Source organism: Bacteroides sp. HMSC067B03, from assembly GCF_001811315.1.
GTDB classification, from domain to species: Bacteria; Bacteroidota; Bacteroidia; order Bacteroidales; family Bacteroidaceae; genus Bacteroides; species Bacteroides faecis.
In genome coordinates this window covers 1-57,671 of the sequence record NZ_KV804391.1, presented here as the reverse complement: position 1 = coordinate 57,671, position 57,671 = coordinate 1, and the positions used below count along the sequence as shown (strand labels likewise).

Annotated in this window: 41 protein-coding genes (1 of these 41 running past the window's edge); 22 read left to right on the top strand and 19 right to left on the bottom strand. The window is 43.3% G+C overall.

What is annotated here, in order from left to right:
• Window positions 1-164, top strand: partial view of a GH92 family glycosyl hydrolase gene (locus tag HMPREF2794_RS16900; protein ID WP_010536033.1) — the end only. 2,080 nt of this gene lie to the left of the window's left edge; the window shows 164 of its 2,244 coding nt (coding positions 2,081-2,244); the start codon falls outside the window, past its left edge; its stop codon occupies window positions 162-164.
• Window positions 165-363: 199 nt separating this feature from the next.
• Here the strand turns inward: HMPREF2794_RS16900 and HMPREF2794_RS16895 are convergent, their stop codons facing one another.
• On the bottom strand, window positions 364-4,629 hold the full coding sequence (locus tag HMPREF2794_RS16895) for a glycoside hydrolase family 2 TIM barrel-domain containing protein (protein ID WP_029425179.1): 4,266 nt from the start codon (window positions 4,627-4,629) through the stop codon (window positions 364-366).
• 203 nt (window positions 4,630-4,832) lie between these two features.
• Here HMPREF2794_RS16895 and HMPREF2794_RS16890 point away from each other — a divergent pair, with 203 nt between their 5' ends.
• Window positions 4,833-5,699 carry a DMT family transporter gene (locus HMPREF2794_RS16890; protein ID WP_010536031.1) on the top strand — a complete coding sequence of 289 codons (867 nt, stop codon included), beginning with the start codon at window positions 4,833-4,835 and terminating at the stop codon, window positions 5,697-5,699.
• 11 nt (window positions 5,700-5,710) lie between these two features.
• Here the strand turns inward: HMPREF2794_RS16890 and HMPREF2794_RS16885 are convergent, their stop codons facing one another.
• The 5 genes from HMPREF2794_RS16885 to ruvB form a co-directional block, all read right to left on the bottom strand.
• Window positions 5,711-7,852 (bottom strand): S46 family peptidase, encoded by a 2,142-nt coding sequence (locus tag HMPREF2794_RS16885; protein WP_022301802.1) that lies wholly within the window; start codon window positions 7,850-7,852, stop codon window positions 5,711-5,713.
• A 38-nt stretch (window positions 7,853-7,890) separates the two neighbouring features.
• The gene (locus HMPREF2794_RS16880) at window positions 7,891-9,246 is read right to left on the bottom strand and encodes a TIGR00341 family protein (RefSeq protein WP_029425178.1); all 1,356 of its coding nucleotides are present in this window, start codon (window positions 9,244-9,246) and stop codon (window positions 7,891-7,893) included.
• A gap of 2 nt (window positions 9,247-9,248) precedes the next feature.
• Window positions 9,249-10,700 carry a lipopolysaccharide biosynthesis protein gene (locus HMPREF2794_RS16875; RefSeq protein WP_070751982.1) on the bottom strand — a complete coding sequence of 484 codons (1,452 nt, stop codon included), beginning with the start codon at window positions 10,698-10,700 and terminating at the stop codon, window positions 9,249-9,251.
• A 35-nt stretch (window positions 10,701-10,735) separates the two neighbouring features.
• The gene (locus HMPREF2794_RS16870) at window positions 10,736-11,503 is read right to left on the bottom strand and encodes a carboxylesterase family protein (protein ID WP_070751980.1); all 768 of its coding nucleotides are present in this window, start codon (window positions 11,501-11,503) and stop codon (window positions 10,736-10,738) included.
• Window positions 11,504-11,609: 106 nt separating this feature from the next.
• On the bottom strand, window positions 11,610-12,641 hold the full coding sequence (ruvB, locus tag HMPREF2794_RS16865) for a Holliday junction branch migration DNA helicase RuvB (RefSeq protein ID WP_055269530.1): 1,032 nt from the start codon (window positions 12,639-12,641) through the stop codon (window positions 11,610-11,612).
• Between the two features lie 119 nt (window positions 12,642-12,760).
• Between ruvB and HMPREF2794_RS16860 the strand changes: the two genes are divergently transcribed.
• Together HMPREF2794_RS16860 and ybeY are read left to right on the top strand one after the other, a co-directional pair.
• The gene (locus HMPREF2794_RS16860) at window positions 12,761-13,993 is read left to right on the top strand and encodes a nucleoside recognition domain-containing protein (RefSeq protein ID WP_010536025.1); all 1,233 of its coding nucleotides are present in this window, start codon (window positions 12,761-12,763) and stop codon (window positions 13,991-13,993) included.
• A 15-nt stretch (window positions 13,994-14,008) separates the two neighbouring features.
• Entirely contained in the window at window positions 14,009-14,422 is a 414-nt protein-coding gene (gene ybeY, locus HMPREF2794_RS16855) for an rRNA maturation RNase YbeY (protein ID WP_008767506.1), read from the top strand.
• Between the two features lie 80 nt (window positions 14,423-14,502).
• Here ybeY and HMPREF2794_RS16850 read toward each other — a convergent pair whose 3' ends face one another.
• The 10 genes from HMPREF2794_RS16850 to HMPREF2794_RS16805 all read right to left on the bottom strand — a co-directional run bounded on the left by HMPREF2794_RS16850 (window position 14,503) and on the right by HMPREF2794_RS16805 (window position 31,127).
• Window positions 14,503-14,910, bottom strand: a complete 408-nt coding sequence (locus tag HMPREF2794_RS16850; protein ID WP_070751978.1) for a hypothetical protein — start codon at window positions 14,908-14,910, stop codon at window positions 14,503-14,505.
• 308 nt (window positions 14,911-15,218) lie between these two features.
• Complete coding sequence (locus HMPREF2794_RS16845) at window positions 15,219-15,770, bottom strand: RNA polymerase sigma-70 factor (RefSeq protein WP_070751976.1); 552 nt, start codon at window positions 15,768-15,770, stop codon at window positions 15,219-15,221.
• A gap of 262 nt (window positions 15,771-16,032) precedes the next feature.
• Complete coding sequence (locus HMPREF2794_RS16840; RefSeq protein ID WP_022301794.1) at window positions 16,033-18,639, bottom strand: zinc-dependent metalloprotease; 2,607 nt, start codon at window positions 18,637-18,639, stop codon at window positions 16,033-16,035.
• Window positions 18,640-18,647: 8 nt separating this feature from the next.
• Complete coding sequence (locus tag HMPREF2794_RS16835) at window positions 18,648-21,230, bottom strand: zinc-dependent metalloprotease (protein ID WP_010536017.1); 2,583 nt, start codon at window positions 21,228-21,230, stop codon at window positions 18,648-18,650.
• Window positions 21,231-21,295: 65 nt separating this feature from the next.
• The gene (locus HMPREF2794_RS16830; protein WP_010536016.1) at window positions 21,296-22,927 is read right to left on the bottom strand and encodes a PKD-like family lipoprotein; all 1,632 of its coding nucleotides are present in this window, start codon (window positions 22,925-22,927) and stop codon (window positions 21,296-21,298) included.
• A 19-nt stretch (window positions 22,928-22,946) separates the two neighbouring features.
• Window positions 22,947-23,657 carry a DUF4843 domain-containing protein gene (locus HMPREF2794_RS16825; RefSeq protein WP_010536015.1) on the bottom strand — a complete coding sequence of 237 codons (711 nt, stop codon included), beginning with the start codon at window positions 23,655-23,657 and terminating at the stop codon, window positions 22,947-22,949.
• Between the two features lie 26 nt (window positions 23,658-23,683).
• Complete coding sequence (locus HMPREF2794_RS16820) at window positions 23,684-25,150, bottom strand: RagB/SusD family nutrient uptake outer membrane protein (RefSeq protein WP_010536014.1); 1,467 nt, start codon at window positions 25,148-25,150, stop codon at window positions 23,684-23,686.
• A 13-nt stretch (window positions 25,151-25,163) separates the two neighbouring features.
• Complete coding sequence (locus tag HMPREF2794_RS16815) at window positions 25,164-28,493, bottom strand: TonB-dependent receptor (RefSeq protein WP_010536013.1); 3,330 nt, start codon at window positions 28,491-28,493, stop codon at window positions 25,164-25,166.
• Window positions 28,494-28,536: 43 nt separating this feature from the next.
• Window positions 28,537-29,745, bottom strand: a complete 1,209-nt coding sequence (locus HMPREF2794_RS16810) for a FecR family protein (protein ID WP_010536012.1) — start codon at window positions 29,743-29,745, stop codon at window positions 28,537-28,539.
• Between the two features lie 812 nt (window positions 29,746-30,557).
• Window positions 30,558-31,127, bottom strand: coding sequence for an RNA polymerase sigma-70 factor (locus tag HMPREF2794_RS16805; RefSeq protein ID WP_070751973.1), 570 nt, complete (start codon window positions 31,125-31,127; stop codon window positions 30,558-30,560).
• Window positions 31,128-31,994: 867 nt separating this feature from the next.
• Here HMPREF2794_RS16805 and mnmG point away from each other — a divergent pair.
• The 7 genes from mnmG (at window position 31,995) to HMPREF2794_RS16765 (ending at window position 39,572) form a co-directional block, all read left to right on the top strand.
• Window positions 31,995-33,881, top strand: a complete 1,887-nt coding sequence (mnmG, locus tag HMPREF2794_RS16795; protein ID WP_070751970.1) for a tRNA uridine-5-carboxymethylaminomethyl(34) synthesis enzyme MnmG — start codon at window positions 31,995-31,997, stop codon at window positions 33,879-33,881.
• A 50-nt stretch (window positions 33,882-33,931) separates the two neighbouring features.
• Window positions 33,932-34,462: an adenine phosphoribosyltransferase gene (locus HMPREF2794_RS16790; RefSeq protein WP_010536008.1), complete on the top strand. Its 531-nt coding sequence runs from the start codon at window positions 33,932-33,934 to the stop codon at window positions 34,460-34,462.
• Window positions 34,463-34,536: 74 nt separating this feature from the next.
• Window positions 34,537-36,357 (top strand): excinuclease ABC subunit UvrC, encoded by a 1,821-nt coding sequence (uvrC, locus tag HMPREF2794_RS16785; protein ID WP_070751967.1) that lies wholly within the window; start codon window positions 34,537-34,539, stop codon window positions 36,355-36,357.
• 398 nt (window positions 36,358-36,755) lie between these two features.
• Window positions 36,756-37,208 carry a D-aminoacyl-tRNA deacylase gene (gene dtd / locus HMPREF2794_RS16780; RefSeq protein WP_070751965.1) on the top strand — a complete coding sequence of 151 codons (453 nt, stop codon included), beginning with the start codon at window positions 36,756-36,758 and terminating at the stop codon, window positions 37,206-37,208.
• Window positions 37,209-37,254: 46 nt separating this feature from the next.
• Window positions 37,255-37,593 carry a nucleotide pyrophosphohydrolase gene (locus HMPREF2794_RS16775; protein ID WP_070751963.1) on the top strand — a complete coding sequence of 113 codons (339 nt, stop codon included), beginning with the start codon at window positions 37,255-37,257 and terminating at the stop codon, window positions 37,591-37,593.
• Complete coding sequence (gene deoC / locus HMPREF2794_RS16770) at window positions 37,580-38,482, top strand: deoxyribose-phosphate aldolase (protein ID WP_022301783.1); 903 nt, start codon at window positions 37,580-37,582, stop codon at window positions 38,480-38,482. Before HMPREF2794_RS16775 ends, deoC begins: the two co-directional genes overlap by 14 nt.
• 409 nt (window positions 38,483-38,891) lie before the next feature.
• On the top strand, window positions 38,892-39,572 hold the full coding sequence (locus HMPREF2794_RS16765) for a DUF1266 domain-containing protein (RefSeq protein ID WP_010536003.1): 681 nt from the start codon (window positions 38,892-38,894) through the stop codon (window positions 39,570-39,572).
• On the opposite strand, the gene HMPREF2794_RS16760 is transcribed toward HMPREF2794_RS16765, so the two are convergent.
• Window positions 39,573-40,547 carry a polyprenyl synthetase family protein gene (locus HMPREF2794_RS16760; protein WP_010536002.1) on the bottom strand — a complete coding sequence of 325 codons (975 nt, stop codon included), beginning with the start codon at window positions 40,545-40,547 and terminating at the stop codon, window positions 39,573-39,575.
• Between the two features lie 88 nt (window positions 40,548-40,635).
• On the opposite strand from HMPREF2794_RS16760, the gene polA reads away from it, so the two are divergent.
• The gene (gene polA / locus HMPREF2794_RS16755; protein ID WP_070751961.1) at window positions 40,636-43,485 is read left to right on the top strand and encodes a DNA polymerase I; all 2,850 of its coding nucleotides are present in this window, start codon (window positions 40,636-40,638) and stop codon (window positions 43,483-43,485) included.
• Between the two features lie 332 nt (window positions 43,486-43,817).
• Entirely contained in the window at window positions 43,818-44,213 is a 396-nt protein-coding gene (locus tag HMPREF2794_RS16750) for a DUF3836 domain-containing protein (RefSeq protein WP_055269497.1), read from the top strand.
• A 108-nt stretch (window positions 44,214-44,321) separates the two neighbouring features.
• Here the strand turns inward: HMPREF2794_RS16750 and HMPREF2794_RS16745 are convergent, their stop codons facing one another.
• Window positions 44,322-45,101 carry a LytR/AlgR family response regulator transcription factor gene (locus HMPREF2794_RS16745; RefSeq protein ID WP_055269496.1) on the bottom strand — a complete coding sequence of 260 codons (780 nt, stop codon included), beginning with the start codon at window positions 45,099-45,101 and terminating at the stop codon, window positions 44,322-44,324.
• Window positions 45,098-47,113, bottom strand: coding sequence for a tetratricopeptide repeat-containing sensor histidine kinase (locus HMPREF2794_RS16740; protein ID WP_022301778.1), 2,016 nt, complete (start codon window positions 47,111-47,113; stop codon window positions 45,098-45,100). Before HMPREF2794_RS16740 ends, HMPREF2794_RS16745 begins: the two co-directional genes overlap by 4 nt.
• Before the next feature lie 140 nt (window positions 47,114-47,253).
• Between HMPREF2794_RS16740 and epsC the strand changes: the two genes are divergently transcribed.
• The 9 genes from epsC to HMPREF2794_RS16695 all read left to right on the top strand — a co-directional run bounded on the left by epsC (window position 47,254) and on the right by HMPREF2794_RS16695 (window position 57,485).
• The gene (gene epsC / locus HMPREF2794_RS16735; RefSeq protein WP_010535997.1) at window positions 47,254-48,156 is read left to right on the top strand and encodes a serine O-acetyltransferase EpsC; all 903 of its coding nucleotides are present in this window, start codon (window positions 47,254-47,256) and stop codon (window positions 48,154-48,156) included.
• Between the two features lie 16 nt (window positions 48,157-48,172).
• Window positions 48,173-49,690: a THUMP domain-containing class I SAM-dependent RNA methyltransferase gene (locus HMPREF2794_RS16730; protein WP_022301777.1), complete on the top strand. Its 1,518-nt coding sequence runs from the start codon at window positions 48,173-48,175 to the stop codon at window positions 49,688-49,690.
• Window positions 49,691-49,855: 165 nt separating this feature from the next.
• Entirely contained in the window at window positions 49,856-52,054 is a 2,199-nt protein-coding gene (locus HMPREF2794_RS16725) for a S9 family peptidase (protein ID WP_070751959.1), read from the top strand.
• Between the two features lie 66 nt (window positions 52,055-52,120).
• Window positions 52,121-53,395 carry a phosphoribosylamine--glycine ligase gene (gene purD / locus HMPREF2794_RS16720; RefSeq protein ID WP_055269492.1) on the top strand — a complete coding sequence of 425 codons (1,275 nt, stop codon included), beginning with the start codon at window positions 52,121-52,123 and terminating at the stop codon, window positions 53,393-53,395.
• Window positions 53,395-54,405, top strand: coding sequence for a hypothetical protein (locus tag HMPREF2794_RS16715; RefSeq protein WP_055269491.1), 1,011 nt, complete (start codon window positions 53,395-53,397; stop codon window positions 54,403-54,405). Before purD ends, HMPREF2794_RS16715 begins: the two co-directional genes overlap by 1 nt.
• On the top strand, window positions 54,390-54,869 hold the full coding sequence (locus HMPREF2794_RS16710; protein WP_010535992.1) for a YqaA family protein: 480 nt from the start codon (window positions 54,390-54,392) through the stop codon (window positions 54,867-54,869). Before HMPREF2794_RS16715 ends, HMPREF2794_RS16710 begins: the two co-directional genes overlap by 16 nt.
• Window positions 54,866-55,654 (top strand): tRNA (5-methylaminomethyl-2-thiouridine)(34)-methyltransferase MnmC2, encoded by a 789-nt coding sequence (mnmD, locus tag HMPREF2794_RS16705; RefSeq protein ID WP_010535991.1) that lies wholly within the window; start codon window positions 54,866-54,868, stop codon window positions 55,652-55,654. Before HMPREF2794_RS16710 ends, mnmD begins: the two co-directional genes overlap by 4 nt.
• A gap of 53 nt (window positions 55,655-55,707) precedes the next feature.
• Entirely contained in the window at window positions 55,708-56,634 is a 927-nt protein-coding gene (locus tag HMPREF2794_RS16700; protein WP_010535990.1) for a metal ABC transporter solute-binding protein, Zn/Mn family, read from the top strand.
• A gap of 59 nt (window positions 56,635-56,693) precedes the next feature.
• Window positions 56,694-57,485 carry a metal ABC transporter ATP-binding protein gene (locus tag HMPREF2794_RS16695; protein ID WP_055269490.1) on the top strand — a complete coding sequence of 264 codons (792 nt, stop codon included), beginning with the start codon at window positions 56,694-56,696 and terminating at the stop codon, window positions 57,483-57,485.
• The last annotated feature ends 186 nt before the right edge of the window (window positions 57,486-57,671 follow it).

Genomic DNA, 57,671 nt, shown 5'->3' with positions numbered 1-57,671 from the left:
TCTACATTCAATCAGCTACCTTAAATGGCAAACCACTTAACAAAAACTGGTTCCGTCATAAAGACATATGTGAAGGAGGTATATTAGAATTTGTAATGGGACCTAAACCTTCAAAATGGTCAAAAGAAGGAGAACTCCCTCCATCTATGTCCGAAAAACGATAATTCAACTAATTCGTTTAAAATAAATAATCTACTCATCAACTTTAAAAAGAATGTTGATGAGTAGATTATTTATTTTCACAACCATCAAAAAAGCACCTCCTATATTTACTCTTTTATAGGATCAATGCTTATTTTCAAAGAGAAACTGCCCCACTCTTGTAGTTGGGACAGTCCTTTTTATTGAAAACCTTACAAGCTCCTATTCATCTAAAAGTACCTCCAACTCTGCTACAGCAGCCATTTTACCATCCTTCACGACGGAAGACAAAGCCTGAAGTTTCACATAGCGTGCCTTGCACGGAGTAAATTCAATCGTCTGCACTTCTTTGGAATCAGCGAACGTACCGGAGGTTACTGCCTTTCCCCACTCTTTTCCATCACGACTGACATACACTTCATATTTAGCTATCCGACCTTCGGCAGCATCCTGTCGGGGAGTATATTTGATTCCCTTTACTACCGTTTCTTTGGTTAAGCCTATTTGTATTTCATGAGGATAAGGTGCCAGATAGAACTGATTATGTACCGTATGCCAATATGTATTCATATCACCATCAGCAGCCAATTTCATACTTCCGTCTGCATCACTGTCTACATACACCACTTTTTGTCTGCCTCCGGACACACCTGACAAATTCCGTATGGCGTTTACATTAAGTTCAGCAGCCGAAGCCCAATCTCTGCCATAAATCTCAGACAAAGCTATCAGTTTGAAATAGCGGGTTACAATAGGCTTTTCCAATGTAACGAACTGTGCAGAAGCCGAATTTTCAAAGCTACCTTTCATCTTATTCCCCCAGTTCTTTCCATCCTGGCTAAAATAAAGTTCATAATCCTTGATGCGTCCATTTTCAGAATTACGCGGCTGATAGATAAACTTATCTATTTCAAGCAAAGAAGACATATCCACTACTATCTCATGCGGATGTTTTGCCACCGGATCGTTCCAACGGCTGTGCCAGATCGTATTCAAGTCTCCGTCGATTGCATTCCGGGCTTCTTCACCTCCATTCTCACTACTAACTGAAACAATCTTCCAGGTAGAACGATCTACATAGATCGGTAACTTAGCAGAAGACTTTACGCTTTTCGCCAATTGTTCTGAAATAGCATATGCTTCTACGTTACCACCAGAAATTAATTCAAATGGCCCGTCATATATTTTATCTTCTCCGCCATTCAAGCTATAATGAATAGTCGCTCCCGGGGTACTAGTCTGCAAATTCAGGTAGCCGTTGTTATCTCTTTCTATCAGTACAGGCATACATACAGGCATCTGTACCCGTGCTTTCTTTACAAGTTCCTCTTTTGAATAACTTCTCTCCAAAGGCAGCATGATAAAGCTGAAAACAGTAGGCTGTGAACGAAGTTCATACTTTTGCATCGGACCAGGTCCACAGCTTGCATTACCAAGTGGGCGCACCTGTGCATCCAAACAAAGAACAGTTTCTTTTCGCATCGGCACTTCATATTTATGAAGCAATCTACGACGATTAGCAGGATCAACCATATCCTGTGCCCTAGCATGCAATGCTGAGGCAGACATCTTATCTCCTGCAACAAAAACAAAGCCTATACCATCGGGGTTGGTTATTGAAATCCAACGTACATCTTCATGATTGCCCATCTCCTGAGCTCTCACATAATTCACCCACTGATTAGACACCAAATCATCATAGACGCCTACATACGTAGCATCTTTACGATCTACATAATTCTCCCATGGACCACGTCCATACCAGCGCATCCGTTCAAATCCTTCCGGCATTTCCATGCGATACCCCACACGAGGGATAACCGCTCCCTTTGTTCCGGGAATTATGGTACTATTCACCATGATAGAGCCATCTGCACCAACTGTATATTCTATATTCGTCCGATAATCGAAACCTGATTGTCCCCGATACAGATTTTCTATCTGCAATCTCACTTTACCGTCTTCTTTATGCACCTCCCAGTGTCCGGCTTCAAGAAGCATACGATTCAGTCCATTTTGGAACCAGTCTCCGTCCACTTGTTTGTCATTGTCGGTAGGAGCACGGAAAACGTTCAATTCCAGTCCCTTGCTTATCATCGGCACTTCGTTCAATGTATAAGCAGAAATAGTACCTTCCTGCTTTGAGAAGGTTGCTTCAAACTGTAATCCTTTTACCAGATATGCGTCACTGGTTTCCACCAGTTCAATACTGCCTTTTTCTGATTTAAAAATTGGCTTCGCACTATCAGAGAGCTTAAATTGTTCCGATGCTACTTCATACCCTGCCTCTGCCCATTCAGTATCTTGCTTCTGGCAGAAGCTGAACTTAATGAAGTATTCGGCTCCGGGAAGTCTCTTTATCCGGCTATCATCTATAGTAATAACCTTACTGCTTTGCGCATCCAGTGACAATTCTTCCAAATTGCCCGAGAACACGACTCTTCCGTCCTCTTCAATCTCATATCTTCCATAGAGGTCATCCAGCCCTGCATGGAATCTTTTATTAGTCAGCTTATATTTTCCACTTCCCATAGCCTCAACCCATACAGGCTGATGCATTTTCTTTACTTCATAAGCCTTGGCAGAATACGTACGGTCGGAGAATATAACACCATTCGTGCAGAAGTTGCCGTCATTCGGAGTATCGCCGAAATCTCCTCCGAAGGCCATATAATAATCGGAACCGTCCGGAGTAGGCATCTTAATACTTTGATCTACCCAATCCCAGATAAAACCGCCGACAAGTGCCGGATAACGTTCATAAGTCTCCCAATATTCCTTAAAGTTTCCAATTGCATTTCCCATTGCATGGGCATACTCACAGACTACATGAGGTTTCACAGTTTCTCCATTCTGCGATTTCTGCAACCGTTCCTTACCTACACTCTCCAACCACTGCACATCGGGATACATAGAGCTGGTTACATCACAATAAGAGCTATTTCCTTCATAATGAGTAGGACGGGTATTGTCGAGTTTCTTAACAGCCTCTGCTGCTGACTTAAAGTTAATGCCATTACCAGACTCATTTCCCAATGACCACATTACAATAGAAGGATGATTTTTATAACGTCTTACCATATTCTCGCTACGTTCCGTAAATGCTTTCACCCACGAAGGCTCGTTGGATAACGCCATCAGTCCGTGACATTCCACGTTGGCCTCAGAAAGCACATAGATACCGTATCTATCACATAAATCATAGAAATAAGGATTATTAGGATAGTGAGAAGTACGTACAGCATTTATGTTCAGCAACTTCATCAGTTGCACATCTTTTTCCATTTCTTCCTTGGATACCGTACGTCCATTCAGCGAGCTGTGATCGTGTCTGTCTACCCCTTTAAATAAAGTAGATTTTCCGTTAACCAGCATTCTGCCATCTTTGGCAAGCTCAATCTTACGAAAACCAACCTTTACGCTACGAATATCTACAGTTTTCCCTTTCTGTTTCAATACAACAGTCAGATTATAAAGATCAGGAGTCTCTGCTGTCCATTTCAAAGGATTCATCACTTCAAACTGGAGATTATTCGCACCCATCTGGGCACGCATGCTTTGTGTACCGACTTCATTACCTTCCAGGTCTGTCAACCTTGCCTGTATCTCACAGTTACTCTTCTTTCCCGTAACTTCTACGTCCAAAGAAACAGATGCATTTTTATACTCTCCATCCAAGTCCGTACGAAAGAAGAAATCTCTGATCTGCGTTTTGGGAGCCGACCACAGAAAAACATCCCTGAATATACCACTGAACCGCCAGAAGTCCTGACACTCCAGGAAACTGCCGTCCGTGAAACGATAGACCTCAACTGCAAGTACGTTCTTCCCCGCTTGCAAATAGGGAGTCAGGTTGAACTCAGCAGGCAGGTAACTATCTTCCGAGTAACCTACCTTCTTGCCGTTTAGCCAGATATAGAATCCAGCCTCCACTCCGTTGAAACGAATAAAGACGTCGCGCCCCTTCCACGATTCGGGGATGGTAAACTCCCGGCGATAACTTCCTACAGGATTAGGCATTGTTGCAAAGGTATAATTGGAGGGACGTGGCTGAATCACATTCGGCCACTGTATCTTTTTCCAATCCCATTCGCAGAAAGGATAAATAACATTGCAATACAATGGTTTGTCCCAGTTCTTGTGGTGACGTACCGCCTCAATCTGCCACGTGGCAGGAACCTTGATATCATCCCACTGGCTTACATCATATTCGGGTTTGCAGAAATCCTGGGGCCGGTCTTTCGGATCGGGTACCCAATGGAACTTCCATGTACCGTTCAACGTTTTGTAATAAGTGGATTCTTCAATCGCCAAATTCATTGCCTGCTGTTCATCAGCAAAAGGAATAGCTATCTGGCAGGCTTGTTCCTTGTTTACTCCCGATACATACTCATTGCACCATTCGGGTTGTTCTGTCGTTTGAGTAAAAGCGGATAATGGCACAAACAGAAATGCCGCCATTACACCGGGCATGATTTTTCTTCTCATAAATAGGATTAGTTAGTTATTAGGTAATTCCATGTTTTCTCGTAATAATAGTTCTGTCAACTTTCGCTTACAAAAATAGTGCGTTTCAATGATTATTCCTCATTTATTCGTGACATTATTATACCCATATACGACGTTAACCGACATTCTTCGGTAAATAGCTCAAAAAACTGTATCTTTGCACTCCGAATATATACTTGACTATGAATAAAGTTAATGGTTTCCTGTATGGGCTGCTTTCATCAGCCTCTTTTGGGCTTATTCCCCTTTTTACCATCCCTGCCATGCAGGCGGGTATGCATTTCGAATCGATACTTTTCTATCGTTTCATGTTTGCATGTATGGCATTGGGTGGAATTCTGCTGATTGACGGTCAATCTTTCCGGATCAGCCGACGGGATATACCTTCACTGCTCCTTCTCGCTCTCCTTTATCTGATGTCTGCCGTCTTTTTATTCTGGGGATATAAGTTCATGGCAAGCGGAGTTGCTACTACGATTCATTTTATGTATCCGGTGCTCACTACTTTAATCATGATGCTTTTCTTTAAAGAAAAAAAGTCCGGTTGGAGAATGGCTGCCATCGTATCTGCCATAACCGGCGTCTACTTCTTGTCCGGCGGAAATACGGAAACTGGAAGTATCTCGTTTTCCGGTCTTTTCATTGTCCTGCTGTCAGCACTTGGTTATGCACTCTATCTTGTCACAATGAGTCAGCTAAAGATAGGACGAATGAAGGGATTACTGCTTACTTTCTATGTATTCCTCTTCGGGGGTATCCTCCTTTTCATCGGAATAGGAACAGTCAGCCAACTGCAACCTATCAGCGAATGGCATACTGCCGGCAACCTGATATTACTGGCACTTATCCCTACGGTTGTCTCCAACCTTGCACTGGTGAGAGCCGTAAAAAGCATCGGCTCCACACTCGCCTCTGTGCTGGGAGCTATGGAGCCGGTAACTGCCGTATGTGTAGGTATCTTCCTTTTCGGAGAAGCTTTTACCACCAGTATCGGTGTAGGTATCGCACTGATTATTGCTGCGGTAATGGTTATTATATTAAAACGATAAAATCAGCCTTTTCATCGGTTTATCTTCAGTTCTTCAATCAGGTTAGCAGCCTTTCCGTACTTTTCCATGATAAAAAGTACGTAGCGGATATCCACCCCGATACAACGTTGTAATTCGGGTTCAAAGACAATATCGCTGCTCATTGCTTCCCAATTGCCGTCGAAAGCCAATCCAAGAAGTTCTCCCTTTGCATTGAACATGGCACTCCCGGAGTTTCCTCCCGTAATGTCATTGTTCGAGATAAAACAAACACTCATATCTCCTTCTTCATTGGCATATCTGCCGAAGTCACCGGAGGAAAGTATATTTAAAAGCTCCGGCTGAACAGCAAAATCAATATCCCCGTCATGTTCTTTCACCTTCTCAAAAATTCCTTTTGCAGTCGTAAAATAGTCATAAACAGCTCCATCGAAAGGAGAATAACCACAAATAGTTCCGAAGCTAAGACGCATCGTAGAGTTAGCATCGGGATAGAAATTACGATCTGCATACATGCGACGCATAGCTGCATTGAACAAGCGCTCATCCTGCTCTATTTGTTCGGAAGCCTCTGAAATGCTCTGATTCATTTCATAATATTTCACTATCAGATCAAGGCTGAGAGAAATAGCAGGATCTTCAATCAGATTATAAGTCGTATCCCGTTCCAGGAAACGTTTAAGCCCCCTTGGAGAAGTAATATGAGACGTTGCATACAAAGAATCCACATAAGCTTGAATATTACCATTATACAAGGTGTCTATCTGGGCATACATCGCCGGAAGATATTTCTTGTCGACTTTCGTCTGATATTCCTTCAACATAGCGGCAAATACTTCCTTATCAATATTTAAATCAAGATTATCGTATTTCTCCAATAACTTTTTCATTCGGGTAACCACCTGCTTCTCTTCGGCTTCAAAATCAAAGTTCAGAATTTCCAGTGCAAGCTGTACAAGCTCGGGACCGTTGATAAACGACTCACCGAAGTAAGCCAATGCATGGTTAGTTTCACTGCGATTATTATAATTCAGCTCCAGAGACGAAAACAAGCGAATCAGTTTCTCTCTTTCCTCCGGATTAGCCTGAATCCATTCACGAAGTGCAGCTTCCGCGGCACGCTTCTTTTCCAAGACTTTCAAATGCTGGATAGCTTTATTAGTTCCGATACTGTTCTTCCAGTAATTGGAGCTTTCATCGTACTTAGAAGCGTATTTAATACGAATATCGGGACGACGGTCCATCTCCCGTTTCCAGATAGCCTGCTTTACCCCACGTACATCAATCATTGCCCGGTTAATTCCGTTCATCATTTCTTCGATACCATAAGAAGAGAGATAACGCTCCGTACTGCCCGGATAACCCAAAGTCATACAAAAAGAGCCTTCCTTGTATCCGTCCAGCGAAATAGGAGCCACGTATTCAGGGCGATAAGGGACATTTTCAGGTGAATAATCCGCCGGGCCATTCTGTTTGTTGGCATAAATACGAAAAACACTGAAATCACCTGTATGGCGAGGCCACATCCAGTTATCCGTATCCCATCCGAACTTACCGACAGAAGAAGGAGGAGCAAAAACCAGCCGGACATCGTTATAATCACGATAGACAGAAAGCCAGAACTCATTTCCGGCATAATAAGCATCGACAATTCCCGTCAACGTAGAATCCTTTTCCGATACCTCCATGCCAATTACATTCATGATAGAGTCAACAACTACCCGACGCTCACTTTCTGTGCGAACATGCTTGGCAGCCGAAAGTACGCGCTTGGTCACATCCTCCGTACGAAGGAGGAAGCGGACATATAATTCGGGATTCGGCAGTTCTTCACCCAGGTTACGGGCAACAAAACCATCTTTCAGATAATCATGTTCTACGGAAGAATGCTGCTGGATACTGCTGAAACCACAGTGATGATTGGTAAATACCAGACCATCTTCGGAAACCACCACTCCCGAACAGAATCCTCCGAAGCTGACAACAGCATTTGCCAAAGCCGGTTTCTTCGGATTATATAATTTGCTTACAGGCATCTGCAAACCGAGTTCCTTCATCACCCGTTCTGCCTGTTTGTTCTTGCGAAGGTTCCCCAATAGCCACATTCCCTCGTCAGCAAATGCCTGCGACAGACAAAAAGAGAGGAGAATCATTGCGGTTAGTCTGAGTTTCATGCTATTATTTTTAGATTTATATGTTCAATCCGGACTCATTATTCGGTAATGAGCCTCAACTTCTTCGCTCCCACCCGTGCTTTCAGCCATGCACTGATTTTCTCCTTCTCGGCAACTGACGGGTGTTTGCCAAATTTCAAAACAGCCAGCGTCACTGTATCCGTCTTCATCGAGTCTACCCGTGTTTCCAGCGAGTGAGCAATTGAAAGCGAAGTGATAGAAGGATAAAGTACCTTCAACTCAGGCACTAATGTACGTCCCATCGTATCGTACTCTTTATATTGAGCAAGATTTTCTTCCAGTCGGGTGATCTTTTTCTGCTGTTCCTGCAAGCGTTGTTCACTGTTTTTATAAAAGTCTTCCATCACCATAGCACGAATGGAGGAAACGTCCACCGCCTCATTATTCATTCCTTGCAGCACTGTCAGCTTTGTTTCTTCCAACTTATATTCTTTCAGTTTGCTACGAGCAATGGAGATAGAAGCATCCGGCACTTCAGGACCAATCAGAACCACACGGATATCTTTATGTTCATAGCTGATCTTCTTATCAAGTACCTGCGTATTTTCAAAGTTCAGCTGCTCGTTGATAAACCGGTTGGCTGCTGTCTCGTAAAAAGTACTTTTAATAATACCAAATGTCAGATAAACAGCCGGACACATCGTTAGTACAACAATCAGAATGATATATTTACGCACCATCTTCTCACGTGCCTTATCAACAAATTCCTTACGTTGAAAATGCATCACCCGCACACCGATAAAAGTAGCCAGACTGATAAATACGGAGTTGATGAAATAGAGATAGAAAGCACCCAAAAAGTAAACCAGATTGCCCGAAGCCAATCCATAGCCTGCCGTACAAAGCGGAGGCATCAACGCCGTAGCAATGGCAACTCCCGGAATCACATTTCCTTTCTCCTTGGTAGAAAGAGCGACAACGCCTGCCAAACCACCGAAGAGTGCGATGAATACGTCATAAATCGTTGGTGAAGTTCGTGCCAGCAATTCTGATTGCGCTTCTGCAATAGGAGTAAAAAGAAAAAATATAGTGGCCGTTGTCACACTGAAAGCAGTCGTTATCAGAAAGCTCTTCAACGAACGTTTCATCAGTTCAAAGTCATTCAGACCGACAGATAAACCGACGCCCATGATAGGTCCCATTAATGGAGAAATCAACATGGCACCGATAATAACCGCTGTAGAGTTGACATTCAATCCAAGTGACGCCATGAAGATGGCAAAAATAAGAATCCACAAATTGGCTCCTTTGAATTCCACTCCTTTACGGATAGAATCTACTGTTTCCAGTTCGTTGTCTTTATCCTTTTTCAAGTCCAGGTATTCACCTAAGAACGACTTGATAGCAAACTTATTACGTTCATCTGTCTTCATAGTCATTTCTTCTTTTTTATAATTCGGTTAATAACAGGAATCTGCTGCAATGGCAAATCCCGTTTGATAATATAGGCAACAAACAGCAACAGAAGCACTGTACGTAAGGCCAGAAGCAAAACTGTGTTATGAATCGGCATCCATTCACCAATCAGATACAGAATAATGGCTAATCCTACATAACAACCTATTCCACGCAAATCATAAGCAATAGGATACTTCTTCTGACCTACCAAATAAGATAGTAACATAGCGATGGCATAGCCGGTAAAACCTGCCCATGCGCAAGCTACATACCCATATACAGGAATCAGGAAGATATTCATCAGAACAACAATCAGACAGGCTATTATCGAAAAATAAGCTCCCCATTTCGTGTCATCCGTCAGTTTATACCAAAAAGAAAGATTAAAATAGATTCCCATAAACATCTCTGCAATCATCACGATGGGGACTACCCTAAGTCCTTCCCAATAATCCTTGGCAATGATATAACGCAGAATATCCAGATAAAACATTACTGCCAGAAAAGCCAGCAGCGTAAAGATAATGAAAAACTTCATTGCCTGCGCATAGATTTGCTTGTTATCCTTATCCTTACTTTTACCAAAGACAAAAGGTTCATAAGCAAAACGGAAAGCCTGCGTGATCATTGCCATAATCATCGCTATCTTAGTAGCCGCACTGTAAATACCTAACTGTACATCCGCTTCCACCTTATCAGGGTATACAAAAGGGAAAATAATCTTATCCCCGACCTGATTCACAATGCCTGCCACCCCCAATATCAGAATAGGAAATGAATAATATAACATCCGCTTCATCAATAAACGGTCAGGACAATAGCGGAATTCACGGAACTCAGGTATCAGTCCGAGCATTACAACAAAAGAACAGATCAGATTAATAAGAAAAGCCACTCCCACATCATCACCTTTCATGACCACAAAATAGAGGATATTCAGCAGGATACTGACAAATATGAATAAGAGTTTCAGTCCGGCAAACTTGATAGGGCGTTTCTTATAACGAAGATAAGCAAACGGAATAGCCTGAATGGCATCCATAGCCAATACAATCAGCATCATACCCAAATACCATGGATGTTCACCATAACCCATTAATCCCGCAATAGGATTGAGGAAGACCAGACACAACAGCAAGAATATGAGCGATACGCCCCCGACCATCAATAACGAAACAGAATATACTTTCTTCGGATCGTCATCTCCTTTATTGGCAAAACGGAAAAAGCCGGTTTCCATTCCGAAGGTAAGCACCACAAGCAATAACGCCACAATAGCATACATCTTGGTGATCACTCCGTATCCTCCGGAAGCAGCAGGAAGCGAAAAAGTATAAATCGGTACCAGAAAATAATTCAGAAACTTACCAATAATACTGCTGGCACCATAAATCGCAGTGTCCTTTGCCAATGACTTTAATTCTGCCATGTTTATTTAGATCTCTTTATTATCAATGAATAATATTATTTCTTTTGTTTGAACAGCCACTCCATGAAGCCCGGATAATTGAATGCAGGATTCCAGCTGCCATGATTGCAACCGGGGAATTCGATATATTCCACCTTTGCTCCGGCAGCTTTCAGTGCTTTGTACGCTTCACGCGACCCTTCAACTGTTACCACATCATCGGCATCCCCATGAAATATACGGAACTTCACTTCTTTGGCAGCCGGCAAACGGTCCGGATTCACCGATCCGCAAATGGGAACGGCAGCCGCAAAAATCTCCGGATAACGGACCACCAAATCATACGTCCCCATCGCTCCCATTGACAATCCGACAATATATATCCGTTTTTTATCGACTTCGGGCATGACCAGATAAGTGTCCAACAATTGTTTGAGAGTCCGGGTAAGAGAACTCATCTCCTGTCCTGCAGGCATATCTGCCGGAAACAGTGATTTCGGACGTTCCGTATAAGCCCAGTAGCTACCTGCCGGACATTGAGGAACAAGTACGAAAGCCGGATACTTCTCTCTGTTGACAGGATTCAGAAACATCTGTCCGCCATGCGTCAGTTGTCTTTCATTGTCATTTCCACGCTCACCGGCTCCATGCAGGAACAGGACCAGCGGATATTTCTTCCCCGCCTTCATTGGCTCGGGACGAATCATCCGATAAGGCAAAGAATCTCCTGTGGAAGAGACAAATACGTCCTTCTCATAACCTTGTTGAGCTGATAATGACAGACTCAAAGAGAGAAATACAAGTAAGATACTCCACTGCTTCATACTCCAATCATTCAATAAAATCAGTTATCTGTTTAAACGTTCCTCAAAAAGCCTGCTTTTAATTGTCGCCAACACTCTCCATACCGACAGCCGCCAGATCAAACTATCAGTCATTAAACAAGGTTTTCTGACTGCTATAGAGGCTCCTTCCCAAATGCTTATAGGCAAGCTCCGTCACTTCACGTCCACGAGGAGTCCGTTTCATAAAACCTTCTTTGATCAGGAAAGGTTCATACACTTCCTCAATAGTGCCCGCATCTTCGCCCAAAGCGGTAGCAATGGTTGTCAAACCGACAGGACCGCCTTTAAACTTGTCTATGATGGTGCAAAGTATCTTGTTGTCTATCTCATCCAAACCATACCTGTCGATATTCAACGCTTCCAGTGCAAACTGAGCTATTTCCGTATCGATAGAGCCGGAACCTTTCACCTGCGCAAAATCGCGTACGCGACGAAGCAAAGCATTGGCAATACGGGGCGTACCACGACTTCGGGATGCAATCTCCGATGCCGCCCGCACCGAACAAGGCACGTCCAGTATGGATGCTGAACGTCGGATGATATTACTCAGAATATCATCGTCATAGTACTCTAAATGCAGATTAATACCAAAACGGGCACGAAGTGGAGCCGTCAGCAATCCGCTACGGGTAGTTGCACCGACCAGCGTAAACGGATTCAGGTCAATCTGAATGCTACGTGCCGAAGGTCCCTTATCAATCATGATATCTATCCGGTAATCTTCCATGGCCGAATAGAGATATTCTTCTACCACCGGCGATAAACGGTGAATTTCATCGATAAAGAGCACATCGTTCGGTTCGAGGCTGGTCAAAACTCCTGCCAGATCGCCCGGTTTGTCGAGCACCGGACCGGAGGTTACTTTAAAGCCTACTCCCAATTCGTTAGCTATAATATTTGAAAGCGTTGTTTTACCCAATCCGGGAGGTCCGTGCAGCAGAACGTGGTCGAGCGCTTCGCCACGTAACCGTGCCGCCTTCACAAAGATGCGAAGGTTTTCCACCACCTTATCCTGCCCGCTAAAGTCTTCAAAGCTTAACGGACGGAGCGCATTTTCGAAATCCCGCTCCCTTGAAGTCAGCTGATGTTCGCGTATGTTAAAATCTTCTTGTTCCATTTTCTTCTTGAAAAGTAGGAGACAAAGATAGAGAATTACCTTTATTTTCAGCATAAGAAAGGAGGTTTATTTAAAACGTAATAACTACTTTTGCATCATCTATATACACATCATCGACTATGGTTCTAAATTACATCTGGATAGCATTCTTCATCATCGCCTTCGTTATCGCCCTGATAAAAGTAATTTTTCTGGGAGACACGGAGATATTTACAGCTATCATGAACTCAACTTTCGACTCTTCGAAAACCGCTTTCGAGATATCTCTGGGACTGACCGGAGTATTAGCTCTTTGGCTGGGTATCATGAAAATCGGCGAGAATAGCGGACTGATTAATGCACTCGCCCGCTTTCTGAGTCCGGTACTCTGCCGCCTGTTTCCGGACATTCCCAAAGGGCATCCGGTATTGGGTTCCATCTTTATGAATATGTCCGCCAACATGCTCGGACTCGACAATGCTGCCACCCCATTGGGGCTCAAAGCAATGAAAGAACTGCAGGAACTGAACCCGAAGAAAGATACGGCTTCCAATCCGATGATCATGTTTCTAGTAATCAACACCTCCGGGCTCATCATTATCCCGATCAGTATCATGGTATACCGTGCGCAGATGGGGGCTGCCCAACCTACGGATGTGTTTATCCCTATCCTGCTGAGTACTTTTATCTCGACTCTGGTCGGCGTCATAGCTGTCAGTATCGCCCAGAAGATCAATCTGATCAACAAGCCTATCCTGATATTGATGGGCGTTATCTGCCTTTTCTTCTCCGGATTGATTTATCTGTTTCTGAATATTTCGCGTGAGGAAATGGGTACTTACTCTACGCTGATAGCAAATATTCTTCTGTTCGGGGTGATCATCCTGTTTATTCTGACAGGAGTCCGGAAGAAGATTAACGTATATGATTCTTTTGTAGAAGGTGCCAAAGAAGGCTTCACGACAGCCGTACGAATCATTCCGTACTTGGTTGCCTTCCTTGTAGGCATTGCCGTATTCCGTACTTCGGGAGCGATGGATTTCCTTGTGGGGGGCATTGGTTATGTAGTCGGTCTGTGCGGAGTGGATACCAGTTTTGTGGGAGCATTGCCGACAGCGCTGATGAAGTCTCTCAGCGGCAGCGGTGCCAATGGGCTGATGATTGACACGATGAAAGAGATGGGACCGGATTCGTTTGTAGGCCGAATGAGTTGCGTAGTACGCGGAGCTTCGGACACCACTTTCTATATCCTTGCCGTTTACTTCGGCAGCGTCGGAATCAGTAAAACTCGGAATGCAGTCACCTGCGGCTTGATTGCAGACTTCTCCGGTATTATAGCCGCCATCTTAATCAGTTATTTATTTTTCTTTTAAATCATAGACTCAATTATGGCTGTAACTTATCAAACCGAAGGCGTCAAGATGCCTGATATCAAAAAACGGGAAACTACAGAATGGATAAAGAATGTAGCTGCCTCTTATGGAAAAAGACTCGGTGAAATCGCTTATATCTTCTGCTCCGATGAAAAGATTCTGGAGGTAAACCGACAATATCTGCAACACGATTATTACACGGATATCATTACTTTCGATTATTGCGAAGGTGATCGTCTGTCGGGCGACCTGTTTATCAGCCTGGATACGATACGCACCAATGCCGAGCAATTCGGGGCAGCTTATGATGATGAACTACACCGGGTTATTATTCATGGTATTCTTCATCTCTGCGGTATCAATGACAAAGGTCCCGGGGAAAGGGAAATCATGGAAGAGGCGGAGAATAAGGCGTTAGCAATGCGATAAAGAATTTATTTGATAATAAAGCCATATATTAAAAGTTTATAATGCTTTTAATATATGGCTTTATTATACTTACAACGCACTTATTTGTAAGCTATTTTTTCAAAGCCAGAAATAGAATTTGCTAATACAACAAACCAAAAACTTAGAGATCCACGATCCATACTTGCATCTATAATTGCATACATATACCTTCTCGAAATCAATCCATCATATCCATAATTATCATATGTAGCATTTGGTTTTCCTGTATACATATATAGTCTATATTCTCCACTAGGATTGATGTTCCCAATATCAATTGCACTGCACATGACATCTGTCCCTTTTAAGTTTATAGAAAAATTAGAAGCATAATAACCCGATGCATCAATTGGCAAAATAGAGTGTATCTTTATCAATACTGGTTCCCCTCCTCTTGTTACTACATTCATCAACTCTTCCACCGCTTTATTAACTGGATAACCATTAGCATTCTTTACATCTTCCATAATAGTTTATTTTATAATTAATAATACAATCAAAAATATATGCCTTTTTCATTCCTTTCCAACTAATATATATGAAAACCCTTCATTTACCAGTAGCTCTCCATAAAGTATAACAATAACTTCGTTAATATTCTAAGTTAAACTGCCATTATCACCCTTTAAATAAGGGGTATAGATAAGACGACTAGGAAAGAAAATTGAGGGACATTTATTACTACTTTCTTTATTATTTTTTCAAAAAAAGCATTCTAGAAAAATAGCAAGTAATAAACATAATCATTATCTATTAAAAGGAAAGAAATTTTTTATTAATTGAGAAAGAACAATGCTTTCAACCTTATTCTAAGGAAGGACATTGCTCTCTTCTTTTGAGTCTTCACAGTTTCAAGAGAAACATGGAGTGCAGTAGCAATCTCCTCGTTCTTCTTGCCTTCCATATACATCAAAAAAACTTCCCGGCATCGATCTGGCAAAGCATCAATTGTCTGAAGTAACTGGCGATAGACTTCTTCACTAAAGAACCCTTCTTCCTCTTCTTCCATCCTAAATGTAGTGGAGTGGCTATCAAGCATCTTCTGAAGATAGCTACCTTCCACATCCTTATGTTTCAAATAATCCAGGGAAGCATTTCTGACAGAATTATACAGATAAGCCCTAAATGAAGCCAGAGACCGGAAAAGCATCTTCTTCTCCCAAATAGTGGAGAATAACTCCTGGACAATATCTTCTGCAGATTCTGAATCTCCGACAATTGTTATTGCATAGCAAACCAATGCTTTATAATAATTCTTATAAAGCAGTCGGAAAGCAGCCGCATCCAACTTATTAATTTGTTCTATGGAAATCTCATTGTTAGTCATTTCGGGAGTTTTGCGCCAAAAATACAAATTAAATAATAATGTTCTATACAGAAAGACTGATATTTTTCTCTCGGACAATCTAGTTGTATGGTACTTTCCAAAAGATATCCGCCTATAAAAGATTCACCCGGATTTACATTCGACAATGTAAACCCAGGTGAAAAATGCTCAATATTGCATAGAAGAAATCCTTAAAAATACCTCTTACAATATTGTTTTCATAGAGACAAATTAATTAAGAGAGAGTTTATGTAATAGAGATTTATTCAATTTCTATTGCCTTCTTGATGCGGTAGATCAACAAGTCGTAATGAGAACGATCTGCTTCGGGAGCTGCTGATACAGCTTTTTCGAGCATATCTTTCGTCTTCATCAACAAGTCGAAATAATACGCAGCAATTTTCGTCTGATTAGTGTAGATCGGCGGTACTGAAGAAAAACCTGCTATCTCTTCCGGATTCTGCAGGAGTTGCATCTTCATATCCACTCTTTCTCCGTTTCTCAGAGCAGCCAGATTAATCTCCGGCTTGCCGGAAGCTGCAAATGCAGTTTTAGAAGCTTTGAAACTACCGACAGGCGAAGTGGCTGTCGATGTCGAAATGATACTTTCCAGGAATGCAGTCTGCAAAGCTCTTTCAAAGTCTTTCAACGGACGGTGTTTCAATACGCCTTCCCAGACAACCCCGTAAATGTCATCCAGATATTCCGAAGCCGTGTAAGCCGCATCGGGGAAACGTTCCGTACAAACTTCGACATAAGGCAGACGTCCGAAAATTCCATTGAAGATATCCAGACGAAGACGATCTGCCTTCTCATCTGCAATCTCGAATTCCTTGGCATGAGCATCATCATCCACCCACTCCAAATTCTTCGCCAGTTCCAGTGCCTTATCCAATGCTGCTTTCTGCTTCTCCCGATCTACCATTGAGTAGCTCGGTATCGCATCCTTCTCACGAATATCATTCAGGTAAATACCCCCAATATAACTCAGAACAGCGTAAATACGTCCGCTCAGCCTTTCACTTAGGGCAGAGTGTACACGTCTGCGCATTAAGAAATCACGGTCATCCTTGGCAAACCAGTTATAATAGTTCTCAAATCCTTTGCGGACATTGGGAAGCATATAGTCGAATGATTTCAAATGATCATCTCCCAAACTTCCACGGCTGTTACGGGGATCGGAATCGAAACGGGACTGATTGCGGATATAGGCATAATGCGGATCTCCTGTATGTTCACGAATCCAGCTGTCCAGCGTATCTTTCTCTTCCTGCAATGAAGAAGCATAAATAGGCTGATATAAATATTTAATCACCAGTTCGTCGTAAGGACCGGGCTTGGTATTAACCAGGCATACTCCTTTGCGTACATCGTCTTCCGTAGCCACATCATTGATCACTACTCCTCCCATAACGGAAGAAGCCAGTCCGTACTTCTGTGTAAAGCCTACCGAACGCAACGAATCTACCGGATAAGCACAGGAAGCCCCCCAGTTCATAGTCAATCCCAGACCGGTACCTACCGCCTGAGCGATAGCAGCCTCGATCAACTCACCTTGTATATCTTCCGGGAAAACAGTAGTACGTACACGAGGGTCGATAGCTACAGTTGCTCCGACACGGTCAGCATACTGCACACTGATCATGTTTGCATTGATCAGGATAGAAGCATTCAGAATCTCACCTGTACGTGAATCAGAGTGTATCGTAGTCTGCGCGGAATTCATCCAGGAAGCAGAATAACGTACGGTCATGCAATCAAGACTGTTTGCATTGAACAATGTATCATTCTTCGGAAACTCCTTCACACAGATAACATCTTTAAATCCTATCTTCTCAAACGCCTTATTCCATGATTCTGCACCGGCTTTGATATATGGATTCCATTTTGCAGGCATCAGGCTGTCGATATAAAAGACCAGCTGCTTTTTAGGTTGAACCAATTCTCCACGACGATGAGCAGCAGAGTCAGACGGTTCGATACGCCAGCGCTTTGCATAACGTATGCTTTTCACTTCCTGAGTAGCTCCCGCAAAGTCACTTTTCAGCTGCGTTGTCATTCCCAAGCGCGAATCAGCCAGACGGGGAGCCATCGGTTCCTCCGGCAAGATGCACAACATTTTATTGACCACAGCTGTCAGAGGCACATCCTTATACATGCTGTAAGCGCCCATCAGTGTGTGGTCAACCTTGTAAGACAGTTCTTCACGTACAGCTATATTATTCTCTGTAGCCGACACTCCAAGGATGGCCGACTTATCAGACTGCAGGGAGTGATCACGTGAAACGAATCCGTAATAACCGTTGGCAGAAGTAGAAGGGAAAGGCTTGGTAAATGCAGATCCTTCCATAAACAGTCCCTTCATATCCACTACAAGCGCAGAACTGTCCGGTGTACAAGCCAGTACTTTAAAGCTTTTGAAAATACCCGGATTGTGCGAATTGTCCAGTGCACGGGCGATATAACTGTCACCGCTCGTATTCACCGGTTTGCTCAGCAAGGGCATACGTGCCACCAGTGTAGAGTCGATCATCTCAAAGCGGAAACGTACATCCGTACCGCCCAGCTGTCCCGGAGCACCCTCACCGCCGTCGCTTGTATTCTCGATAGAAGAAGTAAACAGCATTTCGCGTCCTAACATATCGATCGGAAATTCCACATATATCTTTCCTTCCACTTTGTGAATGGTCATCAGGCCATGTGCTGTCTGCACCTTTTTGTTCTTGAACAACTTCTGGTAAGGTGTCAGGTTTTCCTTCTTATCTTCTTTTTTCTTCTTTTTAAAAGGCCAGAAAGCATTTCCTTCCTGTGGCAGGCAACAGGCAAAAAGAAGTAATAAACAAAGTATCTTACTATATCTATTTCTCATACTTCCTATCATTTTAATGCCTGATCAATCTTGTACAACAATAAGCGGTAGTGGCGCTGGGTATCAGCAGAGCCAGTAGAAGCATTGGCCGCAACCAGGCTACGAACTTTCTTCAACTCACCGTAGTAAACGTGTTCCATCGGTTCAATCGGTGCTTTCAAATCCACATCATCATCAAAACCGCTGATCTCTTCGAGACGGGCAGCCTGCATTTCACGAGGTTTGTTATTGAAACATCCCATAAACTCTTCCGAAATAATACCGAAACGTTCGCGGGAAGCCGATTTCAACCATTCGGGAACTTCAATGTAAGCATACATATCTGCAATTCCTCTGCGGCTGGCATTCTTGGTAACTCCGGCTACCGAACCTTCAATCAATTTAGTCAGGTAATTCATCTGCAAGCGCATTTCCGTTTCAGTCAGATTTCTGCCGGCACGTGTAGGAGCCCATACGAAACGTTCGATATCAGCCAGATATTCTTTCTGAGTGTAAGGAGACGATGTAGCTTTGTCCGAACAAATAGCTACTGCACCACAACGGGACAGAATACCATCTATAATAGCATCTTCCATCTGCATAGCAACAGAAGTACGAATCGGGAACTCTTTCAATGTCTCGCGGGCATCCAGCCAGGAAAGGTCTTTCAACTCGTTCAACAGGAAGTTCAGTGCCTTCTTCTGCTGTTGCTTAGATACCGTTTTATAGCTCGGACGCTGGTCACCGTCATAGCGTTCATTCAAATAGATACCACCGATATCTCCCAATACGAAACTCAGATAACGTACATAAGCATACACCACTTCGTCATAAACCGCACTACGGAACTCAAAATCCTTATCCTTATCTGCTACCCAGTCGTTGATATGTTTCAGCAGATATTGCAGGTTACGGCGTCCGTATTCAGAAGCTTTCACCGGATCGTCTCCCAAATCCTCTTCTACAGAACTCGGGTCAAAGCGGCGTTTGAATTGTTGTTTACCATAACGATATTTATCATCTCCTGACTTTTCGCTGATCCATTTGTCCAGTATAGGAATTTCTTCTTCAGCTGTTTTAGCCTCAAATATCGGGGTGTACAGCCAGGCAATAGCATAGTAATCATAAGCTCCCAATTCCGGCGGAGTCAGACGTACGCCTTTCTCTTTATCACCCGGTTGCGCTACATAGTTATTACGTGCATAGTCCATGATAGAATAAGTAGTTCCGAACTCCTGAGTAAACTTCGGATCACGCAATGACTCTACAGGAATAGAGGAAGAACCGGCCATATTGTGCATCAATGACAATGTATGACCTACTTCATGAGAAAGTACGTAAGCGATGCAATCGCCCAACAAGTCCTCACGCAATACGATATCGCGAACATCTTTATCAGCAGGGGCAGTCTGCAAGAAGCGCCAGTACTGAACGAGTTGCACGATGTTGTGGAATACAGTCACAGATGCATTGATAATCTCTCCGGAACGCGGATCAATCCAGGATGGTCCCATCGCATTGGCTACCGTAGACGGTGCGTAACGGATACAAGAATACTTAATATTCTCGGGATCAAAATTCGGGTCGTCTTTCGGGAAGTCTTTAGCTACAATAGCATTCTTGAAACCAATCTTTTCGAATGCTTTCTGCCATACTTCAACTCCTTTGTGGATATATTTGTTCCAGTTCAAAGGGAACGCATCATCAATATAGAAAACGATGGGCTTCTTGGGCTCCACCAGTTCACCACGAAGATAAGCAGCAGAGTCAGATGGCTCCAGATTCCATCTGTGAGCAATGTGACGAGTGCGTAATCCACGTCCTTCGGAAGCAAATTCCACTACCGAATGCTCGAAAATACCGATACGTGGATCAGCATAGCGAGGACGCATCGGCTGCTCGGGCAACAGAATGAAACTACGGTTCATGACTGCTGTAAACGGCATTTTCTTCACGGCGTAGTTTCCTTTCACCCCTACACTGATTTTATAGGTCAGCAAAGAACGTACGCTGATATTATCTTCAAATCCTTTGATTCCTTGGATAAAGGAACTTTCTTTCTCGAAATCTTTATCGATATCCGCTCCCATCATCTCCATCATTGAATAAGGAGAGAAAGGAGAAAGAAGTTTCTGATCGCTCAACAAGTAGTCTGTCATATCGAATACGACTGCTGTGCTATCATTGTTATAAGCCTTAATTTCGAATGTTTCGGCGATAGCCGGCATTGTACTGCTCGTCAACCGTTTCTTGATCTCACGGTCCTCAGAAAACTGCCCTGCCTGCACGCGACGCAACGTAATAGTAGAATCACGCTGTACGAAACGGATCAGGAACGGATCACCGGACTTCTCTCCTACACAACCGAATTGGTTATCGGTAGTTTCAGCAATAGTAGAACCGAGCAGGATATCCCGATTCATCACCTTAATCGGTAACTCAAAATAGATCTTATTGTCCAACTTATGAAGAGTGATGAAACCTTTAGCTGTGGTGACCTTCTTGTCTTTAAACAGTTTGTCATACTTGGTTTCCTTCTTCTCTTTCTTCGTAGTCGCTTCGGTAGAAGCTTTCTTCTTGTTTTTCTTCTTAGCCACAGCGGGGTTAGTCATAGCCCCGCATAGTACGACTAGAAGAAGTAAATACAGTTTTTTCAAAGTTTTATCGTTTTTAAGTTTTAACTAAATGATTCATTCCAAGATTCTTTCCATTTATAACGAACCTGAATAATCCGCCCAAAATCTTTTTCATGGAACAATACAAATTTATTTTCAGCATCATTCACCTGAATTACCTTATTCTGTTGGATTACATATTTCTTAAGAGTATAATCCGAATTATCATCATCCCCTTTCAGAATATAGACATCTCCATTTTCCAAACCTACTATAATATATTTATTATTAAAGCATTCGGCATCAATAGAAGCAATAGGAGAATCAAATTGAGCACATGTGTATAACTTATTCCCATCTGTATAATAAAAATAGAGAGTCTCCCCTTTACTTATAAACAGATAAGGAGCTTTATCCTGATTCCGACAAAGATAAAAACAGTTTTTGGACGTTCCGTCAATTACTGAACTTAGCCCCTCAATCTCACTTTGAGATGTAAAACTAGCGCCAACTTTGGTGACAGAACTACCCCCTCCATAAGCTTCTACCGTAAATTTCTGTATATAGAACTTGCCAGCCTTATCTTTAATAATAGACATATAAGAGACATCTCCCCAGTCAACCAAACTAGCACCTACAAAGTATACAGAATAATCCTTCATGTTATCTAGCCTAGCATCAGAAGGACCATACTCATACTCCTCCACCTTCAAAGGTAGCACCTTGCCAGAATAGTTATAACCTTGCCAACTCTTATAATCAGCAATATGCAAATATTGCGAAGAATTTTTATCATAAAGAACCATACCTCCATGTTCATCAAAAGGAGCATAAGCAATCATGCTACCATCCACCTTTATTTTACCTTCTTCATCTGATGTTAATGGTCGGTCAAGGAAATTACTAGAGTTAAACAATAAATTGCTATCTTTAACGCGGGTATAAATAATTCCATCTTCACCAATTGCCATTGTAAGAAACTGCATATCAATAACACCTACCGGAACAAATCCTTCTGGATATGATTTACTAAGGAACATTTGAGACAATATCCCTTCCTGCTTATAACTGCTACCTGATATATCAATAGCTCCTTGGCCACCCTTCTGTGCTACCCATAGCCAACTGGTTTTATCTTCTCCATCCCAGCGTTCTGTCCAGTGAGGATACATAGAAACAGGCTGTGTTCCCATCGGTACACCATTAATCATTTGATAAATATCACGTGTAACAACAGGTTTTAATATTCCCTCTTCAGTCTGTTCTCTCAAAAAAGCTAAAGTACTGATACCTTCTTTCTCGGAGAGTACTACCCAGCCGTTAGAGGCATAAGCAGAAGAAACAGAAATGTACGTAGAACCAAAATAGGTAACTCCTGTGTTATTATCCATCACAGCCAACCGAAGTTCTTTAGTACTAGCAATTGTATCCGCTATCCACTCCAGGTCTCTAGTATCAGCTATGACATGTCCATCAAACGTCCATTCATATGATAAATCAGAAGGTTCTTTTCCTAAAGTGAAAACTAATTTTGGTTTTGATATCACTTTATCTCCTAACGCATACGAAGAACTTTCAGTCTCTACAGAAATCTCGATATCGTTCATTTCTCTATAATCATAATTTCCCTTATCCTCATAACAAGACGTGATGATCAAAAGGAACATTACAACAAATAATATCTTCATTTTCATATTTCAATTTCTATTCTAATTAGTTAATAGGTACAGTCATCGGAAACTCCTCACCAGTTGTATCATTTTTATCCATTACATTGTTTACTGCAATGTAATACTTGAATGTCAATGCATATTGCCGTTTTTCGGCAGTACTTAGTTTTCCAAAATCTGAGATATTAGTGCATTTTACAAACTCTTCATATTTCTTTCTAGAATATGTACCTAAATACAACTTCGTGACATCATTGGTCCACCATAAAGGTTTACTAATAATATTATTAAATACAATTTTAATTTGTTCGTATTCCGGTATTGATCCTTCGAAATACTCATTTGGAAGAATTTTCAAACACAACTTCACATTCTCTTTCAAATCTTCCGTTTTTAACAACACAACCTCCAATGTATCATTAGATAATCCAGCTTTAAACATTGGATTATCAGGCAAATGATAATTTTTCTGATCAGCATTCTTTATCTTATCTTCACTCTCATCTTCCGCAACCACACTTACTTCGTAAGGTGTATCTGTTGAAAACGGTTTTCCGACTAGCCCCAGACCAATCTTCACAATAATAGCATCACTAGTAGGATAGTTATTGAAAGATACTTCGAAATCCTCATCACCAAATTCCTTCAATTGGCTAAAATAAAGATATTGTCCACCATGATAGGGTTTTATCTCATCTTCCGAACATCCCCAAAAACAAAGAGATATTAAAGCAAATAGAATATTTTTTTTCATCTTTCTTTTTCGTTGATTATCACACATTAAATATCCTCATTATCCGGTTTATCAAATACAAAAATTGCATTATCTACCGGTTTCTTATCCATACGTTTGTATTGAAAAAACATTTGTCCTTCTCCTACAAATTCCTTACGCATATCCTTCAATAACTCTGTATGAAATCCTTCCAATGACCCAATACTGTTCTCCATATTAGTAGTCAGAATTCCTCTCGCATAACGTACTTCATCCAGCATTTTGCCAGCTTGAGAATATTCACCTTTACGAGCAAAGTACTCACCCATGATATAATACATCTCACTCAAGCGTATACCTGGAACCATATCTGAACCATCCTGTCCCAACTTAATATCATATTTTAAGGAATATGCATTAGAATTATAAGAACCTGTCTGTAGAAGGAAACGACGATCCTGTTCTTTATTATCAGCAAAGATATTATCACTGTCAAGGATAAACAGTGTTTGATTTCCTCTTGTTATATAAGGTATATAATCTTCTTGTAATGTTTTATTAAAAAAACACATAATAATGCTATTATAGTCTTTGAGATTCGTACCTAAACTTGAATATTCCACAAAATTAAAACAGGATTCAGGCTTGCTTCCATATGGATAAGTCGCTTCTACAACCTCTTTTGCTTCTTTATAAGCCTGTTCATATTCTCCTTCCCAATAATATACACGTGCTAATGTCGCTACTATAGCATAATAATTCATACGATATCCTCTATAAGCGAAGAATACATCACTAGAAGCTATATCGTTAGAAAGCATGCTTGATGCCAACATACGATAACTTGTGCTCATCCAAATTTTATGTTCATCAGTTATATCACATTTAGCTAACATCTCTTTCGCAGCTTTTAAATCTCTAATTATTTTAGAAAGAATCTCTCTACTACTCTCATATGGAGGAATAATGGTAGGATATACCTCTACATAGGGAATATAAGACTTTCCATCATCTTTCGATATGGCGGGAGCAAATAAACGAAGTAAATCAAAATGTATAAAAGCTCGTAGTGCCAATGCTTCTCCCCAAATCATATTTTTCTCAAATTCTCCCTCTTTGAAAACAGAAGGACTAGCTTTGCTAACATTGAGAATCAAATTATTACAATTAGCTATATTATTATAACCAATAGACCATATATTGGAAATAAAAGTTTTCACATCCGAATCATCAAATTGAAACTTAGCCGATTTATAATAAGCTGAATTTTTAGGTATAAAATTATTATCTGTTTGATAATATTGAGCAATAGCATCCATAAATCCCCATGACATTGCTCGTCCATACATGGAAGAAGTCCCCAAATTCAAATATATTCCATTCAAAGCATTTCGATATCCATCTCCTACTTCAAAAAGCTTATCCCCATTCACCTGATTACTCGGTGCTACATCCAGCCAATCACTACAACTTGTAGTAAACAGGCTTGTAGCCAACAGTAATATCGTATATAATTTCTTCATATTATTCATCTACTTTAAACTGTTAAAAACTCATTTTCACCGAAGCTGCAAAAGACCGTGAATACGGATAGTCCAATCCACGTTCAGCACGTACAGTAGCAACACGGAATAAATCATTTCCTGAAAGTTCTACACGTAACAGACCGATATGTGCTTTCTTCAACCATTCAGCATTAAAATCATATCCTAAAGTAAGAGAGTTAAATGTCAATACATTATAATCCTGAATAAAACGACTAGTAGGACGAGTTACTGCAACTACCCCATCAGTCTGCAAACGTCCATAAGGAGTACAATCTCCAGGCTTTTGCCAGCGCCCTGTTAATACACGACGGTCTACATTACTACTTTGAATATGTGCATTCTCAACTTTACTTACCAATGTAGAATTATAACGTTGTCCACCAAATTCATACATAAAGGTAGAATAAAGAGAAAATTGCTTCCAACGAAGGTTAAATCCAAAAGTACCCTGGAGTTTTGGCTCTTCGTTTCCAACTACAACTTGGTCAGCCGCATTCCAATCATATGTTATTGTACCGTCAGGACGAAGATAAATTTCCTTACCATCTGCAGGATTGATGCCTAATGATCTAACACCAAAAATAGATGTCAGCGAACCACCTTCTACATACTGCAAGTAAGTCTCACTATATTTTGAATCTCCTTTTCCTGAATCATATTTCGCATACTTTTCTTGTACGCGCTTATTGTATTCTTTCAGACTATCTGAGATCTTAGTTATTTTATTCTCATTATGAGCCATATTCGCAAAAACTGCAACAAACCAATCCTTAGTATTCAATATATTACTTCTCAATTGAATCTCAACACCCTTATTCATCACCTCACCGATATTATCTTTATAAGAAGTAAAACCTGTAGAACTAGGTAATGTAACACTATTAACCAAGTCCACCGTTTTCTTACGATAATATGAAAAATTCATCTGGAGTAGTCCTTTAAACATATCAACATCTAGACCTAAATCCATGTTATGAGTCTTTTCCCAACCCAATCCATTATTTCCCAATGCCATCAATGAAGCTCCTAGACCTGTTTTAAACCAGTTATCTGTTACCACTTTATAAATAGTCTGCGCTTCATAGGGAGAGAAGTCAACCTTACCAGTAATACCGTAAGTTCCACGAATCTTTAGACGGTCCATCCAATCAAACTGTTTCATGAACTTATAATTATGCAAGTTCAAACCAAGACCACCAGAAAAGAAAGGTGCAAAACGTTGATCAGCACCAAACTCTGAGTTTCCGTCGAAGCGTACAGAAACGTCCGCCAAATAAATATTATCAAATGAATAATTGAATGTCCCTAATGCACCAAAAAGACGACTTTTACTATCCGAATTTGAAGGCAATCCAGAGACTTTATTACCATAGCCTGGAGAAGACAATTCGCCAGAAGGAAATCCTTTGTAAGTAATACCAAAGCTATCACCAGTACTTGAAGTAGCATTAATACCTACCAAAAAATTCAGATTGTGCTTCTTTATATTTCTATTATAAGATAAAGTAGCAGTAGCATCCCAACTTAGACTATTGGAAGTAACAATATCCAATTGTCCTGAAACCACATTATTTAAACCTAACAAATCATCATTCTTCTTTGAACGCGGATCAAGAAAAGTACGTGCATCCGAATTTGACTTCGTAACACTAAATTGTCCTTTTAATAACCAGTAACTGTCGATATTCCACAACAATTCTGTATTATTAATCAATTCCCAAGACTTACTACGATCATAATTCTTCAATGTAGCTTCATACAAAGGATTTACTTCTCCTGAACCTCCAGTCCAAGGATAAGTTGTCTCCAAATATCTTCCATTCTCATCCATATATTCATCATATGGCAATTTTGAAGTATAGTCGGAAAAGCTTCCATAAGGAGACTCCTGAGATTTAGTATAAGTATATGAGAAATAGTTTCTTACCTGAAAAGCTCCAAGCCGATAAGATAAAGACAGCCCACCAGCCATACGATCGCGATAAGAACCTTTCATAACGCCTTCTCCACTATTATAAGAAAAGTCTGCTCCCCAGCGCAAATCCTCCGTACCGCCATCTAGATACAAACTATGTTTGTGATTGAATACTGTACGAAGGGGTTTGGATAACCAATAAGTATCAACACCACGAACTACATTGTTCAGTTTTTGGTTATAAAGTGCATCCAAACGACTTTGTTCATTAAAATCCTGTTCTGAATCCGCCTTAAATAAACCAGCTGCAACCTCCGTTTCAAGCTTTTCCCGCGCATTCATCATATTATAATCAGTCAAATCAGGATATTCCAACGTTCCAGTAAAATTATAATCAATATTAACCTTACCAGCTTTCGGAGTAACTGTTGTAATAATAACTACACCATTTGCAGCACGAGAACCATACATAGCAGTAGCGGCAGCATCTTTCAAAATTGTAATACTTGCAATACGGCTAGGGTCCATATCATACAATTTCTGCACACTGATCTCAAAACCATCCATTATAAAAGTCGGAAGGTTAGGATTATTCTTCAATGATGTTTTAGAAAGACTTTGAGCATCCAACTGAGTGGTTCCGATGCCTGAACGTCCACGAATATATAACTCTGGAACATTATTCGGATTCGACCCGGCTAAATTATTCTCTGCAATACGAAAAGAGGGGTCGAACGTTTGCAAAGCTCCCAATACATTCGTTTTGGAAACCGACATCAGCTGATCTGCCGTAACCGTCACTGAAGTACCCGTAAAGCTATTCTTGCTAATTTTCGCATATCCGGTTACCACCACCTCTTCCAGCTGCTTGGAATCCGGTTTCAACTTAAAGGTATGAACTTTATCGAGATTCAACTTACCTGTATGTATTTCCAAAGATTGCATACCCACAAAAGAAAGACGAATCGTAGCGTCTCCGTCAGGGAGTCCCAATGAAAAGGCACCGTCTGCATCTGTCATGGTTCCGATGTTTCTCTCTTTTCCGAGTATCAAAACTGTAACTCCCGGCAGTTCACCACCCATATCATCAACCACTCTACCTTCCAAAACACGTGTTTTCTGATCTTTCTTCTTGATGACTACAATACCATCTTTGGTGGCATAAGTGAAACCTTTAGGTGAAAGAACGCGGTCCAGCAATTCTCTCCAAGGCTCGTTAGTAGCTTTTACAGTCACCGGTTCAACTCCTTTAAACATCTTCGAGTTATAAAGCATGTTGATTCCAGCTTTCTGTTTTACCGTGTTTAAAAATGTCTCCATCGGCACATCCTTCAAATCAAGTGTCACTTTCTTCTCATCAGGTGGAAGTGCCCATGCACTGAGAATCATGCTCAATGCAAACAGACATAACATAAAGACTCTTCTTTTCTCCATAATTTTTAATCAAAACTCAATATTACTCATTCTTATATATCAATATATTTCTGCCGTTTATTCTATAGTAGATATCGCCGGTTAGTTCTAAAGCATCCAGGAAAGTGTTGATCGTGCCATATCGCTGTAAGTCGCCACTATATGTCAAGTCGCATAAAGATGCATCCTCATAATAGACATGGACATCATACCAGCGCTCAAAGGTTTTCATGATATCTCCCAGTCGCTTGTTATTGAAAACATACACACCTCTTGCCCAACCGATATATTCATCTACATCGACTGCCCGCTTTTCAATTCCACGGGAAGAAGCAACAGCCTGTTCACCCGGTGCCAACGTAATGATTTTCTGATCAGGTGTGGAGAAGTTTACTTTTCCATATACAAGAGTGGTATAACATGCGTCCGCATCATTGTATGCATTGACATTAAATGCAGTACCGAGCACCGTTACTTCTCCAAAGCGCGTCCGGACAACGAACGGATGTTCCTCGTCTTTCCTCACATCAAAATAAGCCTCTCCTTCCAACGTTACAATTCTGCGTTTTCCGACAAAACGGGCCGGGTAGATCAATTTAGAACCGGCATTCAAATGAACGGTGGTTCCATCAGCAAGAAGGACAGTATTCTCTCCTCCCCGCGGTATAACCAGTTCATTTGACTTGGCCGGACTTTCATCGACGTTTTTTTCTGCGTGTTGTTGTGTTGTGACGGTCGGTCGATACGATAGCACCCCTTTATTATATTTTACTTGGACGCCATCTACTATTACATTTATATCTTTCTTTTGTACATCAATTGTGCTCCCATCGGGTAAGGTCAGCACTGCCTGTTTGCTACCCGGCTCGATTAGTGCAATACGTGCCTTGTTGTCCTCCATTGCCTGATAATGATTCACGGCATAAAAAGAAATTCCCACAGCCAATACTACCATAGCCGCAGCAGCATACCACCACGTCCGGATACGACGTATCTTTCCGTCAGACGGATTTTCTTTTTGTTGAATTTGTTGAAGGAAATGCTCGTAAGCCTTTTCCGATGAATATTCTTTATACTTATTAAAAGAGTCTTTCAGTTCCTCACTATCCTGCAATTTCTCATACACCGTTTTCAGTTCCGGGTGCTCAGATAAACGTTGTTCCAACACCAGCTGCTCTTCGTCGCTTGCATCTCCCAAAAGAGCCTTTTTTATCAAAGAGGCATCCTGATATGTGTTTTCTAACTTTTTCATAATTTTATCTATTTCTAGTGAGATTTTTATCTTTGCTTTACTATAGTTATACATAACGTCTATAAATGGGTGACAAAAAGATGATTATTTTTTAGATGAAGCATTCCTATCGAAGACTTTACAGAGGAAAATTCTATCATTTTATCACTAAACACAGGCAATTCAGAGTGTTTTAACAATAATGTCACTACAGCATAGCAAATAAAAAGCACTAAAGAACGACAATTAGACATCTTAGAAAATATTTGTTTTTTTTGGTTGCCGCTATTAAATTCATCCAATATTTAACTTCTTCAGGAGAATCAAAAAACACTTTTCTATTGTCACTTATCACTTTTAAGACTTAGTAGGCTGATATACAACAATTAAAAAGTGACAATAAGAGGTGATAATAGAGTGACAATAAGAAATATTCAGTTTTCTATTGTCACTTTTACCCAAAGATGCTCCTATCAACAAAAGACAATATACTCCCCCAAATAACACATACAACCCCATAAAAGATGCCGGATTTAATAGTCAGCCTTCCGTTCATCAATGTGTTACGAAGCCTCAATTAACATTTTCACATAGTAACAAAACTTCAGTTCACGTACGTGGTCCCATCGGTTCACGCACATAGAGCGACGGGATCACGTACGTAAGCTCAACGAACCACGTACATGAAACAAGAATATGCTATATAGCAAGCACATTAATCAAGCCTTTGCTACATACTAATGTCGCCACCTTGCAGCATTAAACCTGCTGTATTACGGTTCTTATCTTCGAACAATAGAGAGTAAATATGAAAGAATTATCCGGATAGTATCTTAAAAAATCAAAGAAAGCAGGACGGAATAAGTTGAATTGCCCAGCTTTTCACGCAAGAATTTATAGCTGCGGCTCTTTTGAGTTTTAACCGTATTGATACTCACACCTAATTTAGATGCAATCTCATCCCAGGAATGACCTTCAATTCTCAACAAGATGATACGGCGTTGTTCGGCAGGAAGTTCTTCAATATAGAAATAGAGTTGCCGGATGGCCTCCTCTTTTACAGTCAGCGCATAGATCATTTCCTCGTCTTCAAAGTCTTCTTCCGAAGGCAGGGAGCTTAGTATAGAATCACGAATCTGATTGTTACGGATATAGAGTAATGCATTGTTATAGCATGCACGATAAAGATAATTAGTCAGTTCTTTGGAATCGGAGAAGATACGCTTGCCTTCCCACACTGAAATAAAAACTTCTTGCACCAAATCTTCCACAGCATCGGATACGGATAAGAATTTGCTGACATAAGAGCACAAAGCAGCATAATAGCGATCATAAAAGTCCCTCCAGATCTTCTTGTCCTTCTGGTTGACTCCTACCACTATAAAATCATCTTTACCGTTCATATGTCCACACAACATTATTCATCAACATGAATACGACTCTCCCTAGATTATTGCAAAAAACTGGTTATAGCATATAGAATCCACAAATATATCTGTTTTTTCAGAATGTCAGTTCACACCCACACATAAAAAAACAGAATTAAAGGGGGATAAAATAAAAAAAGAGCGAATAATTCCGCCCCACCCTTAAAGAATCCCCCATAAATGGGATTCTTTTTTCTGCATCTCAATTTACTTGTTACCTAAAAACTACTTTTTTCCTAATACCTAATCAAACAATCTTTTTCCTAAAAACTAATCTTCTAATTAATACCTTAAAAAAATAATCTAATACCTAATTCTATAAACTAAAACTACTCTTTTCCTTTTGTTATTACCTTTTTTCTAATACCTAAAAATATAAGTAGTTTCACAACTACGATGCAAAGGTAGAGGTGTTTTGGAAAACAACAAGAACTTTTATGCTAAAAAACATCTTTTCCCTTGTTTTTTTGACTTATGTCAAGAAGAAGGGGGAAGATCGAATGCAAAAGACATATCTGACCACAAGTTTTACACTATTTTTGCCGGAACAATCATTTCACATTCTATTTCGTCAAATAATCCTGCACGTTTTCATGTGACAAAAAGAAAGTCTGACGCATCAAAGCAAAGCACATACTTAGCATTTTGAAAGAAATCACAGACTCATCGCACCACATACAAGCCAGATTACAATACATTCTGCATATTTCTAATTCAAAATTACGGCGTTTTTTAGAATCATCTCCGCCTCCTCCCCGAAATTTCGGAAGCAAAAACAGGCAGAAGACACATTTCTCGCAACTTTTCCGTAACTTTGCAGCGTTTGATAATAAATAAGGTAGAATGGATTTTAAGTACGACGTTATTGTAATTGGTGGCGGACATGCCGGTTGCGAAGCAGCAGCCGCTGCTGCAAATTTAGGTTCCAAGACTTGCCTCATCACGATGGACATGAACAAGATCGGGCAGATGAGTTGCAACCCCGCAGTAGGAGGAATCGCCAAAGGACAAATAGTACGTGAAATAGATGCACTGGGCGGACAGATGGGATTGGTGACGGACGAAACCGCCATACAGTTCCGAATCCTGAACCGTTCGAAAGGACCGGCCATGTGGAGCCCCCGCGCTCAATGCGACCGTGCCAAGTTTATCTGGTCATGGCGTGAAAGGCTGGAAAACACCCCCAACCTTCATATCTGGCAGGACACTGTGAGCGAACTGCTCGTCGAGAACGGCGAAGTAACCGGCCTCGTTACCCTCTGGGGTGTCACATTCAAAGCGAAATGCATCGTACTGACGGCAGGAACCTTCCTGAACGGACTGATGCACGTAGGTCGTCACCAACTACCGGGCGGCAGAATGGCAGAACCCGCCTCTTACCAACTGACAGAATCCATCGCCCGACATGGCATTGCCTACGGAAGAATGAAAACCGGTACACCGGTACGAATCGACGCCCGCAGCGTCCATTTCGATCTGATGGATACGCAGGACGGAGAATGTGACTTCCATAAGTTCTCATTCATGAATACCAGTACGCGTCATCTGAAGCAACTGCAATGCTGGACCTGCTATACCAACGAAGAGGTACACCGGATTCTGCGCGAAGGACTTCCGGATTCACCCCTGTTCAACGGACAAATTCAAAGCATCGGCCCCCGCTATTGCCCCAGCATCGAAACCAAGATTGTCACCTTCCCCGATAAAGAACAACATCAGCTATTCCTCGAACCCGAAGGAGAAACAACACAGGAATTATACCTGAACGGATTCTCTTCTTCTCTTCCGATGGATATTCAGATAGCCGCATTGAAAAAGATTCCGGCATTCAGGGACATCGTCATCTATCGCCCCGGATATGCAATTGAATATGACTACTTCGACCCTACGCAATTAAAACATTCGCTGGAATCGAAGATTATCAGAAATCTGTTCTTTGCCGGACAAGTGAACGGAACGACCGGTTACGAAGAAGCCGGAGGCCAAGGACTGATTGCCGGAATCAATGCCTACATCAACTGCCACGGCGGAGAAGCCTTCACGCTGGCACGTGATGAAGCATATATCGGTGTATTAATTGACGACCTGGTAACAAAAGGAGTAGACGAACCTTACCGTATGTTCACCTCGCGTGCCGAATACCGCATTCTTCTCCGCATGGATGACGCTGACATGAGACTGACCGAAAGGGCTTACCGCCTCGGACTGGCTAAGGAGGATCGTTACCAGCTGATGAAAAGCAAAAAGGAGGCATTGGATCAGATTGTAGATTTCGCAAAAAACTATTCGATGAAACCGGCATTAATTAATGACGCACTCGAAAAGTTAGGAACGACTCCCCTACGCCAAGGATGCAAATTGATCGAAGTCCTCAACCGTCCGCAAATTACGATTGAGAATATCGCAGAACATGTCCCCGCCTTCCAACGAGAATTAGAAAAAGCAACCGCTGCAGATTCCGACCGCAAAGAAGAGATTCTGGAAGCGGCAGAAATACTGATCAAATATCAAGGCTATATTGACAGAGAACGAATGATAGCAGAAAAGCTGGCACGCCTCGAAAGCATCAAGATCAAAGGCAAATTTGATTATGCTTCCATTCAGTCGCTATCCACGGAAGCTCGTCAAAAGCTAGTGAAGATTGATCCGGAAACCATCGCGCAAGCGAGCCGGATTCCGGGAGTATCGCCTAGCGACATCAACGTGTTACTGGTACTTTGCGGACGATAAGCGGCAACGTTTCACGTGAAACAAAGCATTTAAAGAAACGAGATAAATCAATGATTATGAGCAAAGAAACGCTAATTAAAAGCATCCGGGAAATTCCGGATTTTCCGATTCCCGGAATCCTTTTCTACGATGTCACCACTCTGTTTAAAGACCCTTGGTGCTTACAAGAATTATCAAACATTATGTTTGAGATGTACAAGGATAAAGGTATCACCAAAGTAGTAGGTATAGAATCAAGGGGATTCATCATGGGCCCTATCCTGGCTACCCGACTGAACGCGGGTTTTATCCCCATCCGTAAACCGGGCAAACTTCCCGCAGAGGTAATCGAGGAAAGTTACGACAAAGAATACGGTAAGGACACGGTGCAGATACACAAGGATGCACTCGATGAAAACGACGTTGTTTTACTACACGACGATCTGCTGGCAACAGGAGGAACAATGAAAGCAGCCTGCGAACTCGTGAAAAAATTGAAGCCTAAAAAGGTATATGTAAACTTCATCATCGAGCTAAAAGACTTAAACGGTAAATCCATGTTCGGAGATGACGTAGAAGTAGAATCCGTATTGACTTTATAAACAAATTGCTTATATTTGCAGGGCGTAGAAAAACTACGCCCTTTTTATTTCCCGCTATTTCATCTATAACGATTATGAATACAAAACCGGAGACCAAGACGAATGAATATCTGAAAGGTATTGTAAGCAACCTGCCTGAAAAGCCGGGAGTCTATCAGTATCTGAACACCGAAGGCACGATTATATACGTTGGAAAGGCTAAAAACCTGAAGAAAAGAGTTTATTCGTACTTCAGCAAAGAGCATGAACCCGGAAAGACACGGGTATTGGTCAGCAAGATTGCCGATATCCGCTACATCGTAGTCAACACCGAGGAAGATGCATTATTGCTGGAAAACAACCTGATCAAGAAATACAAACCCCGCTACAACGTACTGCTGAAGGATGACAAGACCTACCCCTCCATTTGTGTGCAGAACGAGTATTTTCCCCGGGTTTTCAGAACCCGGAAGATCATCAGAAACGGTTCTTCTTATTATGGTCCATACAGTCACATTCCCTCCATGTACGCACTGCTCGATCTGATTAAGCATCTATATCCGCTGCGTACCTGCACTCTGAATCTCTCTCCGGAGAATATACGGGCGGGAAAGTTCAAGGTTTGCCTGGAATATCATATCAAGAAGTGCGCAGGTCCATGCGTCGGACTACAGTCCCAAGACGATTATCTTAAAAACATCGATGAAATCAAGGAGATTTTAAAGGGAAATACTCAGGAGATCAGCCGTATGCTGCTGGAGAAGATGCAGGAACTGGCCGGTGAGATGAAATTTGAGGAGGCCCAGAAGATTAAGGAGAAGTATCTGTTGATAGAAAATTATCGGGCTAAGTCCGAGGTGGTAAGTTCGGTGCTACACAATATCGACGTTTTCTCCATCGAAGAGGACGATTCAAATTCGGCGTTCGTCAACTATCTGCATATTACGAATGGTGCCATCAATCAGGCATTCACTTTTGAGTATAAGAAGAAGCTGAATGAATCGAAAGAAGAGTTGCTGACGTTGGGCATTATTGAGATGCGGGAACGTTATAAGAGTCATTCACGAGAGATTATTGTTCCTTTTGAGCTCGATCTGGAGTTGAATAATGTCGTTTTCACCGTTCCTCAACGGGGAGACAAGAAGAAATTGCTCGATCTTTCTATCTTAAACGTGAAGCAATATAAGGCCGACCGATTGAAACAGGCTGAGAAACTGAATCCCGAACAGCGCAGCATGCGTCTGCTGAAGGAGATACAGAGTGAACTGCATTTGGACAAGCCGCCTTTGCAGATCGAGTGTTTCGATAACTCGAATATACAGGGATCAGATGCCGTAGCGGCCTGCGTGGTATTCAAAAAGGCGAAGCCATCGAAGAAAGATTACCGCAAATACAATATCAAGACGGTTGTAGGACCCGATGATTATGCTTCGATGAAAGAGGTGGTCAGGCGCCGTTATCAGCGCGCTATCGAAGAGAGTTCTCCTCTTCCCGACCTGATTATTACCGATGGTGGTAAAGGACAAATGGAGGTCGTCAGAGAGGTGGTCGAGGATGAATTGCATCTGAATATTCCAATTGCAGGTTTGGCTAAGGATAATAAGCATCGCACGTCAGAACTGCTTTTCGGATTTCCCGCACAGACGATTGGAATTAAGCAGCAAAGTTCTTTATTCCGTCTGCTGACGCAGATTCAAGATGAAGTACACCGCTTTGCGATTACTTTCCATCGTGATAAGCGCAGTAAACGGCAGGTTGCATCGGCTCTGGACACGATAAAAGGCATTGGAGAAAAGACCCAAACAGCCCTATTAAAGGAGTTTAAGAGCGTAAAACGAATCAAAGAGGCATCCCTTGAGGAGATCGCAAAGGTCATAGGAGAGGCGAAGGCTCAGACCGTAAAAGAAGGACTGTAATAAGTATTAGGTATTAACCGTAGCTGTCATTCTGAGTCCTCATCACTGTACAAGAATGAATGCACAATAAGTCACCGTGACAAGCATCAGGAATGACTGGTTGTTGGGGATATAGTTCCAACGTGCAGGACATATAGATCCAATGTACAGGGCATATATAGTGTGTGCATTGGATGTTATACTTCTTCTCCTGTGCGCACAAAGAGGAGATTCTTCCTCCCACAGATCGTCTGAATGACAGATAGACATGCTTCTGCACAACAAATAGACACGCTGAATGACAACTACGGTTAATACCTAATACTTATCCTATAATATTTCCCTTCAATCCATCGTTTTCTCTTCTTAATTTCGTAAATTTGCCTTTCGTAACATTCAATAAAATAGAGAAAATATCAATGAGAATAGTTGTACAAAGAGTAAGTCACGCATCAGTAACCATCGAAGGACACTGCAAGTCCTCCATCGGGAAAGGAATGCTGATATTGGTCGGAATTGAAGAATCCGACGGGCAGGAAGATATAGACTGGCTCTGCAAAAAGATAGTAAATCTGCGCATTTTTGACGATGAAAACGGAATAATGAATAAATCCATTCTGGAAGATGGAGGCGAAATTCTGGTGATCAGCCAGTTCACATTGCATGCCTCTACCAAGAAAGGTAACCGTCCGTCATACATCAAAGCTGCCAAACCGGAGATCTCTATCCCACTCTACGAACAGTTCTGCAAAGACCTGAGCGGGGCATTGGGCAAAGAAATAGACACAGGAACGTTCGGAGCCGACATGAAAGTTGAACTTTTAAATGATGGCCCTGTTACTATATGCATGGATACCAAGAATAAAGAGTGAAACCTTACTCAATTATCAAACAAATAATCATAAATCAACAGCAATTATGACTCTGGAAGAAGCTCAAAAAGAGGTAGACAAATGGATAAAGACATACGGCGTCCGCTACTTCAGCGAATTGACCAATATGGCTGTACTGACCGAAGAAGTCGGAGAACTGGCCCGCGTCATGGCCCGCAAATACGGCGACCAGTCCTTCAAAGCAGGCGAAAAAGACAACCTTGACGAAGAAATAGCTGACATCTTATGGGTGCTCCTATGCATCGCCAACCAGACAGGGGTAGACGTCACCAAAGCCTTCCGAAAAAGTTTGGAAAAGAAAACGAAACGAGATAATAAAAGACATATCAATAACCCAAAACTGAACGATCATGGAAGAGAATAGCTCACAATCCAACAAGTATGATGCCGCATTGGCAAAGTATAACACCAATCTGAGCGATGCAGACATACAGGCTCGGGTGGCTGACCTGATTGAAAAGAAAGTGCCGGAGAACAATACGGAAGAAGTCAAAAAACTCCTGTTCAACTGTATCGACCTGACTACACTGAACAGCACGGACAGCGATGAAAGCGTGATGCATTTCACCGAAAAAGTGAATGAGTTCGACAATGAATTTCCCGATATGAAGAACGTTGCCGCTATCTGCGTATATCCCAATTTTGCGGATATTGTAAAAAATACGCTGCAAGTAGACGGCATCAACATCGCTTGCGTTTCGGGCGGATTCCCTTCCTCGCAGACTTTCATTGAGGTGAAAGTAGCGGAAACAGCACTGGCTATCGCCGACGGTGCAGACGAAATAGATATCGTGATCTCGATAGGCAAATTCCTGAGCGGTGACTACGAAACAATGTGCGAAGAAATCCAGGAATTAAAGGAAGTCTGCAAGGAACGCCACCTCAAAGTTATCCTCGAAACAGGAGCTTTGAAAACAGCTTCCAACATCAAGAAAGCCTCTATCCTATCCATGTATTCAGGCGCGGATTTCATCAAGACATCGACCGGAAAGCAGCAGCCTGCCGCCACTCCGGAAGCCGCTTATGTAATGTGCGAAGCAATCAAGGAATACTATCAGAAAACAAATAACAAGATCGGTTTCAAACCGGCAGGAGGAATCAATACAGTCAATGATGCCATTATTTATTACACTATCGTGAAAGAAATATTAGGCGAAGAATGGCTGAACAACCGACTGTTCCGTCTGGGAACCAGCCGCCTGGCAAATCTTCTCCTTTCTGACATCAAGGGCGAAGAGATCAAGTTCTTCTAAGGAATTACATTAGCAATCAAATATGCCTTACCGCGCTTCATTTTCCGTTCATACGGGAAGAAGTGCGGTATTTTTTATCTAATAAAAACTAAAGATACTTATAGGGAAAAATCATTATTTTCATTACCTTTGTCATAAAGGTAGCTATAGTAATATAGCTAACCTACTGTATTAGAGAACGTTTCTTTTATTACCTGATTCCTGGAATTCGGCAAAATTCAAAGTTATGAATGGTAATAAGCAAACGGGTCTCACGCACCTTCATGTATATACTTTTGTTATATATCGAACGGAGCGTGAGACTGTTGCTTATATGTCGTCATAACGGTTTGCCGAAACCCCAGGAAAAGACATATTGCAGCAGTTCTCACGCTTTTTTTAGTTAACCATAAGTGATAAAGAGTATAAAATGAAGTTACACACAAAGAGTTTACGTTTTAACCATAACCCCTTAAACCTGATACTCGGTGCCAGAAGAAAACAAGGCCTGCGCATCGGCTATATGGAAGCTGCATTAAACGGCTTCTATCTCAACTGCATAAAAACCGGAGTACATCCGCAGCAACTAGCCCAACTGCTATCGGAGAAATTCCATTGTATAGACACCATTTCTTCCAGCCAGTTATTTCTGTTTCTCATCAACGAAGGAAACAGGTCTTCATACGCTATCATGCTCCCCTATTTGCTCTCTACAGAGAACTTACAGCAGTTTGAAAACACCATCCGCGAACGCTTCTATGGAATAGACCGCTTCATTCAGCAAGGCAGAAATCTATACAATTTCAAAGAGTATATAGAAGAAAGAGGAGATCCGATTGTATGGATTAATGACTTGGAGAGAGGGGTTATCGGATGGGATATGGCACAAGTAGTCGGGCTGGCACGGGCTGCCAAAGACTGCGGTTACATCTCCAGAGAACAAGCTTGGGAATACATCGAACAAGCAAGCGCAGCGTGTGCCGAAATCCTCCGCACACCGGAAGAAATAGACAAGAGTTTCCTCATCGGAGGAGCGATGAAATCGAATAAAATAGAAGATTGGGAGGAATTAATCCTATGCTACTCTCTTCTCAGAAACAGCAGAGAGTAGTTATTTCTCACGGTCGACCACATAGTCCAGATAAGTCCGGAGGGCCACACAGATATTGGATTCAGGCAGAGAAGCCAGCAAATCAAATGCTTTCTTTTTATATTGTTCTATGATCCGGCAGGCATATTCAATACCGCCATTCTCCTTGGTAAATTGAATCAGACGAACAATTTCATCGGGAGTAGCCGTACCTTCCTTCACCTTCAACGCTGTTTGCTCCGCCCATTCATCTTTCGTAGTATTCAATGCATACAGGACAGGCAGCGTCAGCTTACCTTCAAGCATGTCATTACCGGTCGGCTTACCGATTTTCTTGCTATCAAAGTAGTCGAAAATATCATCTTTAATCTGGAAGCAGATGCCGATATATTCACCCAGCAGACGGGCAAAAGCAACTTCTTCTTCCCCCACCTCTACCGACAGGGCAGCCGCCTCGGCACAAGCAGCGAAAAGTGCCGCCGTTTTTTTACGTATTACATCAAAATAAACTTCCTCCGAGAAGCTATGATTACTTACATTCGAAAGTTGAAGCAACTCTCCTTCAGCAAGCTTCTGCCCCAGCGAGGATACCAGACGGATAATCTTATAATTATTGGTCTGCTCGGCATGCACCAGACTGGTAGCCAAAAGATAATCACCCGCCAGTACAGATACCTTATTATTGAAAACAGCATTCACCGAAAGCTGGCCGCGACGTTCGGTGCTCTCGTCGACTACGTCGTCGTGCACCAGACTGGCCGTATGAAGCAACTCCAAAGAGACTGCCGCATGAAGAGTAGCAGGAGAAACAGCACTATAAAGACGTGCCACCAATAGGACAAGAATAGGACGCATCATCTTACCATTCCTCTTGCGTATATGAGTTATTACGCTATCGAGCAATGCGTTCGAATCAGAAAGAGGGCTATCAAAAAGATCCTTAAAATCCTCCAGCTCCGCTTCAATCGGGGTTTTGATAAGTGAGATACTATCCATTCATAACACTATTTGAGCACAAAAGTAATAATAAAACGCTTAATACGGTATTTTTTTGTACTTTTACCATGAAAAATTAATTAAATCTATGGAGTCAGACAATAAATTATTTCTTTTAGACGCTTATGCACTGATATATCGGGCTTATTACGCCTTTATCAAGAATCCCAGAATCAACTCCAAAGGGTTCAATACTTCAGCCATTCTCGGCTTTGTCAATACCCTCGAAGAGGTGCTGAAAAAAGAGAACCCGTCACATATAGGAGTAGCCTTCGACCCCTCCGGCCCTACTTTCCGTCACGAAGCTTTCGAACAATATAAAGCCCAGCGCGAAGAAACACCGGAAGCCATCCGCCTCTCCGTACCTATTATAAAGGAGATCATACACGCTTACCGCATCCCGATTCTGGAAGTGGCAGGCTACGAGGCCGATGACGTGATCGGGACCCTCGCCACAGAAGCCGGGCGCCAAGGCATCACTACTTATATGATGACCCCTGACAAGGACTACGGTCAGCTGGTGACAGACAATGTATTCATGTACCGCCCCAAACATACGGGAGGCTTTGAAGTGATGGGCATCAAAGAAGTGAAAGCGAAGTTCGATATCCAGTCGCCCGCGCAAGTGATCGATATGCTCGGACTGATGGGCGACTCTTCCGACAATATCCCGGGCTGCCCCGGTGTCGGTGAAAAGACCGCTCAAAAACTAATCGCCGAATTCGGAAGCATCGAGAATCTGCTGGAACATACCGACCAACTGAAAGGAGCGTTGAAAACCAAAGTGGAAACAAACAAGGAACTGATCACTTTTTCCAAATTCCTCGCCACGATCAAGATCGATGTTCCTATCCAACTCGAAATGGACAAGCTCGTCCGCGAACAAGCAGACGAGGATTCACTCCGCCGGATTTTTGAAGAACTGGAATTCCGGACACTTATCGACCGGGTACTGAAAAAGGAAAGTTCAAAAGGTGGAGTAACTACGCCTACCGGAAACAAAACGGCAACCCCTCAAAGTGCCCCCTCTCCTCTTCCTCTTTTTCCCGAAGAAGGAGGAGCCATCCAAGGCGATTTATTTGCGAATTTTACGGGCAACGAGGCAGGCGAAGCGAAAAAATCGAATCTAGAGACGTTAGAAACGCTTAACTGTGATTACCAACTCATTGATACAGAGAAGAAAAGAAGCGAAATTATTCAAAAGTTACTTACATCGAAAATTCTCTCGTTAGACACGGAGACCACAGGAACAGAACCAATGGATGCCGAACTGGTCGGAATGAGTTTCTCTATAACCGAAAATCAGGCCTTTTATGTTCCGGTCCCCGACAATCATGATGAAGCGTTAAAAATAGTCAATGAGTTTCGACCGGTCTTCGAAAATGAGAATTCCCTGAAAGTCGGACAAAATATCAAGTACGACATGATCGTTCTTGAAAATTACGGAGTGCAGGTGAAAGGTGCACTCTTCGATACGATGATCGCCCACTATGTTCTTCAACCGGAACTTCGTCACGGAATGGACTATCTGGCAGAAATCTATCTTCACTATCAGACCATTCACATCGACGAACTGATAGGTCCGAAAGGAAAGAATCAGAAAAACATGCGCGATCTCGACCCGAAGGATGTCTACCGTTACGCATGCGAAGATGCAGACGTAACGCTGAAACTTAAAAATGTGCTGGAGAAGGAACTGAAAGAGAACGATGCCGAACGTTTGTTTTACGATATCGAAATGCCGCTCGTACCGGTATTGGTCAACATAGAACGAAACGGAGTGTTGCTGGATACAGATGCGCTCAAACAATCGTCTGTCCATTTCACCGCCCAGATGCAGCGCATCGAACAAGAGATTTACGAACTGGCGGGCGAAACCTTCAATATCGCTTCGCCCAAACAAGTCGGCGAGGTACTGTTTGACAAACTGAAGATCATAGAAAAAGCAAAGAAGACCAAAACCGGTCAGTACGTCACCTCGGAAGAAGTGCTCGAAAGTCTCCGGCACAAACATCCCGTAGTAGAAAAAATACTGGAACATCGCGGATTGAAAAAACTGCTGGGAACGTATATAGATGCACTTCCCCAACTGATTAACCCACGTACGGGACGGGTACACACATCCTTCAACCAGACTGTAACCTCTACCGGACGCCTCAGTTCGAGCAACCCGAACCTGCAGAATATTCCTATCCGCGACGAGAACGGCAAAGAAATCCGCAAGGCATTCATTCCGGACGAAGGCTGTCTTTTCTTCTCTGCCGACTATTCGCAGATAGAACTCCGTATCATGGCACATCTCAGCGAAGACAAAAATATGATCGATGCCTTCCTCAGCAATCATGATATCCATGCGGCAACAGCTGCCAAAATATATAAGATAGACCTGAAAGACGTCGACTCTGACATGCGCCGCAAGGCGAAAACCGCCAACTTCGGTATCATCTACGGCATCTCCGTATTCGGACTTGCCGAACGTATGAACGTAGACCGGAAAGAAGCCAAGGAACTGATCGACGGTTACTTCGAAACTTATCCAAGCGTCAAGGCTTATATGGATAAAAGCATCCAGGTAGCTCAGGAAAAAGGGTATGTAGAAACGATTTTCCACCGGAAACGCTTCTTGCCCGATATCAACTCACGAAATGCAGTTGTACGCGGCTATGCAGAACGAAATGCCATCAACGCACCAATTCAGGGAAGTGCCGCAGATATCATAAAAGTAGCAATGGCACGTATTTATCAGCGTTTCCAGACAGAAGGCATACAGGCCAAAATGATACTCCAAGTGCATGATGAATTGAACTTCAGTGTACCGATGAACGAAAAAGAACGGGTAGAAGAGATCGTCATTGAGGAAATGGAAAATGCATACCGCATGCATGTCCCCCTGAAAGCAGATTGCGGATGGGGCAAAAACTGGCTCGAAGCACACTAAAACAATGTTTATCCTACTATAGCAAAGCAGGGCTGAACAGCCAAATAAAGGAAAGAATGAGTTATAACATTATTTAACCCATTATCCAGAAAGCAAGAAAAAGGTTCACTTCCTCAACGAAGTGCTCCGTTCTATATCCGGCAGGTTGACTGCCGGATATTTTTTTGTCACCAATCTTGGCAAAAAGCAAGATAGTCCCCTAGCCATTACCTGACATTTTGATATTATTTCAGCTTTATATTTGCATAAATACCGAATAAATATATAACTTTGCAGCGCAATACAAGAGTATTGATAGACAAATGAAAGTATAATTCTAAAATCAAATAGCCATGAAAACAAAAGTATCTTTAAAAATGTATGTTCTATCCGTAGTTCTTCTGATGACCTCTTTTGTTGCTTCTGCACGCAGTTATGATGGTCAGCTGGTTTATAATCCGGTAGAAGAAAATGGAGTAATGGTAGGTCAGACTGTTTACAAGATGAACGGAAACACACTTGCCAACTATATGAAATACAACTATAAGTACGACGACAATAAGCGCATGATTGAAAGCGAGACCTTGAAATGGAACAGTACTAAAGAAGAATGGGAAAAAGATCTCCGTATCCAATATGCTTATAAAGGAAAAACTGTAACGACCAATTACTATAAATGGAACACCAAGAAACGTGCTTACGTATTAGTTCCGGAGATGACAGTAACCATGGACAATACTAATTTGTAACAGCATTTTTTTAACAATATACTCTCTCATTCTAATATTCTAACAAAAAGAAAGCGCCGTTCCTGATGAAGAAACGGCGTTTTCGCGTATATTCGCAAAAGTGTAGATTTATAGCACAAAGAACCGATCCTGCAGACCTTTCAGAAAACTTCGGGAGATTATCAGATCGCTTTTATCATGAAAAGGCGGATAGAGCTGGCAACATTTCCCATCAATCATTGCAAGATAATTAACATTGACAATAGCTGACTGGCTAATCTGAATAAAAGCTTGTGAGTAACCAATGATATCTTCGGCTTTTGTATTTCGCTTCAAGTTCAACCGGGTCTGATTGAACAGAGCTACCTGCCACTGGCGCTTGTCTTTCAGATATTCGAAATACCCGATCTCTTCCAGCCGCAAAAGCTTGAAACCGGTCACCGTACTGATCATAAACATTCCCTGTTGCGGCATCAGGGCACTGACAGAAGAAGCAAAAGAGGACGAAGGAGCCACCGGTATCGAAGCGACAGCTTTCCGGTAGCGTTCTATAACGATCTTCAGATCTTCCGTCTCAAAAGGTTTCAACAAGAAATCAAAAGCGGACTCACGCAGAGCCTGAAGCAGATATTTATCATATGAAGTATAAAAAACAACTTTCATATCCCACAGCACTTCATCGCGTATCTCACTCAACAGGTTAAGCCCCAGCACATCCGGAAGCTCCACATCCAAGAACAACAGGTCCGGACGCAGTTCCATTATCATCTTTTTCCCTTTTGCTCCATTGCTTGCTGTTCCTTTTATTTCAAACTCCTGATAAGCGCCCAGCTCCCTGCGCAAAGCATCAATCGCAGTACGCTCATCATCCACAATAACAACTTTATATTTATCTTCTACATTCATCATAATTCATAAGAAAAATGAAACGGTATATACACAGACACTTGCGTACCGGTCTGACCATCGTTTCGGTTGGTTATGTCAAAACGCATTTTCTCGTTTTTATTCTTTGTATTAAGCAGCTGGACCGTTTGATAGAGCACTTTCAGTCCGGTTCCCGTCCCTTTAGTCGAAGAAACAACTTGCGGAAGATACCCTCGTCCATTGTCACAAACCAAGATACGGATTCCTTTTCCTTCACGGGAAACACGGACAGACAACTCCTTTTCTCCATCTTTTCCAGCCAGTCCGTGCTTAATCGCATTCTCTACCGGAATCTGAACAATCATGGAAGGAATCATGATACGTTTTGCATCCAGTCCCTCCTCTACTATCACCGACGCTGTAAAGCCTTCGCCGATACGACCGCTTTCGAGGCTGATATACGACTGCACGAAATCCAGTTCGTCCTGCAAAGATACGCTTAACTTTTCAGTCAGTTCAAGGCTCCGACGGAGATATTTGACCAGTTCCATCAAATTATTCTTCACTTCCTCCGACCCATTGAACTGATTAATCTCCCGTCCCAGCACATTGAAAGTGAAATGAGGAGAAATCCGGCTCCGCAAGTTCTCCATACGGACACGATTGATCTGCTGAAAGAAACGTTCGCGGAGAAACTCTCTCTTTTTCCTCATATACCAGATGATCACTACCGTTCCGGCTGCGAGCAACAGGCAGACAAGCACCCAGATATACATGCTCAGCCTCAAAACCCGTACCTCACCAGCCTGCCGTTGAATCTGCATTTCTTTGCGCAATACGATCGTATCCTGACGGTAACGCATATCCAGTTCGGCCACACGAGTACGAATCCGCTCGCTACGGATAGAGTCATTCAGTTGGTAATCACGCTTCAGATATTTATATGCATTACGGTAGTCGCCGGCCTTTTCATAATAATGCTGCAGATATTGGTTGCGTATAGTGAGCATATTGGCATCCACATGGCCGGTAGAAGCAGTCCGTGCAATCATCTCCCTGGCACGTGCGATATTTCCTTTTTTCAAGGAAAGCTCAATCATCAGTGTCTCAATATAGTGCATGGCGGAGTTATTCTTTATCTCCGAAAAATAACGATAACCTTCATTCAGATTGTTTTCAGCAGAATCCAAACGGTTAGTCAGCAGATAAAGATCGCCCAGATTGACTTTCGAGAGATTACTTTCAAATACCATTTGCGGATAATTCGCTATCATATCAGCCGCCTGCCGCATATAAACCAGTGCTTCCTGATAATCTTTCTTGTAATAGTAATGATTTCCCCGATTATTGAGATACACCCACTTCTCGCTGACAGTCATTTCATCAAAAAACTGCCCTGCCAGCTCGTAATAATGATTTGACAAATCAAAGTCGCGCAAATCCATGTAAGTCTGTCCTAATCCGCAATAAACTGGAAACTTGGCATGTTCCGACAGGTGCAGGGAGTCGCAGATAAACAATGCCTTCCGATAATAAGAAGCGGTATGTGCCAGTTCCCCACGATGCAGATGAGCATCAGCCAGATTCATACAAATATCCGATAGAAGATGCGCCTTGTCTCCTTTCAGACGATAAGCGTAGGATTTCTCATAATAGGCAACTGCCGAATCGGGCTGATTGAGTTGCATCCAGACATTTCCCTCGATGTTATATACATCCGAAAGCACATCATTCCAGCGCGGGCAGGCAGTTGCACGCTTGTCATACTCTTTCACAGGGCGGTTATAATAGAGGATAGAATCAAAATCGGACGATACGAAAAAAGTCTTTCCATACAATGCCATCAGGCGGTAATATGTCATCGAATCCTGCGTCTGGTGGAGTGCATTACGCAATAAAGAACGCGAATAAGGCAAGTTAGAGAACAGAGAATCCTGTGCACGGACTTCCAAAGAGTCAATAAATGATTGCTCACACAAAGAGTGACTGCGATGCTTATCCACACAACTGCAGCTCAACCATATCACCAACCCTATCAACCCAAATAGCTTCATAGCAGATTTCGCTTTATTTCGTCCCCTCGTCCGTGTCTAATTTTGAATGCCACAAAAATACATTAATTATATTGAATCTCAACGAAATTTATTATTTTTTTAATACCTTTGCGCCCATATAAACATGAGTAACTGACCTAATGAGTCCATTGAACTTTACCCACATTCTGACACAGGCAGTCGATGAGCTATCGGAAAGCGAATCTTACAAAGGGCTGTTTCATCAACATAAAGATGGCGAACCATTGCCCTCTGCTAAAGTTTTGTATGAAATTATCGAGCTTTCACGTGCCATTCTCTTCCCCGGATACTACGGAAATTCCACCATCAACAGCCGGACAATCAATTATCACATCGGTGTAAATATCGAAAAGTTATTTGACTTGCTCACAGAGCAAATCCTTGCCGGATTATGTTTCGGAACGACAGAAGGAAAATGCAACGTCTGCTCGGAGTCGAGAAGAGAAGAAGCTGCCCGACTAGCCGCGAAGTTTATCAGTAAACTACCCGCTATGAGAAGAATACTGGCAACGGATGTAGAAGCCGCCTACAACGGCGACCCTGCTGCCAAGAGCTACGGTGAAGTTATTTTCTGTTATCCCGCTATCAAAGCGATCAGCAATTATCGTATTGCACACGAACTGCTGGAACTGGGTGTTCCCCTGATTCCGCGCATGATTACGGAAATGGCACATAGCGAAACGGGAATCGACATCCATCCGGGAGCGAAAATAGGCAGTCACTTTACCATAGACCACGGAACGGGTGTCGTGATCGGTGCAACAAGCATCATCGGAAATAATGTCAAATTATATCAGGGTGTCACCCTGGGAGCGAAAAGCTTCCCGCTGGATGCCGACGGAAAACCGATCAAGGGCATTCCCCGCCACCCGATTCTGGAGGACAATGTCATTGTCTACTCCAATGCTACTATCTTGGGAAGAATTACTATCGGAAGAGACGCCACCGTAGGAGGTAATATCTGGGTAACAGAGAATATCCCCGCCGGAGCGAAAATAGTACAAACAAAAGCAAAGAAATAAAATCAATTAACTATATATGAGCGAACAATTCGAGATGATAGCCAAGACCTTCCAGGGACTGGAAGAGATCCTTGCTGAAGAACTTACAACACTGGGAGCCAACGATATCCAGATAGGACGCCGCATGGTTTCATTTACAGGAGACAAGCGTATGATGTACAAGGCAAATTTCTGCCTCCGTACTGCTATCCGCATTCTAAAACCGATCAAGAATTTTACGGCAAAGGATGCTGATGAAGTTTACAACCAGATACAGGCTATTCCATGGGAAGAGTATCTTGATGTAAACAAGACGTTTGCGATAGATGCAGTTGTATTCAGCGAGGAATTCCGTCATTCCAAGTTTGTATCGTATAAGGTGAAGGATGCTATTGTGGATTATTTCCGCGAAAAGACAGGCAAACGTCCGTCGGTACGCATCAATAATCCGGATGTACTGCTCAATATTCACATTGCACATACCACTTGTACGTTGTCGCTGGACTCTTCCGGAGAATCGCTTCATCGTCGCGGATACCGTCAGGAACAGGTAGAAGCTCCGCTGAACGAAGTATTGGCTGCCGGTATGGTTCTGATGACAGGATGGCGCGGCGAATGTGACCTGATTGACCCGATGTGCGGTTCGGGAACGATTCCTGTGGAAGCAGCACTGATAGCAAGAAACATCGCTCCGGGAGTATTCCGCAAAGGATTCGCATTTGAGAAATGGGTGGATTTCGATTCGGAGATGTTCGACGAGATTTACAATGATGATAGCCAGGAGCGCGAGTTTACGCATAAGATTTACGGATATGACAACAGTCCGAAAGCGAACGAAATAGCAACACATAATATAAAAGCGGCAGGCGTATCCAAGGATGTGACACTGAAACTGCAACCGTTCCAGCAGTTTGAACAACCGCAGGAAAAGTCCATTATCGTCATGAATCCCCCTTATGGTGAACGTATCTCCACCAATGACTTGCTTGGATTGTACCAGATGATTGGTGAGCGTCTGAAACATGCATTTGTAGGAAACGAAGCCTGGGTACTCTCTTACCGCGAAGAATGTTTCGATCAGATTGGCCTGAAAGCAAGTCAGAAAGTACCGTTATTCAATGGTGCACTGGAATGCGAGTTCCGCAAATATGAGATTTTCGACGGAAAATATAAAGAGTTCAAGAGTCAGGAGGGAGAAGGAGAAGAGAAAAAAGAGACAGAAGGAAGCTATGATGCTTCGAAACCCCGGGAAAGAAAAGAATTCAAGCCACGTGGGGAAGGAGAATTCAGACCCAGACGGGAAGGTGAGTTCAAACCGCGTCGCGAAGGGGAATTCAAGCCACGCAGAGAAGGTGAATATAAACCACGCCGCGAAGGAGAGTACAAACCACGTCGGGAGGGTGACTTCAAACCCAGACGAGAAGAAGGAAGCTTTACACGGGATGACAGAGACAGAAAGCCGAGAGGCGAGTTCCGGGGAGAAAGAGATTCGAGAGCTCCGAGAGAGTTCAGAGGAAATCGGGAGCCCAGAATTCCGAAGAAGGAAGAAGAGTAATTTCATTCCTTCATTGACTATCAATATAAGGTTGCAAAATGCGACCTTATCAATATTTGGAAAAGGTCTATCATCCGACAAGGAAAGGTATGCCATTCAAATAAAGACAACCTCCTTGGACAGGGTAAAAATAGAAGGATTTAAAAACAAATAAAGTAAAAAGCAATGAGTAAAATTGGAAAAAGAGCCATCTTGATATTGCTGGCACTACCAATCGTAATCAATGTTATGGCACAGGAAACTAAAAAGCTGACACTGGAAGATTTGATTCCAGGTGGCGAAACCTACCGCTATGCAGAAAACCTGTACGGCCTGCAATGGTGGGGAGATGTGTGTATCAAACCAAGTACCGACACCATCTACACCGTCCAGCCCCAAACGGGGAAAGAGGCGGTACTCACTACCCTTGAACAAATCAACAAAGTACTTGCAGACCATAAAGCAGGGAAACTGTCGCCCCCGTATTCTATCCTTTACCCATGGGCAGACAAGCCGCAAATGCTACTGAAAGTATCCGGCAAGTTCATCGTATACGATTTCAAGAACAACCGGATTGTCAGCACACTGAAACTGAAGGAGAAAGCAGCTAACGAGGACTATTGCGCAGCCAACGGAAACGTAGCCTACACAGTAAACAATAACCTGTATGTGAACGAACAGGCCATCACTAACGAGCCCGAAGGCATTGTCTGCGGTCAGTCCGTACACCGCAATGAATTCGGCATCAACAAAGGCACTTTCTGGAGCCCGAAAGGAAACTTGCTCGCTTTCTACCGCATGGACGAAAGCATGGTCACGCAATATCCGCTTGTAGACATCACCGCACGCGTAGGGGAAGTGAACAACGTCCGTTATCCAATGGCAGGAATGACCAGCCACCAAGTAAAAGTAGGCATCTACAACCCTGCTACCGAAAAGACGATCTATCTGGATGCAGGCGATCCGACCGACCGTTATTTCACCAATATCAGCTGGTCGCCGGACGAAAAAAGCCTCTACCTTATCGAGCTGAACCGCGACCAGAACCACGCCGTACTTTGCCAATATGATGCAACGACAGGCAAACTGACGGGCAAACTGCTGGAAGAAACGCACCCTAAATATGTAGAGCCTCAACACCCCATCGTATTCTTACCGTGGGATAACAATAAATTCATCTACCAAAGCCAGCGCGACGGATACAATCACCTATACCTATGCGACATCACCACCAGCCTCAAAGGCGACTGGAAAAGCGAAGCCGCAGGCGGCAAGCATATCGAATACATCCCGGTGAAACAACTGACCGAAGGTAAATGGCTGGTAGGCGACATTCTGGGCTTCAACGCGAAGCGGAAGGAAGTCATCTTCCAGGCAGTAGACGGCAAAGGCTGCAATAACTTTGCGGTGAATGTAAACACAGGAAAACGAAGTCTCCCGTTCAGTTTCCGTTCTACCACCGAAGGAGAACACAACGGAACGCTCAGCGCATCGGGAACCTACCTCATCGACCGTTATTCGACTCCTACCCTTCCGCGCTGCATTGACATCGTGGATACCAAAAGCCTGAAAACAGTCAACCTGCTGACCGCCCTAAACCCGTATGAGGGGTATCAGATGCCCACCATCGAAACCGGTACCATTAAAGCTGCAGACGGAACCACCGACCTATATTACCGCCTCACCAAACCCGCAGACTTCGACCCGAACAAGAAGTATCCGGTCATCGTCTACGTATACGGCGGACCACACGCGCAACTCGTCACCGGCGGCTGGCTGAACGGTTCCCGCGGATGGGACATCTACATGGCCAACAAAGGCTATATCATGTTCACCCTCGATAACCGGGGCAGTGCCAACCGGGGACTGGAATTTGAAAACGCCACCTTCCGCCGGCTCGGCATTGAAGAAGGCAAAGACCAGGTGAAGGGCATTGAATTTCTGAAATCTCTCCCCTACATAGACGGAAACCGCATCGGCGTGCACGGATGGAGCTTCGGAGGTCACATGACCACTGCCCTGCTGCTCCGCCACCCGGAAATATTCAAGGTAGGCGTAGCCGGCGGACCTGTCATCGACTGGGGATACTACGAAGTGATGTACGGCGAACGCTACATGGATACTCCGGAAAGCAACCCGGAAGGCTACAAAGAATGTGACCTGAAGAACCTTGCCGGACAGTTAAAAGGTCATCTGCTCATTATCCATGACGACCACGACGACACCTGCGTACCGCAACACACACTTTCGTTTATGAAAGCCTGTGTAGACGCCCGCACTTATCCCGACCTGTTTATTTACCCGTGCCACAAGCACAACGTATCAGGCCGCGACCGCGTACATCTGCATGAGAAAATCACCCGGTACTTTGAGCAGAACCTATAAAGACCGACAGCCCACAGTACCATACCGAAAAGCTCATAACTGAAAACCCATAACCCAATACTCATTATGAAAATATTATTACTAGGCTCGGGTGGCCGCGAACATGCACTGGCATGGAAAATTGCCCAAAGTCCGAAAGTTGAAAAGCTGTACATCGCTCCGGGAAACGCCGGAACAACCGCCGTAGGCGAGAATGTCAACATCAAAGCTACCGACTTTGAAGCGATCAGCGCTTTCGCTCTGAAAGAAAACATCGAAATGGTGGTAGTAGGTCCCGAAGATCCATTGGTAGAAGGCATCTACGACTATTTCCAGAATCGTCCCGAACTGAAACATATCGCCGTTATCGGTCCGTCCGCCAACGGAGCACAGCTGGAGGGCAGCAAGGAGTTTGCCAAAGGCTTCATGATGCGTCACCGAATCCCGACAGCCCGATATAAAAGTATCACAACCGAAAACCTTGAAGAAGGGCTGGCTTTCCTCGAAACGCTGGAAGCCCCTTACGTACTGAAGGCAGACGGACTCTGTGCCGGAAAAGGCGTTCTCATTCTCCCTACGCTGGACGAAGCCAAGAAAGAACTGAAGGAAATGCTTGGCGGCATGTTCGGCTCCGCATCGGCAACAGTCGTTATTGAAGAGTTTCTGAGCGGCATCGAATGTTCCGTATTCGTGCTTACCGACGGCGAACACTACAAAGTACTCCCCGTAGCGAAAGACTACAAACGCATCGGCGAAGGAGACAAAGGTCTCAACACAGGCGGTATGGGCAGCGTGACTCCGGTTCCGTTTGCCGACGAAGAATACATGGAGAAAGTACGCACCCGCATCATCGAACCGACCATCAACGGGCTGAAAGAAGAAAACATCGTCTACAAAGGCTTCATCTTCCTCGGACTGATCCGAGTGAAAGGCGAACCGATGGTAATCGAATATAACGTCCGCATGGGCGATCCGGAGACAGAAAGCGTCATGCTCCGCATTCAGAGCGACTTTGTAGAATTGCTGGAAGGCACAGCCGCAGGCAACCTCGACGAAAAGACGCTGGTGATAGACCCGCGTTCGGCAGGCTGCGTTATCCTCGTGAGCGGCGGTTACCCCGAAGCATACGAAAAAGGCTTCCCTATCAGCGGTCTGGAACAGGCTGCCGCTACCGAAAGCATCATTTTCCATGCCGGAACAGCCATGAAGGACGGACAAATCGTAACGAACGGAGGACGCGTGATCGCTGTCTGCTCTTACGGGGCCACGAAGGAAGAAGCACTGGCACAGAGCTATAAAGTGGCAGACATGATCAACTTTGACAAGAAGTATTTCCGTCACGATATCGGATTCGACTTATAATGAGAAACAAGAGACTACAAGGTCAGGTCACAGCAGGGCGGTGGACACTCCCTGCTGCCATTTTCATCTGCACCCTTTGTTGGGTGCTGACCTCTGTCCTATTGCCGGGACTCACCATGCCGGCGGGCGAAGAAGGTGGTTCCGTCCTCTGGCAGTCCGCCCGCACGCTGTTGCTTCCCACATGGGCAGAACACCTTGTCAGTTTTCTTATCTACGCAGCTGCCGGCTATTTCCTGATTGAGCTGAACAACCGGTTCGGCATCATTCGTATGCGGGCTTCCGTACAGACGGCCATTTATTTTCTGCTGGTCACGGTCTGCCCGGAAATGCACCTGCTGTATGCAGGAGACGTGGCTGCCATTGCCTTTTTATTCTCCATCTATTTTCTGTTCAAGAGTTATCAACAGTCGCAGGCGGCAGGATATTTGTTCTATTCCTTCCTCTTTATCGGTGCAGGAAGCATTTTCTTTCCCCAGCTCACCTTCTTTTCGGTGCTCTGGCTGTTTGAGGCATACCGTTTCCAATCGCTTACGTTCCGCAGTTTCTGCGGTGCATTAATAGGATGGACGATGCCCTATTGGATGCTGTTCGGACATGCTTTCTTCCACGATCAGATGGAGCTGTTCTATCACCCATTCAGGGAACTGGCTACTTTTGGAGATTTACTCAACCTGCAGGTACTCCAGCCTTGGGAACTGGCAACACTCGGTTACCTGTTTGTGTTATTCATCGTCAGCGCCGCCCATTGCGTCGTTGCCGGATTCGAAGACAAGATACGTACACGTGCCTATTTACAATTTCTCATAGACCTGACGCTCTTCCTCTTCATACTGATTGCGCTGCAACCGTCGCAATGCAGCAACCTTCTGCCGTTGCTTATGATAAGCAGCAGTATACTGATCGGACACCTTTTCGTGCTGACCAACAGCAAAACATCGAATGTATTTTTCATTGTTTCTCTGGTCTGCCTCATCCTCTTATTCGGTTTTAACGTATGGACGCTTTTATAGACTCAACAATACAACTCCTCATCGAATGGGGACTTCCGGGATTGTTTATCTCGGCCCTACTTGCAGGGAGTATCATACCGTTCAGTTCCGAACTGGTGCTGGTAGCACTGGTGAAACTCGGTCTGAACCCTACCGCCTGTATATTGGCTGCCGCGCTCGGCAACACCGCAGGCGGAATGACCTGTTACTATATGGGACGTCTGGGCAAAATAAGCTGGATTGAGAAATACTTCAAAGTAAAGAAAGAGAAAGTAGACAAAATGATGAAGTTCCTGCAAGGAAAGGGAGCATTGATGGCATTTTTCGCCTTCCTGCCAGCTGTCGGAGAAGTAATCTCCATCGCACTGGGATTCATGCGAAGCAATGTATGGCTTACCACCGCTTCCATGTTTGCCGGGAAACTGATACGCTACATCTTACTTTTATACGTGCTGGAAAGCGCATGGAATGTTGTTGCAGGATGAAAAGAGTAATTGAAAAGACTGACGACGGGAGTGCTACCCTATTTGTTCCGGAATTGAATGAACATTATCATTCGACCAAAGGAGCACGTACGGAATCGCAGCATATTTTCATCAATATGGGACTGAAAGCCTCCGATTCCCCCTCCCCACATATCTTGGAGATCGGTTTCGGAACAGGACTGAATGCCTGGCTTACCCTTGAAGAAGCAGAAAGAAGCGGACGCAACGTACACTATACAGGCCTCGAACTCTACCCGTTGGAATGGCAGATGGTGGAGCAACTGGGATATATAGGGAAAGAGAATGATGAGCATTCAGCGATCAATAGCGGACAACAAGCAGCCATCGATCTATTCAGAGGCATTCATACATCACCGTGGGAAGAAGAAATATCCTTTACCCCACACTTCACTCTCTGTAAAATACAAGCCGACGTTAATAAATGGATAATGAATAATGAACAATGGGCAATAAACCGTACCATTACACAGCACAGCCATTCTCCATTGTCCATTATCCATTCTCCATTATCATTTGACGTTATCTATTTCGATGCCTTCGCTCCGGAAAAGCAACCGGAAATGTGGTCGCAGGAACTATTTAACCGTTTATATGTTTTATTAAATGAAGGAGGCATCCTCACCACTTATTGCGCCAAAGGAGTCATCCGGCGCATGTTGCAGGCAGCAGGCTTTACCGTAGAGCGCCTTCCCGGTCCTCCGGGAGGAAAGCGGGAAATACTACGTGCCCTGAAGCCGAAAGAAAAGCAAGAAGCTGAAATATAGAAATACAGAGATACAAGGAAAAAGTAGCAACCCCCGATATTAATACAATAGTCATGAAACAACAACTAAAAGATCTGAAAACACTCCTTCTTCTTGGCTCCTGCCTCCTGTTGGCAGCCTGCACGGGCCGAACGTCCAAAGCAAGCGGCAACGAAGAAGCAAAACCGGTCATTACCGTCACCATTGAACCGCAACGCTACTTCACGGAAGCGATTGCCGGTGACAAGTTTACGGTAGTGAGCATGGTCCCGAAAGGTTCCAGTCCGGAGACATACGACCCGATTCCTCAACAACTGGTATCCCTGGGAGACAGCAAAGCATACCTCCGCATCGGCTACATCGGCTTTGAGCAGACCTGGATGGACCGGCTGATGAATAACACTCCGCACATCCAAGTATTCGACACCTCAAAAGGTGTAGACCTAATTCTGAACAACAACGAACAGGAACACACAGCCGGACATCATGACCACGACGGGCACAATCATGCCGTAGAACCACATATATGGAACTCTACCACCAACGCCCTGATACTTGCCGGAAACACCTTTAAGGCACTTTGCATGCTCGACAAGCCCAACGAGGCCTATTATCTGGCACGCTACGACTCCCTCTGCCGTCGTATCCAACATACCGACAGCCTCATCCGCCGGCAACTTTCCGCCCCGAAATCGGCCAAATCCTTTATGATTTACCATCCGGCTCTCTCCTACTTCGCCCGCGACTACGGACTGCATCAGATTTCAATCGAGGAAGGCGGTAAAGAACCTTCACCTGCCCATCTGAAAGAACTGATAGACTTGTGCAAATCGGAAAAAGTAGGTGTCATCTTCGTACAACCGGAGTTCGACAAGCGCAACGCAGAGACCATCGCGCAGCAAACCGGCACAAAGGTAGTCCCCATCAACCCGTTAAGTTATGACTGGGAGACAGAAATGCTGAACGTAGCCAAAGCACTCACCCCTATGGACCCCGAATAAAAACGGGACTCTATAGAATGAACGACCGAATCATACATAAACGAAGTAACTCTCCAAATATGAAACCGATTATCGAAATAAAGAACCTTGCTGCCGGATACGACGGTCGTACTGTACTCCACGACGTAAACCTGAACGTTTACGAACGGGACTTTCTGGGCATCATCGGTCCGAACGGAGGCGGCAAGACGACACTGATCAAGTGCATCCTCGGTCTGCTGAAACCGACTGCCGGAGAAATCATCTTCCACACTCCTACAGAACCATCCGGCACGCCCCAAACCGTCACTTCCGGTGCTCAGACTTCCCTCGGCTATCTGCCACAGTACAGCACCATCGACCGGAAGTTTCCGATTTCGGTGGAGGAAGTGATTCTCTCCGGACTAAGTATCCAGAAATCACTGACTTCCCGCTTCACTCCCGAACAGAAGGAGAAAGGCAAACAAATCATCGTCCGCATGGGACTCGAAGGACTCGAGCACCGTTCCATCGGCCAACTTAGCGGCGGACAACTACAGCGTGCACTGCTCGGACGCGCCATTATCTCCGATCCTTCGGTACTGATTCTCGACGAACCCAGCACGTACATCGACAAACGTTTTGAAGCACGCCTCTACGAACTGTTGGCTGAAATAAACAAGGAATGCGCCATCATCCTCGTCAGCCATGACATCGGCACCGTACTGCAACAAGTAAAGTCCATCGCCTGCGTCAACGAAACACTGGACTACCACCCCGATACGGGCGTCTCTACAGAATGGCTGGAAAAGAACTTCAACTGCCCCATCGAACTGTTAGGACACGGCACGTTGCCACACCGCGTTCTCGGTGAACATCACCATCATCACTAAACGTTCACTGTAAAATGTACGTCCAGGAACTACTGTACTATATTGAAAAGGGAACATATACAAACATTTCGTCCCACTTCCTTCCAAACAGAAAAGAAATGGGACGAAACAATATCATATAAAATAATGACTTCTTACAATCTCTGAATTTCTTCAGGTACTCAATCCATTCTTCCAGTGGAGTAA

Coding starts and splice junctions, on each gene's coding strand:
- HMPREF2794_RS16710 (WP_010535992.1), top strand. CDS start 54,390: ATGGACGCTTTTATAGACTCAACAATACAACTCCTCATCGAATGGGGA.
- HMPREF2794_RS16835 (WP_010536017.1), bottom strand. CDS start 21,230: ATGACTAACCCCGCTGTGGCTAAGAAGAAAAACAAGAAGAAAGCTTCT.
- HMPREF2794_RS16820 (WP_010536014.1), bottom strand. CDS start 25,150: ATGAATAATATGAAGAAATTATATACGATATTACTGTTGGCTACAAGC.
- HMPREF2794_RS16695 (WP_055269490.1), top strand. CDS start 56,694: ATGAAACCGATTATCGAAATAAAGAACCTTGCTGCCGGATACGACGGT.
- dtd (WP_070751965.1), top strand. CDS start 36,756: ATGAGAATAGTTGTACAAAGAGTAAGTCACGCATCAGTAACCATCGAA.
- HMPREF2794_RS16790 (WP_010536008.1), top strand. CDS start 33,932: ATGATTATGAGCAAAGAAACGCTAATTAAAAGCATCCGGGAAATTCCG.
- mnmG (WP_070751970.1), top strand. CDS start 31,995: ATGGATTTTAAGTACGACGTTATTGTAATTGGTGGCGGACATGCCGGT.
- deoC (WP_022301783.1), top strand. CDS start 37,580: ATGGAAGAGAATAGCTCACAATCCAACAAGTATGATGCCGCATTGGCA.
- HMPREF2794_RS16885 (WP_022301802.1), bottom strand. CDS start 7,852: ATGAAACTCAGACTAACCGCAATGATTCTCCTCTCTTTTTGTCTGTCG.
- HMPREF2794_RS16895 (WP_029425179.1), bottom strand. CDS start 4,629: ATGAGAAGAAAAATCATGCCCGGTGTAATGGCGGCATTTCTGTTTGTG.
- HMPREF2794_RS16875 (WP_070751982.1), bottom strand. CDS start 10,700: ATGGCAGAATTAAAGTCATTGGCAAAGGACACTGCGATTTATGGTGCC.
- HMPREF2794_RS16725 (WP_070751959.1), top strand. CDS start 49,856: ATGAGTAAAATTGGAAAAAGAGCCATCTTGATATTGCTGGCACTACCA.
- mnmD (WP_010535991.1), top strand. CDS start 54,866: ATGAAAAGAGTAATTGAAAAGACTGACGACGGGAGTGCTACCCTATTT.
- HMPREF2794_RS16825 (WP_010536015.1), bottom strand. CDS start 23,657: ATGAAAAAAAATATTCTATTTGCTTTAATATCTCTTTGTTTTTGGGGA.
- HMPREF2794_RS16890 (WP_010536031.1), top strand. CDS start 4,833: ATGAATAAAGTTAATGGTTTCCTGTATGGGCTGCTTTCATCAGCCTCT.
- uvrC (WP_070751967.1), top strand. CDS start 34,537: ATGAATACAAAACCGGAGACCAAGACGAATGAATATCTGAAAGGTATT.
- HMPREF2794_RS16830 (WP_010536016.1), bottom strand. CDS start 22,927: ATGAAAATGAAGATATTATTTGTTGTAATGTTCCTTTTGATCATCACG.
- HMPREF2794_RS16700 (WP_010535990.1), top strand. CDS start 55,708: ATGAAACAACAACTAAAAGATCTGAAAACACTCCTTCTTCTTGGCTCC.
- polA (WP_070751961.1), top strand. CDS start 40,636: ATGGAGTCAGACAATAAATTATTTCTTTTAGACGCTTATGCACTGATA.
- purD (WP_055269492.1), top strand. CDS start 52,121: ATGAAAATATTATTACTAGGCTCGGGTGGCCGCGAACATGCACTGGCA.
- epsC (WP_010535997.1), top strand. CDS start 47,254: ATGAGTCCATTGAACTTTACCCACATTCTGACACAGGCAGTCGATGAG.
- ruvB (WP_055269530.1), bottom strand. CDS start 12,641: ATGGAACAAGAAGATTTTAACATACGCGAACATCAGCTGACTTCAAGG.
- HMPREF2794_RS16750 (WP_055269497.1), top strand. CDS start 43,818: ATGAAAACAAAAGTATCTTTAAAAATGTATGTTCTATCCGTAGTTCTT.
- HMPREF2794_RS16740 (WP_022301778.1), bottom strand. CDS start 47,113: ATGAAGCTATTTGGGTTGATAGGGTTGGTGATATGGTTGAGCTGCAGT.
- HMPREF2794_RS16765 (WP_010536003.1), top strand. CDS start 38,892: ATGAAGTTACACACAAAGAGTTTACGTTTTAACCATAACCCCTTAAAC.
- HMPREF2794_RS16815 (WP_010536013.1), bottom strand. CDS start 28,493: ATGTTATGTCTGTTTGCATTGAGCATGATTCTCAGTGCATGGGCACTT.
- HMPREF2794_RS16880 (WP_029425178.1), bottom strand. CDS start 9,246: ATGAAGACAGATGAACGTAATAAGTTTGCTATCAAGTCGTTCTTAGGT.
- HMPREF2794_RS16810 (WP_010536012.1), bottom strand. CDS start 29,745: ATGAAAAAGTTAGAAAACACATATCAGGATGCCTCTTTGATAAAAAAG.
- HMPREF2794_RS16850 (WP_070751978.1), bottom strand. CDS start 14,910: ATGGAAGATGTAAAGAATGCTAATGGTTATCCAGTTAATAAAGCGGTG.
- HMPREF2794_RS16775 (WP_070751963.1), top strand. CDS start 37,255: ATGACTCTGGAAGAAGCTCAAAAAGAGGTAGACAAATGGATAAAGACA.
- HMPREF2794_RS16870 (WP_070751980.1), bottom strand. CDS start 11,503: ATGAAGCAGTGGAGTATCTTACTTGTATTTCTCTCTTTGAGTCTGTCA.
- HMPREF2794_RS16745 (WP_055269496.1), bottom strand. CDS start 45,101: ATGATGAATGTAGAAGATAAATATAAAGTTGTTATTGTGGATGATGAG.
- HMPREF2794_RS16805 (WP_070751973.1), bottom strand. CDS start 31,127: ATGAACGGTAAAGATGATTTTATAGTGGTAGGAGTCAACCAGAAGGAC.
- HMPREF2794_RS16730 (WP_022301777.1), top strand. CDS start 48,173: ATGAGCGAACAATTCGAGATGATAGCCAAGACCTTCCAGGGACTGGAA.
- HMPREF2794_RS16860 (WP_010536025.1), top strand. CDS start 12,761: ATGGTTCTAAATTACATCTGGATAGCATTCTTCATCATCGCCTTCGTT.
- HMPREF2794_RS16845 (WP_070751976.1), bottom strand. CDS start 15,770: ATGACTAACAATGAGATTTCCATAGAACAAATTAATAAGTTGGATGCG.
- ybeY (WP_008767506.1), top strand. CDS start 14,009: ATGGCTGTAACTTATCAAACCGAAGGCGTCAAGATGCCTGATATCAAA.
- HMPREF2794_RS16760 (WP_010536002.1), bottom strand. CDS start 40,547: ATGGATAGTATCTCACTTATCAAAACCCCGATTGAAGCGGAGCTGGAG.
- HMPREF2794_RS16715 (WP_055269491.1), top strand. CDS start 53,395: ATGAGAAACAAGAGACTACAAGGTCAGGTCACAGCAGGGCGGTGGACA.
- HMPREF2794_RS16840 (WP_022301794.1), bottom strand. CDS start 18,639: ATGAGAAATAGATATAGTAAGATACTTTGTTTATTACTTCTTTTTGCC.